Below are 52,790 nucleotides of genomic sequence, written 5' to 3' on the forward strand. Positions count from 1 at the left end.
CCGCCCCTGATACCTGCAAGAAACCGAGGAACACCGGCATGACCGCCTTCCGGCATGACTTCCACCCGACCTCGCTGCGCGAATACGACATCCGCGGCGTCATCGGAAAAACCTTGTCGGGCGCGGATGCCTTCGCCATCGGCCGCTGCTTCGGCAGCATCGTGGCGCGGGAGGGCGGCAAGAAGGTGGTGGTCGGCTACGACGGCCGCCTGTCCTCGCCCGAGCTGGAAACCCAGCTTGTCGCCGGCCTCGTCGCCTGCGGGCTGGAAGTGGCGCGCATCGGCTGCGGCCCGACGCCGATGCTCTACTTCGCTTCCTACGAGCTGAAGGCCGATGGCGCCGTGATGGTGACCGGCAGCCACAATCCGCCGGACTACAACGGCTTCAAGATGATGCTGGGCAAGAAGCCCTTCTTCGGCCAGCAGATCCTGCAGATCGGCCAGATGGCGGCCTCGGGCGACGTCGTGGCGGAGGCTTCCGGCTCCTCCACCGAGGTCGATGTCTCGGATGCCTATATCGCGCGGGTGCTGAAGGACTATGACGGCGGCGACCGCGCGCTGACCGTGGTCTGGGACCCCGGCAATGGCTCGGGCGCCGAGATCACCAAGCGGCTGGTGGCCAAGCTGCCGGGCAAGCACACCGTCATCAATGGCGAGATCGACGGCCGCTTCCCCAACCACCATCCCGACCCGACCGTGCTGAAGAACCTCGAGCAGATCATCGCCGAGGTGAAGAAGCAGGGCGCCGATCTCGGCATCGCCTTCGACGGTGACGCCGACCGCATCGGCGCCGTGGATGGCGAGGGCAACATGCTCTTCGGCGACCAGTTGCTGGTGGTGCTGGCGCGCGACGTGCTGAAGAACCATCCGGGCGGCACCATCATCGCCGATGTGAAGGCCTCCCAGGTGCTCTTCGACGAAGTGGCCAAGGCGGGCGGCAATCCGCTGATGTGGAAGACCGGCCACAGCCTGATCAAGGCCAAGATGGCCGAGACGCAGTCGCCGCTGGCGGGCGAGATGTCGGGCCATATCTTCTTCAACGACAAGTGGTACGGCTTCGACGACGCGCCCTATTCCGCCATCCGCCTGCTGGGCATCGTGGCGCGGGCCAGCGAGAGCCTGGCGCAGATGCGCGACGCGCTGCCCAAGGTGATCAACACGCCGGAACTGCGCTTCAACTGCCCCGATGAGCGCAAGTTCGGCGTGATCGAGGAAGTGAAGGCCCGCCTCGCCGCCTCCGGCGCCAAGGTGCAGGACGTGGATGGCGTGCGCGTGCTGACTGAGGATGGCTGGTGGCTGCTGCGCGCCTCCAACACCCAGGCGGTGCTGGTGGCGCGTGCCGAGGCCAAGAGCGAGGAAGGGCTGGAGCGCCTGAAGAAGCTGCTGGCCGAGCAGGTCGAGGCTTCCGGCCTGCAGGCCCCCGACTTCTCGGGCGAGAACGCCGGGCACTGAGCCCGGCAGCGGCGCCCCGCTTCACCAGCGGGGCGCCGGCCGCTCGCGGCTTTTAGGCCGCGAAAGCCTTGGGGTAGCCGAAGAGCCCCACGGCGCCGCCGGTATGGATGAAGACCACGTTCTCATCCTTCTTGAACTGGCCCTTGCCGATCAGGTCGATCAGCCCGGCCATCCCCTTCCCCGAATAGACGGGGTCGAGCAGGATGCCTTCCTTTTCCGCCAGCAGCTTCACCGCCTCGACCATGCCTTCGGTCGGGATGCCGTAGCCCTGGCCGACATAGTCGGTATTGGCCACCACATGCTCGGCCTTCACGATGCCGGGCAGGCCCAGGTGCTCGGCCACGCGCTCGGCCAGCGCCAGCACATTGGCTTCCTGCTTCGCCTTGGGCGCGCGCACGCCGATGCCGAGCACGGGGATATTGGCATTCAGCGCCACCAGCCCGGTCACCAGCCCCGCCTGGGTGCCGGCGCTGCCCGTGGCATGCACCACATGGTCGATCCGCAGGCCCATCTCGGCCGCCTGCGCCACCAGTTCCAGTGCCGCGTTCACATAGCCCAGCGCGCCCACGGGGTTGGAGCCGCCGCCGGGGATGACATAGGGCTTGCGGCCCTTGCCGCGCAGTTCCCCGGCCAGCACTTCCATCTCGGCCTGCATGTCGGCACCGCCGGGGCGGTGGGAGATCTCGGCGCCATGGAGCTGGTCCAGCAGCACATTGCCGGACTGGGTATAGGCCTCGTCCGTGAAGCCCGTGCGGTCTTCCAGCAGGATATGGCAGGCGAGGCCAAGCTTGGCCGCCGCCGCCGCCGTCTGCCGCGCGTGGTTGGACTGGGTGGCGCCCTGGGTGATGACGGTGTCGGCGCCCTGGGCCAGGGCATCGGCCATCAGGAATTCCAGCTTGCGGGTCTTGTTGCCGCCGGTGGAAAGCCCGGTGCAGTCGTCGCGCTTGATCCAGAGCTTGGGGCCGCCGAGATGGCGGGAGAGGTTCTCCATCGGCTCCAGCGGCGTGGGCATATGGCCGAGGCGGATGCGGGGGAAACGGGCGAGATTCATGCGTTCTTTGGCCTTGCCGTGGACGTGGGCCGCAAGGCTAACCGCTGGCCCCCGCCGCGCCAACCTGGGGCCGGGCGCGTGCTACTGCGGATGCACCGGCGGCACGCGCTGCCAGCCCCTCGGCATCTTCACCTTCTCCCGCATGAAGGTGAAGATGCCGGAGAGAATGATGATGGCGGCGCCCAGCGCCATCACCGGGTCCAGATGATCGCCGAAGATCAGCCAGCCCAGGATGATGGCCCAGATCATCTGGCTGTATTGCGCCGGCGCCACCAGGCTGGCGGGAATGCGAGCGGAGGCCAGCATCACCAGGATATTCCCCGCCGCCATCAGCAGCCCGTAGCCCAGCAGCCAGACCCATTGCATTGGCGTGGGCCAGGTAAACTCCGGCAGCATCAGCAGCCCCGCCCCCACCACCGGCCCGATCAGCCCGGCGCCGTAGAGCGACATGCGCGTCTCGCTCTTGCCGAAGGCGCGCATGGTGACGACGGTGATGGCGCCCGAAAGCCCGCCCACCACCGCGCCCAGGTGGCCGATGTTCAATTCGCGAAAGCCCGGCCGCAGCACAACAAGAACCCCAACGAAGCCCATCAGCACCGCGCCCCAGCGCCGCCAGCCCACCGGCTCCCGCAGAAAGAGCACGGAGAGGATGGTCACGAAGGTCGGCATCAGGAAGAGCAGGCAGAAGGCCTCGGCCATGGAGAGATGCGTGAAGGCGGTGACGCTGCCGACGCTGCCGGTCAGCGCCGTGCCCGCGCGCAGGAACCACATGCCGCGCCGCCGCGCTCGGAAGACATCGCTGAATCGCTCGCCCGGGCGGCGCACCAGCGGCAGCGCCAGCACGCCGGAGAGCGCGCCGAAGAACACAGCCTCATAGGCGCTGAGCGTGCCGTGCAGCAGCTTCACCGAGGCGTCGCTGACCGCATAGGCGGAATAAGCCAGGAAGGCCAGCAGGATGCCCTGCGGCATGGATCGGTCCATCGGGTGGGGAAAGCCTGGTGGGAGATGAAGGCGGCGAGGCCGCGCGCTGGCCCGGATTTCCCCGGAAACCGCCGGGGCCGCCAGTCTCCGAATCATGACATTTCGCCAGCGGCGGGGGAGACTGCACGCCCTGTCACCGCAATGGCACGCGGCACCCTGGCCTCACGGCCACGTTACCGCTAGCCTGCGCTGGAATCGCTGGAGCCGCCCTGATGCCCCAACGCCCACCCGCTGAACCCGGCATGCCCGAGGATGAGGTCGATACCCCCGCCTTGATCCTCGACCTCGATGCCTTCGAGGCCAACCTGGACGCCATGGCCGCCTTTCTGGCGCCCACGGGGGCGAAGCTGCGGGCCCATGCCAAGACGCATAAGTCGCCGGTGATCGCGCTGCAGCAGATGCGGCGCGGCGCGGTCGGCCAATGCGTGCAGAAGGTGACGGAGGCCGAGGCCCTGGCCTGGGGCGGCGTGCCGGACATCCTAGTCAGCAACGAGGTCGTCTCGCCCCGCAAGCTGGCGCGGCTGCTGGCGCTCTCCGGCATCAGCCGCGTTGCGCTCTGCGCCGATTCCGAGGCGGGCGTGGCGCTGGCGGAACAGGCGGCGGCGGCGGCGGGCCAGCGGCTGCGGCTGCTGGTGGAGATCGATGTCGGCGCCGGCCGCTGCGGCGTGCCGCCGGGGCCGGAGGCCGTGGCCCTGGCGCAGCGCATCGCCGCCAGCCCGCACCTGATCTTCGGCGGCTTGCAGGCCTATCACGGCAGCGCCCAGCACCAGCGCACGCCGGAACAGCGCGCCGCCACCATCGCCGGCGCGGTGGAACATACCCGCCGCACGGTGGAGCAGCTGCGCCAGCAGGGCCTGTCCTGCGAGATCGTCGGCGGCGCCGGCACCGGCACCTTCCCGCATGAGGCGACCAGCGGCGTCTTCACCGAGATCCAGGCCGGCTCCTATGCCTTCATGGATGCCGATTACGCCGCCAACCAGGATGCGCCGCCCTTCCGGCACGCGCTCTTCGTGCTGACGCAGGTGATGAGCACGCCGCGCGACGGGCTGGTGGTGGTGGATGCCGGCCACAAGGCGGCGCCGACCGATTCCGGCTTCCCCAAGGTCTGGCAGCGGCCGGGGCTGCGCTATGCCGGCGCCTCGGACGAGCACGGCAATATTCTGGTGGAAGGCGGCACGGCCCCGAAGCTGGGGGAGACGCTGCGGCTGGTGCCCGGCCATTGCGACCCCACGGTGGACCGCTTCGACTGGTATGTCGGCACCCGCAAGGGCCGGGTGGAATGCCTCTGGCCGGTGGCCGCGCGCGGGGGCATGCAGTGAGGGGCCAGAAGCATCGACATTTCGCGGCCTTCGTCAAGCAACATAATGGAGTTCCCCGTGTTCTTTCCTCATATCCTTGAATGCGAGGCCGAAGCGCCCGCCCCACCGGGAGACCGCAGCATGTTCATTACGCCCTTTACCCGTCTGACGAAGCTCGACCTTTCCGATGCCTCCCGCCTCGGGACCAAGGAAGCCGAGCGGCAGGCCGCGCTGCTGCGGGTTCCTGGCCAGGCCGAGCAGGGCGGGCCACGCCATGATGACCTGCTCTCCCGCCCCTATCAGCCGGCCAAGCCGCTGGTCTGCAACGACGCCGACTGAGTACCTCTCCCTCGCCTGGAATGCCGCGGGCAAGATGGCCGGCGCGGCATCCTGAACAGGCCAGCCGCCGGGCCGGCGGCATTCCGCCTGGTTGGCCGGGCAGTCGCGGGGCACCATTGATGGCCTCCTGCCCCCGCCTTTCCTGAAGGGCCGACACGCCCTCCCTGCGGGTGCCAGTCAGGAAATTCGCGCCCTCCCCTTGTCAGCCATGCCGTGGCGGTTGGGCCGATGGGCCTTACCCCCGCCCCTGCGCGCGATCCGCCCTTGACCCCGGGCCCCGGGCGGCGCATCGCCTTCTGTCGCTTCTCCGCTTCCTGAAAGGCCCGAAACCCAATCCATGCTGGCTTTGCGCGTCATCCCCTGCCTGGACGTGAAGGACGGCCGCGTCGTGAAAGGGGTGAACTTCGTCGCCCTCCGCGATGCCGGCGACCCGGTGGAACAGGCCCGCGCCTATGACCGGGAAGGCGCCGACGAGATCACCTTCCTCGATATCGGCGCCACGCATGAGAACCGCGACACGATGTATGACGTGATCGCCCGCACCGCCGCAGAGGTCTTCATCCCCCTCACGGTCGGCGGCGGCGTCCGCAGCGTCGAGGATGTGCGCAAGCTGCTGCTGGCAGGCGCCGACAAGGCCAGCATCAATTCCGCCGCCGTGACCGACCCGGATCTGGTGCGCCGCGCGGCCGAGGCCTTCGGCAGCCAAGCCATCACGGTGGCCATCGACGCCCGGCAGGTCTCCCCCGGCAAGTGGGAGGTCTTCACCCATGGTGGCCGCAAGGGCACCGGCATCGATGTGCTGGAATGGGCCAGGCAGGTCGCCAGCCTGGGCGCGGGGGAGCTGCTGGTGACCTCGATGGACCGGGACGGCACCAAGGCCGGCTTCGACCTCGACCTGCTGCGCGCCATCCGCGCCGCGGTGCGGCTGCCGCTGGTGGCCTCGGGCGGGGTGGGGAATGTGGAGCATTTCATCGAGGGCGCACGCGCCGGGGCCACGGGCTTGCTGGCCGCGAGTGTCTTCCATTACGGGGAAATGCGCATCGCCGATGCCAAGGCGGCGCTGGCCGCCGCCGGCCTGCCGGTGCGCCCCCTGACCGATCGCAGGAAAGTCGCCTGATCAATGGCCAAGGACGTGAAGAAAAAGACGGCTGCCAAGCCCGTCGCCAAGAAGCCGGCAAAGAAGCTGGCCATCAAGAAGAAGGCCGCGCTGCCCCTGCCCGCCACGCTGCAGCCGCCCGCGGCCGCACCCGCCGCCAAGCCGCGCAAGTCGGTGAAGCAGGCCGAGGCGCGCCACCTGGCGCCGCTGGAGGTGCCGGCCACCGGCGATGTGGACGTGCTGCGCCGGCTGTGGGACACCATTGAGGGCCGCCGCGTCTCGGGCGACACCACCATCTCCCACTCGGCGCGCCTGCTGGCGCGCGGCACCGCCAAGGTGGCGCAGAAGCTGGGTGAGGAAGCGGTGGAATGCGTGATCGAGGCAACGCTGGGCAACCGCTCCGCCACGGTGCTGGAAAGCGCCGACCTGATCTATCACCTGCTGGTGGTCTGGGTGGATGCCGGCATCCGGCCGGAGGAAGTCTGGGCCGAGCTGGTGCGGCGGGAGGGCATTTCCGGCATCGCCGAGAAGGCGTCCCGCCCCAAGGGCATCGTCCGCGCCGCCCAGACAACCAAAATCCCCTGAGCAGAGGATCGCCAGCCATGCCAGTCTCCGGCCGCCCCCCTTACGACGACGGCAATATCTTCGCCCGCATCCTGCGCGGCGAGATCCCAGCGCGGAAGGTGCATGAGGATGACCATGCCCTGGCCTTCCACGATATCGCGCCGCAGGCGCCGGTGCATGTGCTGGTGATCCCGAAGGGCCCCTATGTCTCGGCGGCCGATTTCCTGACCAAGGCGGATGCCGAGACCGTGGCCGGCTTCTGGCGCGCGGTGGCCGAGGTGGCACGCAAGCTGGGGCTGGAAGATGCCGGCTACCGCCTGCTGACCAACATGGGCCATGACGCCGGGCAGGAAGTGCCGCATTTCCACGTGCATGTCTTTGGCGGCGGCCCGTTGGGGCCAATGCTGGCACAGCGGGCTTGAACCATTGGGTTACCGGCTCCATCCATTAAGACATGGATGCTGATTCCGCCGTTGCCGAAGCTCGCGCCGCCCTGACCGCCGCCGGGCAGATGCCGGATGCGGAGCTGGACCTTGCCGGCGTCGCACTGCAATTTGCCCGCATCGATGCGCCGGAGGCCGACTGGCGGGCCGCCGCCGCGCATCTCTCCGACCTCGCCCGCCAGGCCGTGGCCGCCGCCACGGCCGACCGCATCGCCGATGCCGGCGATTCCATCCGCCGGGCCGAGGTGCTGGCCAGCGTGCTGGCCCGCTTCGGCTACGAGGGCGACGACACCACCTATGACGACCCCGCCAATGCCAACCTGATCCGCGTCACGCAGCGGCGGCGCGGCCTGCCGGTGGCGCTGGGGCTGCTCTGGCTACATGTGGCGGAAGCCGCCGGCTGGAGCGCCTATGGCCTCGACTTCCCCGGCCATTTCCTGCTGGGGCTGGAAGGCCGGCGCGGCGCCACGGTGGTGGACCCCTTCCATGGCGGCCTGGTGATGGAAGCCCCGGCCCTGCGCCTGCTGCTGAAGCGCATGGAAGGCGAGCAGGCGGAGCTGCGCCCGGGCCTGCTCTCGGCCGTGGGCAAGCGCTCGGTGCTGCTGCGGCTGCAGAACAACATCAAGCTGCGCCGGCTGCGGGACGGCTCGCTGGACGGCGCCCTGGCCTGCACCGAGGACATGCTGCGCCTGGCACCTGAGGAAGCCGCCCTGTGGCGGGAAGCGGCGGTGATGAACCAGCGGCTGGACCGCATCGGACAGGCGCTGACCTGCCTGGAACGCTTCCTCTCCCTGGTGCCGGATGGCGAGGCCGCCGCCCGCGCCCGCGCCATGGCGGCGGAACTGCGGCAGCGGCTGAACTGAGCTGATCCGCCGCCCCTGAAGGGCTTCCAGATAGGCGGCGGTGAAGCCCTGTGTTCTGCTGGCGGGCTCCCGGCCCCGCTCACAGGTCCAGGGCCGCGCCAAGGACCCGGCGCTTAGTTGATCTCCTCATTGGGCGAGACACCCCAGATCTCGCTCCGCCGCAGCCAGCCGCCCTGGTCGCCGATCCGCACCTCGCACCAGGTGCTGTCGGCCGGGCAGCGGCGGATGCGGCCAACCACGCCGGGCATCAGATGCGCCACGATGTTGCTCTCGGCGGAGGCGCTGCTGCGCAATTCCCGCTGCTGCTGCCCGACCACCACCATGGTGCGGCGGCCGGCCAGGGTGGACTGGTGCACCCAGCCCTCGGTGCCCTCCATGTCGCGGATGCGGCGCCACTGGTTGTATTCGCGCAGCACCTCCACCGGCAGGTCGCGGCGCTGGTAGGTCCATTCGATCGGGAAGCGCGTGTCGGGTCCGATGCGCAGGTTCACCTCATCCGAACGCAGCGCCACGAAGCGCGGCACCGGCAGGCCGGTGACGCTGCCGACATTGGGCGTGGCATCCGGCGGCGGCTCGGCCGGCGGCGGCGGCGCGGCAGGGGCGGCCGTGGCAGCGGCGCCGGCGGCCGCACCGGCGGCGGCACCCGCCGCGGCGCCGGCCCTGGCGCGGCCGGCAGGGGCCGGGCGCCCGGTCTGCTGCGGCGCACGGATCACCGGGGGCTGGGCCGGCGCGCGGGGCGCCGGGGCCTGGGCGGCAGGCTTGGCAGGGGCCGGGCGCGTTGCCGGGCGCTGCTCCGTGCGGCGCTCCGGCGTCCGTTCCGGCGCACGTTCCTGCGCGGCGGGGCGGGGCTGCTGGTTCTGCAGCCGGGGCGGCAGGGTCAGCACCTGGCCGGCCGGGGGCGGCGTGGGCTCCACCCGGGGCGGCGGCGTCGGCGCCACCGGGCGGGGCGGCGCCAGCGTGCCCTGGGACGTGCCCAGCGAGGATTGCCCCCAGGCCGGCAGAACAGGCAGCAGGAGCGAAGACAACAACAGGGAGGGGATCAGACGAAGCCGGGCCATGGGCGGGATCACGCGCAAAATGCAGCGCTCCGGTCAAGGGCTGGCGGGCATTGCCGCGCATCATCGGTGCAAGGTTGCCGCATCTTTATAGCGCCAGCATCTGGCCCGGCCCCACCTCGGCCAGAAAGGTGACGATGCCGGCCACCTCCACTCCTTCGGCCAGTTCGGCGGGGGCGATGGCCTCGGCGCGCAACCCGGCCTCGCAGGCGATGCGGCGGATGCCCAGCTCGGCCGCCGCTTCCCACAAGGTGGCGATGCCGGCGACGCCGCGCGATTCCAGCAGCGCCTCCCGCGCATCGGCCAGCAGCGGCGCCTGCCGCAGCAGCAGCCGGCAGCCGCCATTGGTGGCGAACAGCACCACCGGCCGCCCCACCGCCGCCGCCCCGGTGGCGACCACCAGCGCGTAATGCGCCGCCTCATGCCCGCCGGAGCGCAGCAGCACGCCTAGAGGGAGCATGAGGGAGCCAGGGCCGCGCCTTCGTGGGCGGAAAGGTCATGGATGGAAGCCGCGTCGCCGCAGAGCGGGCAGGCGGGGTCGCGTTTCAGGCGGATGGTGCTGAAGCGGGTGTCCAGCGCGTCCCAGAGCAGCAGCCGGCCGGCCATGCTCTCGCCGATGCCCATGATCTCCTTCAGCACCTCGGTGGCCTGCAGGGTGCCCATCACGCCGGTCACGGCACCCAGCACGCCGGCTTCCGAGCAACTGGGCACCAGCCCAGGCGGCGGCGGCGCCGGGTGCAGGCAGCGGTGGCAGGGAAAGGCATGGCCCAGATGCGACTTGAAGACCGAGAGCTGCCCCTCGAAGCGCAGCACCGAGGCCGTGACCAGGGTGCGGCCCAGCAGGTGGCAGGCATCGCCCACCAGGAAGCGGGTATCGAAATTGTCGGTGCCGTCGCAGACCAGGTCGTAGCGCGGGATCAGCGCCTCGGCGGCCCCGGCATCCAGGCGCCGGGCATGGGTCTCCACCCGCACCTCGGGGTTCAGCCGCGCCAGGGTCTCGGCCAGGCTTTCCGCCTTGTTGCGGCCGATGCGCGGCGTATCATGCGCCACCTGCCGCTGCAGGTTGGACAGTTCCAGCCGATCGTCATCCACCAGCCCCAGCGTGCCCACGCCCGCCGCCGCGAGGTAGAGCGCCAGCGGCGAGCCCAGCCCGCCGGCGCCGACGATCAGCACCCGCGCCGCGCGCAGCTTCGCCTGGCCCACCGCGCCCACTTCCTGCAGCAGGATGTGGCGGGAATAGCGGTGCAGCTCGGCCTCGGTGAAATCCAGGTTCATGGAAGGGATATGGGGGAGCGCGGGCCGCCGGCGCAACCAGTCCCGCGCCCGCCCGTGCCCGCCCGCACACGAAGCGTTGCGCGGGCCCGCCACCGGAATCTTTTGCATTCCACGTATCGCATTCTGTTTGCTGACATCACCATCTGTTGGGAGAGATGCGATGCCCCCAGGATTCCTGCGGCGACGTTCCCTTCTGGCCGCCGCGGGGCTGGCGGCACTCCCCACCCCCTCCCGTGCCGAGGAGCCGGTCGACACGCTGCTGGTGCTGGCGGTCGATATCTCCCGCTCCGTCGACGAGGACGAGGCCAAGCTGCAGCGGGAAGGCTATCGCAACGGCGTCTCGGACCCGCGGGTGGTGGAGGCCATGCTGGGCGGCACGCTGGGCAGCATCGGGCTGGCCTATGTCGAATGGGCGGGGGCGGAGTACCAGCGGCTGGTGCTGCCCTGGCGCCGCATCGCCAGCGCGCGGGACGCCCAGGCCTGGGCGGAGGCGCTGGCGGAGGCGCCGCGCCAGTCGCTCTCATGGACCTCGATCTCCGGCGCGCTGGAATTCTCCGCCCAGGTGCTGGCGCAGGCGCCTTTCGAGGGCACGCGGCGGGTGGTGGATGTTTCCGGCGACGGCGTCAACAATTCCGGCCCGCCGCCCGAGCCGGTGCGGGACCGGCTGGTGGCCGATGGCATCGTCATCAACGGCCTGCCCATCGTGAACGACCGCCCCACCTATGGCCGCGGCCCCCAATTGCCGCTGGACCAGTATTACCGGGATTCCGTGATCGGCGGCACCGGCGCCTTCCTGGTGGTGGCGGAGGACTTCAACAGCTTCGGCCTGGCGGTGCGCCGCAAGCTGATTCGCGAGATCGCGGCCCTGCCCGGCGATGCCATCGAGCGCACCGGCTGACGGGAGAGGGGCGCGGCCCCTGCTCCACCTTCAGAACTTTACTCTGGCGGCCTCACTCTGGCCGCCTCGCCTCAGCGCTCGATGTCGTCGATCGAGAAGCCGAAGGAGCCCAGCCCTTCGGCCAGCAGGTCGGCCGCCAGCTCCATCTGGATCAGGTAGTCGGCGGTGCTGCCACCGGCCGCCCGTTCCTTGGCCATGCTCACCGCTTCCTCCCACTGGTCGGGCTCGTAGTCGCCGCGCCCTACCCAGGCCAGCGCCACCAGCGCCGCCTGCTCGTCCTCGTTCAACTCCTCGATGAAGGTGCTGAGCGTGCTTTCGTCGAATTCCTCCTCGCCTTCGATGTCATCGATCTCGGCGGCCTCGTCCTGCTCGCTTTCCGTCTCCTGCAGCGTGCGGAGATGGTCGACGACCGTGGCCACCGTCTCGATGCTGATGCCGAGGTCGAAGTCGTCGTCGTCACCCGTGTCGCTCATGCGGCTGCTCCTCTGGCCTGTGTCTGTGGCATGGCACAGCCCCCCCAACTCGGCAGAAGCGCATCGGCTGCATGGTGCCGGTAAAGATCACATAGAGTCAGCGTTCTACCGCACTGCACACGTAACGAATTGGCAGCGCTTAAGCCTTCTCACGTCAACGATATCAGTGCTCTCGCAACGTCTCTTGAGAAGAGATGTTGAAAAGACATGCACACGTCATCCTCCCCCAAGGTGACTGCTGCGGTTCTGGCCACGGTTCTGGCCATGGCACTGCAAACCGTCCCTTCCCCCGCCTCCACCGCCCTCCAGGCCCGGCCTGACGCGGCTTCCGCAACCCCTGGCTACATCCTGGCCGGCGCCACCGACATCAGCACCCGCCTCGCCCCCGAGACGCCGGGCTGCCCCGAGATGGGTGTCTCCGGCCGCCTGCCCGGCCACCAGCGGGTGGCGGATCTGGAGCCCCGCGCCGGCGGGCCGAAGCACCAGGCCCGGCCGCGCCTGAACAACCCCCTCAGCGCGCCGCAGACGCTGCGCCCGGCGATGCACATGTGCGTCGTGGACCAGTTCAGCCCCAACGACCTCGGCGGCGCCCGCAAGACCGTCTACCGGCTCTGAGCCGCGTTTCCCGGACGGAGTCTCCCCCGCCCGCCCGGGCCCCGGAAGGCCATAAACCAGCGAGTCGGGGCTGATCTGCGCGCCATGCCGGGGTGATCATGTCGTTAATGCTCGCTTTTTCACCTCTGAGCCCTTATTTGTGCGCCACACAACAAGCCGCCCGGCCGCTCCTGCCCCACCCGGCCACCCTCTCTGGTGGCCAGGGTGCCGGGCCGTATGCGCAGGCGGCGCAGCCTCGGGACTGCCCGCCTAATGGAATTGCGCAACGTCGCTATCATTGCCCACGTCGACCATGGCAAGACGACGCTCGTCGATAATCTGCTGAAGCAGGCTGGCGCCTTCCGCGCCAACCAGGCCGTGGCGGAACGTGCCATGGACCGTAACGACCTGGAGCGTGAGCGCGGCATCACCATCCTCGCCAAGTCCACCGCGGTGGAATGGAAGGGTGTGAAGATCAACATCGTCGACACTCCGGGCCACGCCGATTTCGGCGGCGAGGTGGAGCGCATCCTGTCGATGGTCGATGGCGCCATCGTGCTCTGCGATGCCGCCGAGGGCCCGCTGCCGCAGACCAAGTTCGTGCTGACCAAGGCGCTGGCCCGTGGCCTGAAGCCGATCGTCGTCATCAACAAGGTCGACCGCCAGGACGCCCGCGCCGATGAAGTGCTGAACGAGGTCTTCGACCTCTTCGCCGCCCTCGGCGCCTCGGACGAGCAGCTCGACTTCCACACCATGTTCGCTTCCGGCCGCCAGGGCTGGGCCGACCTGACGATGGACGGTCCCCGCAAGGACCTGTCGCCGATGTTCGACCTGATCCTCAGCCATGTGCCGGCGCCGACCGTCAACCATGACGCGCCCTTCGCGATGAACGCGACGATCCTGGAGGCCGACCCGTTCCTGGGCCGCATCCTGACCGGCCGCATCGAGCAGGGCGTGGCCAAGACCAACATGCCGGTGCGCGTGCTGCGCCAGGACGGCACGGTGGTCGAGACCGGCCGCCTGACCAAGCTGATGACCTTCTCGGGCCTGGACCGCGTGCCGGTCGATGAGGTGCAGGCGGGCGACATCTGCGCCATCGCCGGCCTCTCGGACGCCACCATCCCCGACACCATCGCCTCCCCCGAGGTGACGGAGCCGCTGCACGCGATCCCCATCGATCCGCCGACGCTGTCCATGACCTTCCGCATCAACGACGGCCCGCTGGGCGGCCGCGAGGGCAAGAAGGTCACGTCGCGCCAGATCCGCGACCGGCTGTTCAAGGAAATCGAGGGCAACGTCGCCATCAAGGTGAAGGTGTCCGAGGAAGTGGACGCCTTCGAGGTGGCCGGCCGCGGCGAGCTTCAGCTGGGCGTGCTGATCGAGCAGATGCGTCGCGAGGGCTTCGAGCTGACCATCGGCCGCCCCCGCGTGCTGACGCAGATCAACCCGGAGACGGGCGAGAAGGAAGAGCCCTTCGAGGAAGCCGTCATCGACGTCGATGAGGAATACTCGGGCGTCGTCGTCGAGAAGATGTCGCTTCGCAAGGGCATGATGCAGGACATGCGCCCCTCCGGCGGCGGCAAGGTGCGCCTGACCTTCCACATCCCGTCGCGCGGGCTGATCGGCTACCACGGCGAGTTCATGACGGACACGCGCGGCACCGGCATGATGAACCGCCTGTTCCTGGGCTATCAGCCCTGGGCCGGGCCGATCGAGGGCCGCATCAAGGGCAGCCTGATCTCCAACTCCGATGGCGAGGCGGTGCAGTACGCGCTCTTCTCGCTGCAGGAGCGTGGCACGCTGTTCGTGGACCCTGGCGCCAAGGTCTATACCGGCCTGATCCTGGGTGAGCATTCGCGCGAGAACGACCTCGACGTGAATCCCATCAAGGAAAAGAAGCTGACCAACGTCCGCGCCGCCGGCAAGGACGAGGCCCTGCTGCTGACGCCACCTCGCCGGATGAGCCTGGAGCAGGCCATCGCCTATATCGAGGACGATGAGCTGGTGGAGGTGACGCCGACCGCCATCCGTCTGCGCAAGCGCTACCTCGACCCCAACGAGCGCAAGAAGCACGCGCGTCGCTCCGAGAGCGAGGCGGCGTAAGAACGAAGGGCGGCCCGGGACACCGGGCCGCCTTTTTTCATGCCCACTGCCGGCAGGCGTGGCGGCAACCGCCGCGGATACGCCGCATTGTGCTGGAGCCACCCAGCACAAAGGCGCCGGTCATGCTCATCAGGATCGCGGCAGGTCTTCTTCTGCTCACAGGCTGCAGCCTGCCCCTGGAAGGCGGCGGCGCCGGGCGCCCGCGGCCCGAGATCGGTGTCGATGCGCGGGGCCCGGAAACCCGGGCCGAACCCTTCAGCGGCCGGACGCTGCAACCGGGCGACGCCACCGCCCCCGGCGGCACCGGCGGGCTCAGCGACAGCGGCATCCCGGGCGAGAGCGGCAGCGGCTTCCCCGGTACGGGCCGCTGAGCGGCGGGCGCTCAGCCCTCCCGCCCTTCCTCCATCACGGCCCGCATCGCGGCGATCTGCGCCGCGCTCAGGCTGCGGATGCGCAGCGCCAGCCGGTTCGCCATCTCGGTGGCCTCCGGCGAAAGCCCGGCGGTATCCAGCACCACCCTGGGATGGGAGATGCGGGCCAGCCGCGTCATCTCGTCGTCCCAAAGGCCGAAATACTCGTTCACCTGCTGGATCAGCCCGGCGGAAGGCAGCCCACGCCGCCCGTGTTCCAGCGCCGAGAGATAGGCGGCCGAGACCTGCAGCGACGCCGCGAGGCCGGAGAGGGTCACCCCCCGCTCCTCCCGCAGCGCGCGCAGCCGGGCGCCGAAAGGGGTCACGGCAGGCGGCGGCGGCGCAGCAGCAGATGCACCGCGCCCTGGTTGGCGGCATGGGGATAGGCGGCGCCCAGCACCATCTGGCGCAGGTCCGGCGCATTCAGCCAATGCGGGAATTCCCGGCGCAGCACGCCGCCTTCCGGCATTGGCCCCTTGCCGGTCACCACCGCCACGCAGCGCAGGCCATCGGCCTGGGCGGCGTGCAGGAAAGCGCGAACGGCATGGTAGGCGTCCTGCGCCCGGCGGCCGTGCAGATCCAGCGTGCGCTCCGGCCGGGTGCGGCCCCGGTGCAGGTCCCGCCAGCGGGAGCGGTCCAGCCCGGCGGGCGGCTGCCCCACCTGCACCGGCGGGTTGCGCTTCGGCAGCGCGTGCCCGGCGGGCCTGGCGGCGGGCGGCGGTGGTGCGGCGGCGGGGGAGGGTTGCGGCGCGGCGGCGGGCGGCGGGGCAGGCAGCGGCGGCAGGGCATGGCCCGGCAGGGGCCGCACGGCGGCGGCAAAGGCGCGCCACAGGGCGCGTTCCTCTTCAGTCAGTGTGCGAGCGCGGCGGGCCATGATGCTTCCGCTCTTACAGGCTGCGGGCGGTGCGATAAACGGCTCTCAGCCCGGCACGTCCTCCGCCATCGCATGGCCGGCGCGATGCCGCCGCAGCATCCAGAGCCCCAGCAGGGCGGAAACCACGAAGAGCACCACGGCCAGCGCGATCTGCCAGTTGCGCGCCACCGCCACGCCGCTGCCGGCCAGCGCGAAAATCACCGTCTGCGGCAGGTAGCCCACCGCCGAGCCGGCCAGGAAGGCCAGGGCCGGGATGCCGGACAAACCCGCCAGCAGGTTCAGCGCCAGGTTGTTGCCCACCGGCAGCAGCCGCAGCGCCAGGGTGGTGTTGAAGGGGCTGGCGGCCAGCACGTCCCGCAGCGCCCGCAGGCGGCGGCCGAATCGCCCGTCCAGCCGGCGCTGCGCCCAGCCGCGCCCCACGGCAGCGGCCCAGAAAAAGGCGGCGGCGCAGCCCAGCAACTGCGCCACCATGCCCAGCATGCCGCCGATCCAGGCCCCGAAGGCATAGCCACCCAGGAAGGCCACCGCCTGGCGCGGCACGCCCACGGCGCAGGCCAGGGCGCCGAGCAGCAGGAAGGCGGCTTCGCCCCACAGGTCCTGCTGCAGGCCGAAGCGCTGCACCCAGGCCTCGGGGCGGCCATCGCCCAGCTCCCGCAGCAGCCAGCCACCCAGGCCGAGGCCGGCGGCCAGCAGCGCCAGCTTGGCGATGGAGCGCAGGCGCGGCGGCAGGGTCTTCACGCCTGGGGGGCGCCAGGGGGCAGCAGTTGCGGGCGCTTCCAGCGGCGCTGCAGCCACATCACGCCCATCAGGTCCGAGATGCCGACCAGCGCGCGGTCCAGCGTGCCGTAGTTGGAGGTGCCGCGCAGCCGGGGCCGGTGGTTCACCGGCCGGCTGACCACCCGGCCGCCGGCGCGCAGCACCAGCGCGGGCAGGTAGCGGTGCATGTGGTCGAAGGGCGGCAGCTCCAGGAACAGCGCGCGGGGAAAGAGCTTCAGCCCGCAGCCGGTATCGGGTGTCGCATCGCCCAGCAGCCGGGCGCGCAGCCGGTTGGCGAAACGGCTGGACAGGCGCTTGATCTGCGTGTCCCGCCGGTTGACGCGCCAGCCCGCTGCCAGCAGCCGGTCGTTCTCCGGCTCGGCCCGCACGAAATCCCAGAGTGCCGGGATATCGGCGGGGTCGTTCTGCCCGTCCCCGTCCAGGGTCGCGATCCAGGCGGCGCGGGCGGCGCGCACGCCGGTGACGATGGCCGCCGACTGCCCGCAGGAAGCCGCGTGCCGCAGCACCCGCAGGGCCGGCGCGCGCCGCGCCGTGCCGGCCAGGGCGGCGGCGGTGCCGTCGGTGGAGCCATCGTCCACGTAGATGATCTCATGCGGCAGCCCGGCCAGGGCGGCGGAAATCTCATCCACCAGCGGGGCGATGTTCTCGGCCTCGTTGCGCACGGGCACCACCACGGCCAGCAGCGGGACAAGGGAGGACTCGGCGGGGCGCGGTGCGTCAGACATGGGGGGAGGCGGCGTAGCAGCCGCAGCGGGGCCGAACAAGCCGCATGCTGTCGGGGCCGGCGGGGGAGGCATGCCGCTGCCGCAGCGCAACACAGCGGCATAAGGCAGCGCGATGTGATATGCCATGCCCCCACCATGCCCTTCGATCCGCCCCCCTCCTCCCCTCCCCTCCCCACGCGCGAGGCCGCCGACCGCCGCGCCATCGCCCGCTGGCTGCTGGCGGTGGCCGGCATGGTCTGGATCATGATCGCGCTGGGCGGCGCCACGCGGCTCACCGGCTCGGGCCTGTCCATCATGGAATGGGCGCCGCTTTCCGGCACGCTGCCGCCGCTGTCGCATGCCGAATGGCAGCGGCTCTACGACCTCTACCGCACCATCCCGCAATACGAGCTGGTCAACCGCGGCTTCGGGCTGGAAGGCTTCCAGCGGATCTTCTGGCTGGAATGGACGCACCGGCTCTGGGGCCGGCTGATCGGGCTGGCCTTCCTGCTGCCGCTGGTCTGGTTCTGGGTCCGTGGCCGGGTCCCGGCGGGGCTGAAGGGGCGGCTGGTGGTGCTGTTCCTGCTCGGCGGTGCCCAGGGCGCGGTGGGCTGGTTCATGGTCGCCTCGGGCTTCGAGGCCGACCGCACCACCGTCTCCCCCTACCGGCTGGTGGTGCATCTGGGGCTGGCGCTGCTGCTCTATGCCATGCTCATCTGGACCGCGATGAGCCTCTCGCACCCCCATCGCGACGCCCCGCCCGCCGCCGCGCCGCTGCGCCGGCTGGCGCATCCCGTGGCCGGGCTGGTGGTGCTGGCCATGCTGGCGGGCGGCTTCGTGGCCGGCCTGCGCGCCGGGCTCGACTACAATACCTTCCCGCTGATGGATGGGCGGCTGGTGCCGGCCGGCTATGCCGCGCTCTCCCCCTTCTGGCAGAATTTCACGGCCAATATCGCGGCGGTGCAGTTCAACCACCGCCTGCTGGCCACCCTGGCCGGCATCGGCGCCGTGGCGCTGGCCGTCTGGGGCGCGCGGGCGCTGCCAGCCGGCCGGGCGCGCACCGCGCTGCTGGCGCTGGGCGGGACGGTGGCGCTGCAATATGCCCTCGGCGTCGCCACCCTGCTGCTGGTGGTGCCGGCTTGGCTGGGCACGCTGCACCAGGCCGTGGCGGTGGGCGTGCTGACGGCGGCGCTCGCCAGCCTGCACGCGCTGCGCCGCCCCCGTCCCTCCGGCCCCTGAACGCCATGGCGCAGTCCCCGGATTCGCTGCCGGTCCCGGAACTGCCAGTGGCGGTGGCCGCCTTGGCGGCGGCGCCCATCAGCGTCGTCGTCTTCGACGCCGAGGACCGGCTGCGTTTCGCCAATGCCGAGATGCTGCGCCAGCTCAACATGCCGGCCGATACGGTGCTGATCGGCCGCACGCAGCGGGAGCTCTCGCGGCTGATCGCCTTCCGCGGCCTGCTCGGCCCCGGCGACCCGGAATTGCTGGCCGAGCAGCTGATGCGGGTGGACCGCAGCCGCCCGCACCGCCGCACCGGGCGCCGCGCCGATGGCCGCTGGTTCGACTTCATCTCGGAACCGCTGCCCGGGGGCGGCTTCGTCTCCTATTCCTTCGAGGTCACCCAGCACCGCCGCGCGGAAGAGGAGGCGCTGGAGCGCAACCGGCAGCTTGAGCTGGCGCTGCGCCACCAGCATACCGGCATCGGCCTCTACAACGCCGCGCACCGGCTGGTGCGCCACAACGATGCCTATGAGCTGGTGCTGGGGCTGGTGCCCGGCACGCTGCAGCCGGGCTCGACCATGACGGAAGTGTACCAGCACATGCTGGCGCGGCATGGCGCGGATTCGCCGATCCTGGCCGCTGTCGAGGAGCGCGAGCGGATCGACCGCAGCCGGCCGCATGACGAGATCCGCCCGCTGCCGGATGGCCGCGCCCTGCGCAACATCAGCCGCCCCCTGCCCGATGGCGGCTTCCTGGAGACGGTGGAGGACGTGACGCCGCTGCGCCGGGCGGAGGACGAGGCGCAGCACCGCGCCGCCACCCTGCGCGGCGTGCTGGCGGCGCTGCCCCATGGCGTCTGCGTCTATGACGCCGACCACCGCCTGACCATGGTGAACGAGGCGTACCAGCGCATCCTGAAGGGCGCCGAGCTGAAGGTGGGCGACCACCTGCTGGACATGTGCCGCGCGCGCGAGGCCGCCGGCGAATACGGCCCCGGCGTCACCGGCGAGGAAGTCTACCGCCGCCAGTTCGAGTATACCGGCACCCCCCGCCAGCGCATCCGCCCCGACGGCACCGTGCTCTCGGTGCGCAACGCGCCGCTGCCGGATGGCGGGCATATCAACGTGGTGGCGGATGTGACCGCGCTGCACCAGGCCGAGGCCCAGGCGCAGCAGCGTGCCGACCTGCTGCGCGCCATGCTGGACAACATGCGCCACGGCGTCTGTCTCTTCGACCGCGACCTGCGCGTGGTGGCGCGCAACGACCTGGCGCTGACCCTCAGCGGGCTGCGGGCGGATGAGATGGTGCCCGGCGCGCATCTCGACACGCTGCGGGAGCTGCAGTTCCAGCGCGGCGAATTCGGCACCGGCCCGGCGGCCGAGGCGGCCTACAGGGCGCGCATCCGGTTGATCGATCCGCGGTCGCGGGAGCGCTATACCCGCACCCGCGCCGACGGCACCGTGATCGAGATCAGTTCCGACCCCACGCCGGATGGCGGCTTTGTCCGCACCTATACCGACATCACCGAGGAGCAGCGCATCCGCGCCGAGATGGAGCAGGCGCGGCGGGTGGCGGAGGAAGCCAATTCCGCCAAGACGCGCTTCCTGGCCACCATGAGCCATGAGCTGCGCACGCCGCTGAACGCCGTGATCGGCTTTTCCGAGGCGCTGCTGACCGACGACCGCCTGCCCGAGGAGGCGCTGGAATTCTCCAGCGCCATCCTGGAGGCCGGGCGGCACCTGCTGTCGCTGATCGACGACATCCTGCAGGTGGCGCAGATCGGCAGCGGCGACCTGCCGGTGCAGACCCGCCCACTCTTCCTGCCCAGCGTGCTGGAAAGCGCCGTGCGGTTGGTGCGTGGCGTGGCGGAGGTGGCGCAGGTTTCCCTGACGATGGAATGCGAGGCCGAGCTGCCACGTTGCATGGCGGAGGAACGGCGGCTGCGGCAGGTGCTGCTCAACCTGCTTTCCAATGCCGTGAAGTTCACGCCTGTGGGCGGCGGCGTGCATGTCACCGCCGAAACCCTGCCCGATGGCTGCCTGGGGGTGACGGTGCGCGACACCGGCATCGGCATCGACCCCGAGCAGCTGCCCCGCGCCTTCGAGCCCTTCGTGCAGTTGGAAACCTCGCATGACCGGCGCTACGGTGGTTCCGGCCTCGGCCTTTACCTGGCGCGCGCCTTTGCCCGCGCCATGGGGGGCGAGCTGACGCTGGACAGCGCGCGCGACCAGGGCACCACCGCCCGGCTGCGCCTGCTGCGCGCCCCCGCCCCCATCTCGCAGGAGCAGACCGCATGAGCGCGCTCGACACCACCGACCGGCTGTTCTTCCGCGAACTGGACCCCGGCGCCGCCACCCGCATCCTGGGCGATGCGCTGCATGGCGCCGATGACGGCGAGCTGTTCCTGGAATACCGCGAAAGCGAGGCCATCAGCCTCGACGACGGCCGCATCCGCAGCGCCAGCTTCGACACCACGCGCGGCTTCGGCCTGCGCGCCGTGGCGGGAGAGGCCGCCGGCTATGCCCATGGCGGCGAGATCTCGGAAGCCGCGCTGAAGCGGGCGGCGGAGACGGTGCGCGCCATCTCCTCCGGTGCCTCCGGCACGCTGGCCGTGGCGCCGCGCGCCACCAATGCGCGGCTCTATGTGCCGGACAACCCGCTGCCGGTCATGGACTTCGCCGCCAAGACGGCGCTGCTGGCCGCCATCGACGCCCATGCCCGCGCCCGCGACCCGCGCGTGACGCAGGTGATGGCCAGCCTGACCGGCGAATGGCAGGCGGTGCAGATCCTGCGCGCCGATGGCACCCGCGTGGCCGACCTGCGCCCGCTGGTGCGGCTGAATGTCGCCGTGGTGGTGGAAAGCGACGGCCGGCGCGAGACCGGCAGCCATGGCCTGGGCGGCCGCTTCGCCTATGACCAGATCACTTCCGAAGCGCAGTGGAAGGACGCGGTGGAAAAGGCGCTGCGCCAGGCGCTGATCAACCTCGACGCCGTGCCCGCGCCCGCCGGCGAGATGGAAGTGGTGCTCGGCCCCGGCTGGCCCGGCATCCTGCTGCACGAAGCCATCGGCCATGGGCTGGAAGGCGACTTCAACCGCAAGAAGACCTCTGCCTTCGCCGGCCTGCTGGGACAGCGCATCGCGGCGCCGGGCGTGACGGTGGTGGATGACGGCACCCTGCCCGACCGCCGCGGCAGCCTGACCGTGGATGACGAGGGCACGCCCAGCGGCCGCACCGTCATGATCGAGGACGGCATCCTGAAGGGCTTCATCCAGGACCGACAGAACGCGCGGCTGATGGGCGTGAACCCCACCGGCAATGGCCGCCGCCAGAGCCATGCCCATGCGCCCATGCCGCGCATGACCAATACCGTGATGCTGGCGGGCCAGCATTCGCCGGAGGAGATCCTTTCCACCGTCAAGCGCGGCATCTATGCCGTGAACTTCGGTGGCGGGCAGGTGGATATCACCTCCGGCAAGTTCGTCTTCTCGGCCTCCGAGGCCTACCTGGTGGAGAACGGCAAGGTCGGCGCCCCGGTGAAGGGCGCGACGCTGATCGGCTCCGGCGCCGATGCGCTGACCAAGGTCTCCATGATCGGCCATGACGTGGCGCTGGACCCCGGCATCGGCACCTGCGGCAAGCAGGGCCAGGGCGTGCCGGTGGGCGTGGGCCAGCCGACATTGAAGCTCAATGGCCTGACGGTCGGCGGCACCGCCGTCTGATGCGCCTGGCGCGGCCGGAGGAAGCCCCTGCCCTGGCCGCGCTGGTGGAGCGTGCCTACGCCCCCTACGTGCCCCTCATCGGCATCCGCCCCTTGCCGATGGAGGACGACTACCCCGCCCGCATCGCCGCCGGGCAGGCCTGGGTGCTGGAGGAGGATGGCGGCATCCTCGGCCTGCTGGTGCTGGAAGAGGCGCCGGACCACCTCTGGCTGGACAACATCGCCGTGGAGCCCACCCGGCACGGCGCCGGCATCGGCCGCCGGCTGATGGATTTCGTCTTCGCCGAGGCCATCCGGCGCGGCAAGCCCGAGGTGCGGCTGATGACCAATGAGAAGATGGCCCGCAACATCGGCATCTATCAGCGCCTCGGCTTCACCGAATACGGGCGGCGGGAGAAGCTGGGGCGCCGCGCGGTGCTGATGCGCCGGCCCATGGGGTGAGGCTCGCCGCGCGGTGACTTGTGCCCCCCCGGATTGCCGATAGCCTGGGCCGGCTGGAAACAGCCAATCCGGAGGAAACGGCGAACATGACGACGCTTTCGCGAAGAACAAGCGCGTACCTTCTGCCTACCCTGCTTCTATGTTCCCTGACACAGCCCACGCGGGCCGAGGTCTCGCGCTTCGAGATCACCGCCCGCCAGGAAGCGGCGCTGGAAGGCCGCAGCTTCGGCGCGCGCGGCACGGCGGAAAAGATCACCGCCCGCGCCACCATCGCGCTCGACCCCGCCGATCCCGCCAATGCGGTGATCGTCGATCTCGACCGCGCGCCGCGCAATGCGCAGGGCAAGGTGGAGGCCACCACCGATGTGGTGATCCTGCGCCCGCAGCACCCCAACGGCACGCTGCTCTTCGAGGTGGTGAACCGTGGCCGCAAGCTGCTGAACAGCTGGGCGCAGGATGGCGACAGCGCCGCCGGCAGCCGGCTGGAACAGGCCGCCGACATGGGCAACGGCTTCCTGCTGGAACAAGGCTATACGCTCGTCTGGGCCGGCTGGCAGGCCGATGCGCCGAATGATGCCCATATGCTGCGCATCGCCGTGCCCAACGTGCCTGGCATCACCGGGCCGTCGCGCGAGGAATGGAGCTTCGGCGACAAGCCCGGCCCCTACCGCGTCACGCTGAGCTACCCGGTGGCCGACCGCAACTCGGCCCGGCTGACCCTGCGCGCCCGCACCGACGAGCCGCGCCGCACGGAAGACGGCCTGGCGCTGCGCTTCATCGATGATTCCACCATCGAGATCACCGCCCCCGCCAATACCAAACCCGACACGATCTTCGAGCTGACCTATACCGCCCGCGACCCGCGCGTGATGGGCATGGGGCTGGCGGCGATCCGCGATGTCTCGGCCTTTCTCCGCCGCGACACCAGCGCGCGGAACCCGCTGGCGGCGGATGGCCGCAGTACGGTGGACCGCGCCATCGGCCTCGGCATTTCGCAATCCGGCCGCGCGCTGCGGGATTTCCTGTATTTCGGCCTCAACCGCGATGAAGCGGGCCGCGTGGTCTTCGAGGGCCTGATGCCGATCATCCCCGGCGCGCGCGGCTCCTTCACCAATGCCCGCTTCGCGCAGCCGGGCCGCAATCCGGGCCCGGAATTCGACCGCCTCTATCCCGTCGGCCAGTTTCCCTTCACCTACGAGGTCACCGAGGATGCGCTGAACGGCCGGCGCGACGGGCTGCTGCTGCGCTGCCGCACCAGCAACACTTGCCCACGCGTCATGCAGATGGATTCGGAATTCGAGTTCTGGGGCTCGCTGGGCAGCCTCAATGTCACCGACACGCGCGGCCAGCATATCGACCTGCCGCCGGAAGTGCGGCTCTACCTGCTGTCCGGCGCGCCGCACGGCAACCCGGCCAATGCGGTGGCCCGCCCCAGCCCGGCCTGCACCATGCCGCTGAACCCGATCAACGGCGGCCCCGCCCTGCGCGCCCTGCTGGTGGCCATGGAACGCTGGGTGCGGGAAGGCGTGGAGCCGCCCGGCAGCCGCTATCCCAGCCGGGCGCAGGGCACGCTGGTCACGGCCGGCCAGGTCTACCCGCCCATCCCGGACCTTCCCTACAACCAGCAGCACGTGCAGGCCTTCTGGGTGCAGCAGCCGGTGGAGGACAGCGACCCGGTGCCGCAGGTGCGTGGCGAATACCCGCTGTTCCTGCCGCGCGCCGGACTGGACGGCAATGCCATCGCCGGCATCCGCCTGCCGATCATCGACGCGCCGCGCGCCACCTATGTCGGCTGGAACGCGCAGACCGGTGCCAGGGGGCCGCAGGAGATCTGCACCCAGTCCGGCGGCGTGGTGCCCTTCGCCGCCACGAAGGCGGAGCGGCAGGCCAAGGGCGACCCGCGCCCGTCGCTGGAGGAACTCTATCTGACGCCCGCCGCATACCATGATGCGGTGCGGGCTTCCGCCGAGCGGCTGGTGGCGGAGCGGCTGCTCCTGCCCGCCGATGCGGAAGCGGCGCTGCAGGCGGCGCGCGAGGGCACGCTGGCCCGCCTCGGCCAGTAAGGCATGACGGGCTGGAGGGACAGGCGCCCTCCGGCCCCCGGCATCACTGCGGGCCGAGCGCCTCGACCAGCGGGCGGAGCTGCTCCAGCTCCGCATCCGTCAGGTCGGAGATCGGCGCGCGCACTGGCCCCGCCCCGCGCCCGACGATGCTGGCGCCGGCCTTGACGATGGAGACCGCATAGCCCGGTTGGCGGTTGCGGATCTTGAGGTAGGGGAAGAAGAAGTCGCGCAGCAGGCGGTCCACCGTGGCGGTGTCGCCGGTGGTGACGGCCTTGTAGAATTCCATCGCCGTGCGCGGGATGAAATTGAACACCGCCGAGGAATAGGTCGGCACGCCCATGGCGAGATAGGCGGCGGCGTAGACCTCCGCCGTCGGCAACCCGCCAAGATAGGTCAGGCGGTCGCCAAGGCCGTTATAGACAGAGACCATCGCCTCGATATCGCCCACGCCGTCCTTGAAGCCGATCAGGTTGGGGCATTCATCGGCCACGGCCTGCAGGGTCGCGGCCGAGACTTTGCAGTTGGCGCGGTTGTAGACGATCACGCCCAGCGACGTGGCCTTGCAGACGGCGGCGATATGCGCGCGCAGCCCGGCCTGGGAGGTTTCGGTCAGGTAGGGCGGCATCAGCAGGATGCCGGCGGCGCCGAGGCGCTCGGCCTCCTTCGCATATTCGATGGCGGTGCGGGTGCCATAGCCGGCGCCCGCCACGATCGGCACCTGCCCGCCGGAGCCGGCGATGGCGGTGCGCACCACATCCGAATATTCCCGCGGCGTCAGCGAGAAGAACTCGCCCGTACCACCCGCCGCGAAGAGCGTGGCGGTGCCATAGGGCGCCAGCCATTCCAGCCGCGCGCGGTAGCCCTTCTCGTCGAAATCGCCGGCGGCATCGAAATCCGTGACGGGAAAGGACAAGAGGCCGGTCGGCAGGGCGGCCTTCAGGTCCTCGGGGCTGAACTGCTGGGTGGACATGCGTGTGCTTTCCTGGCTGACGCTGATTTGTCAGTTGTCATACAAGTTGATCTGGGGCGCCGCAAGCCTTGCCCAACCCTTCCAGCGCCACCCGCAGCCGCTCCCGGCTCAGGGTCAGATGCAGGCGCATGGCAGCCCGCGCGCCCTCGGCATCGGTGCGGCGGATGGCGTCGAGGATATTGCCATGCTCCACCTGCAACAGCCGCAGATAGGCCAGCCGGGCCTCGGCATCGTCCTTGAACAGGTCGATCCTGGCGCGTGGCAGCAGCCCCGCGCCCAGGCTGCCGAGCAGCGAGCCGAAATAGGCATTGCCGGAAAGCCGCGCCACGCACAGGTGGAATTCCCGGTCATGCACCGCCGATTGCGCCGGGTCGTCGATGCTGGCCTCGAAATCCTCTGCGATGCGCGTCAGCGTGGCCAGCCCCGCCTCGTCCCGCCGCTGCGCCGCCAGGGAAGCCGCCTCGGCCTCCAGCGCGATGCGAATCTCCATCAGCGCCAGCATGTCCCCCGCCGCATCGGCTTCCGAAGGATGCAGGCGATAGGCCAGGGTTCCCGGCACCGGCTGCTCCAGCACAAAAGCGCCGCGCCCCTGCTGCGTCGCCAGGCGGCCGGCGGCGCGCAGGCTGGACATCGCCTCCCGCACCACGGTGCGGCTGACGCCGTAGCGGGCCATCAGCTCCCGCTCGGTGGGCAGCCGGTCGCCGGGGCGCAGCTCGCCTTGGGTGATGCGGGCATCGAGGTCGCGCGTCACCTGCTCGGACAGGCTCAGGCGGCGCGGGTCGCGCAGGGGGTGCAGGCTCAGGCCAGTGGGATCGGCGGTCGGTGGCATGAGGCGACACTTGCACAACCGGCAGCACAGGACTATCACCAACAGCAAAATTGGTCTGACAACAGACGACATGACCGGCGGATGAACCGCCGGTGAGGAACGGAAACAGGAGAGAGCCCGGCATGGACAGCCCGCGTGCCGCCATCGCGCCCCTGGGCGCCGCCCCGTGAGATACGAACTCGATTTCTCTGCCCTCGCCGACTACTGGCCGGACTTCCTGCACGGCGCCATCGTCACGCTGCAGCTCACGGCCATCGCCACGGTCCTCGGCATGGCCATCGGTACACTATGTGCCATCGGCAGCCGCTCGAAGCGGCGCTGGCTTTCCCGCGCGGTCGGTATCTATGTCGAGATCGTCCGCAACACGCCTTTCCTGATCCAGATCTTCTTTCTCTATTTCGGCCTCGCCAGCGCGGGCATCCGGCTGCCGGTCTTCACCGCCGCCGTCATCGCCATGGTCTTCAATGTCGCCGCCTATTGCTCGGAAATCATCCGCGCCGGCATGGACACGGTGCATCCCGGGCAGATCGAGGCGGCGCAGTCGCTCGGCATGTCCACGCCCACCATCTACTGGGATGTCATCCTCCGCCCGGCCATCGAGCGCGTCTATCCCGCGCTGACCGGGCAGTTCGTGCTGATGATGCTCTCCTCCTCCGTCGCCTCGCAGATCTCGACGGAGGAGCTGACGGCGGTGGCCAACAACGTCCAGTCCTTCACCTTCCGCTCCTTCGAGACCTTCGTGGCCATCGCGCCGATGTATCTGGCGCTGGCGGGGCTGCTGAAGCTGGGCTTCTGGCTGTTTGGCCTCGTCGCCTTCCCCCGCCGCCGCCGCCTCGGCACCGCGCTCTAGGGGCCGCACAGATGGATATCGTCTTCAACTGGAGCTACTTCGGCTACCTGCTTTACGGCGCCATGTGGACGCTGGTGCTCTCCGCCCTGGCCTTCGTGCTGGGCGGCGCCGCCGGCTTCCTGGTGATGCTGGCGCGCACCGCGCGCTCCCGCCTCATCCGCCAGATCTCGCTGGTCTATGTCGAGGTCATCCAGGGCACGCCGCTGCTGGTGCTGCTGTTCATCGCCTATTTCGGCCTGGGCATCTTCGGCATCGAGGTGCCGCCGCTGGTGGCCGCGGCGCTGTCCCTGATGATCAATGCCAGCGCCTTCCTGGGCGAGATCTGGAAGGGCTGTGTCGAGGCCGTGCCGCGCACGCAGCGAGAGGCCGCCGAATGCCTGGCGCTGACCCGCTGGCAGGCCTTTGTCGATGTGATCCTGCCGCAGGCCGCACGCATCGCCACGCCGCCGACCGTCGGCTTCATGGTGCAGATGCTGAAGAACACCTCCCTCGCCTCCGTGGTCGGCTTCGTGGAACTGACGCGGGCGGCGCAGGTGATCAACAACTCCACCATCCAGCCCTTCCTGGTCTTCGGCATCGCCGGCGCCATGTACTTCATCCTCTGCTACCCGCTGACGGCGTGGAGCCGCTCGTTGGAAAGGACGCTCAATGTCGGCCGCCGCTAACGACACCTTCCCCCGCCCCGCCGCCACCGCGCCCGCCGTCAGCCTGCGCGAGGTGCGCAAGAGCTACGGCCCGCTGGAAGTGCTGAAGGGCGTTTCCTTCGACGTGGCGCCGGGCGAGGTGGTGGCGGTGATCGGCGCCAGCGGTTCCGGAAAATCCACTGCGCTGCGCTGCATCAACGGGCTGGAGAGCATCCAGGGCGGCAGCATCGAGGTCTGCGGCCACCATGTCGGCACGCATCTCTCGGAAGCCGGGCTGCGCGCGCTGCGCCAGGATGTCGGCATCGTCTTCCAGAGCTACAATCTCTTCCCGCACCTGACCGTCGAGCAGAATGTCACGCTCGCCCCGCGCCGCGTGAAGCGCATGGGCAACAGCGCGGCGCGGGAGCTGGCGCGGGACTGCCTCGCCCAGGTGGGGCTGGCCGAGAAGGCCGATGCCTATCCCGAGCAACTCTCCGGCGGCCAGCAGCAGCGCGTCGCCATCGCGCGCTCGCTGGCCATGCAGCCCAAGGTGATGCTGTTCGACGAGGTGACCTCCGCGCTCGACCCGCATCTGACCGGCGAGGTGCTGCGCGTGATGGAGAAGCTGGCGCGCGACGGCATGACCATGATCACCGTGACGCATGAAATGGGCTTCGCGCGGCGCGTGGCCAACCGCACCATCTTCATGCGCAACGGACTGGTCTGGGAAGTGGGCGGCGCCGAGATGTTCGCCCAGCCGCGCACGCCGGAGCTGCGGGACTTCCTGGGCCACGAGCTTTAGCCCGGTTCAAGAAACACAAGAGGGAAACAACAGGAATGACCATCACGCTCAACCGCCGCACGTTGCTCGCCGGCGCTGCCGGGTTCGGTGCCGCCGGGCTGGTCGCGCTGCCGGCGCAGGCCGACAGCCTCGACGACATCAAGAAGAACAAGAAGGTCCGCATCGCCGTCGCGATGGGCATTCCGCTCTTCGCCTATATGGATGCCGGCCTCAACCCGACCGGCTCGGATGTCGAGACGGCGCGGCTGATCGCCAAGGCGCTCGGTGCCGAGCTGGAGCTGGTGCAGATCACCAATGCCGCCCGCGTGCCCACGGTGCAGACGCGCAAGGCCGATATCCTGATCGGCAGCCTCGCCATCACGCCGGAGCGCAAGCGGGCCATCGACTTCACCATTCCCTATGCCACGCTCGACATCATCGTCGCCGGCGTGCCCAGCTTGGCGGTGAAGGAATACAAGGACCTGATCGGCAAGCGCATCGGCGTGACGCGCGCCACGGTCAATGACGTGATGGTGACGCAGAATGCCCGCGGCGCCGAGATCGTGCGCTTCGAGGATGACGCGACGCTGATCACCGCCGTGGTGTCGGGCCAGCTCGACCTCGTCTCCACCCAGACCGCCGTGCTGGCCAGCATGAACGAGAAGCGGCCGAACAACCGGCTGGACGTGAAGTTCGTGCAGCAGGAACTCAACCTCGGCATGGCGCTGCCGAAGGGCGAGGAGCCGCTGAAGGCCTGGCTGAACGACTGGATCCGCACCGCCTTCAACAGCGGCGAACTGAACACGATGTTCAAGAAGTTCCACGACCGCGACCTGCCGAAGGACCTCATTAACCGCGAGACCTGAGCGGCGGAGGCGGCCGGGCACATGAAAAGGGCGGGCTCCCATCCGGGGGCCCGCCCTTTGTCATGGCCGGAAGCCGGGTTCAGCCAAAGGCCCAGCTGCGGCCGAAGATCAGCGAGACGATGAACAGCACCAGGAAGATCACGAAGAGGATCTTGGCGATGCCGCTGGCGGCGGAAGCGATGCCGGTGAAGCCGAGCACGCCGGCGACCAAGGCGATGACCAGGAAAATCAGCGTCCAGTAGAGCATGGCTGGAAATCCTCGAAGGGCGGGGTTGAGGTGGGTCGTCTTCTCAGGCGCGGCCGCCGCAGCGGATGGAAGGGCGCAGCGCATCGAGCGCCACCCCATGACGTCGCTGGATTCGTCCCAGGAGGCGGTCGCGCCGCCCCCTGCGGATGATGGCCTCATCGGCCAGAAGACAGCCCCAGCCTTCCCTCATCATGCCGGTGAACTGTTTCCAGTTTCCGGCCATGCGGTCCCGGGTCATCCGTCCTCTCCTCACGCCTCATCCATCCGGCGGCGCCGGTGGCTGCGATGGGTGAGGAACGTGACGGATGACACCCTGGTTTCAGCTTGGTGCCGTTACTCGATCGGGACGGTGGAAGACACCGCCTGATAGGTCGCGATCGCCAGCGCCAGCGGCTCGAAGGGCTTGGAGATCACGAAGGCGGGTTCCACCTGCTCCGCCGTCAGCAGCCGTTCCGGATAGGCGGTGACAAAGATCACCGGCACCTTCAGCTGCTCCTGGATGCGGCCCACGGCGGTGATGCCGTCGCCGCCCGCGCCCAGGTTCACGTCGGCCAGGATCAGCCCCGGCCGCTTGCTGGCCGCCAGGCGCACCGCCTGCGCCTCGGTGGCGGCCACGCCGACCACGCGGTGGCCACAGGATTCCACCAGCTGCCGCACGTCCATGGCGATGATCGGCTCATCCTCGATCACCAGCACGTCGGTGGCGGCGGCGGAGCGCAGCGCGGCGCGAGCTTCCTCCAGCTCCGTCTCGGCGACATCGGTGGGAATGCCGATGACCTGCCCGGCCTCGCTGACAGAAAGCTCCTCCAGCGCCGTCAGCAGCAGCAGCTGCCGGTGGCGCGCGCCCAGCACGGCGCCGGCTGGCGGCGCCGCCGGCGGCGGGGCGATGCGGGTGACGCCGGCATAAAGCGCCAGCCGCGCGGAAAGGCCTTCGGGAAGGCCATTGCGCAGCGCCTGCCCCACCAGCGCGTCGCCGGCCGCCTGGCTGCCGGTCAGCGCGCGGGCATAGCGGCGGGCGGCTGGCAGGCTGCGCAGCAGATCGGCCTGGGTTACGGCATTCATATGGTGGCCCTCGTATCAGTGCTTTGTTTCGGCATGCTCTTGGGTCGCGGGGCGGTGGTCGCTAAGAGAGTGCGCAGATCATGACCCATCCGCCAGAGTCTGTCCGTACTTCCCTGCCCGCCCTGCTGCCGGACCTGCGTGCCTTCGCCCGCTTCCTGGCGCGTGACGCCGCCCTGGCCGACGACCTGGTGCAGGAAGCGGTGCTGCGCGCCCTTCGGGCAGAAATGCAGTGGATTCCTGGAACCAGCCTGCGGGCTTGGGTGTTTCATATCCTGAGGAACGTGTTCCTGGAGCAGATTCGCCGCCGCGGCACCGAGCGCCGCGCGCTGGAGCGGATGCCCGATCCGGGAGAAAGCGGTGTGCCGCAGGAGGACCACGGGGAACTGGAGGACCTCGGCCGTGCCTTGCAGGCCCTGCCACTGCCGCAGCGGGAGGCGCTGATCCTGGTGGGGGCGCATGGCCTGTCGCACGAGGAAGCGGCCGTCATCTGCGCCGTGCCGGTGGGCACGGTGAAAGCCAGGGTGTCGCGGGCCCGTGCGGCGCTGGCACGCAACTTTCCGCATCGCGCCATATAGGCGCGGCGCATTGCCGGAGCTTGGCCGGGTTCGGAGGGCGAGGTGGAGAAAGCGCATGGATCCACGTCGCCAATGGCCGGGTCCGGGGCATGGTTACATGCTTTGCTCGCATATCTGCCATGCGTTCGCATGAAGGATTCCACGCAACCGTCTTAACCGCTGGGTCATTGGTCGAGCATGCAAGGCCATGACAAGGACATCCATTCCGTGAGCAAGTCCGAGACCGCAGAAGCCGTCCTGAACGTGGCGGAAGGCCCCAGCTTCCACGAACAGCTTGTTGCCCTGCTGCCGCGGCTGCGGGTGCAGGCGGTGTCGATGACCCGCAACCGCGCCGACGCCGACGATCTGGTGCAGGCGGCGGTCAGCAACGCCCTGGCCGCCCAGGCCAGCTTCACGCCCGGCACCAACTTCGGCGCCTGGATGTTCCGCATCCTGCGCAACCGCTTCCTGTCCGACATCCGTCGCAAGCGTGACACCTGCGACATGGACAACGCGCCGGCCGAGGCGCTGGCGCGCCCCGCCGCGCAGGAAGACAGCCTGGCCCTGCGCGAGCTGCGCATGCGCCTGGCCGACCTGCCGGAAGACCACCGCACTGCCCTGATGCTCGTGACCGTGCAGGGCATGTCCTATGAGGAAGCGGCCGAGGTGATGGGCTGCGCGGTCGGCACGGCCAAGTGCCGCGTCTTCCGCGCCCGCCGTCAGCTGGAAGCCTGGCTGGTTGGCGAGGAGCCGAAGGCGAAGCGCGGAACGGCTCAGGCCCAGGCTGGCGAGACCACCCGCCGTGGTGCTACAAGCCGCAAAACGATCTCAAAGGCCAGCGGGCAGGCACTGCACCTGGGAAGCTGATGGACGAACAGGCGGACAAGCGCGTGTTGGCGGAGGAGGGCGAAGAGCCCTCCGACCGTCCGAAGGAGGGGCGCGCCCGGAAGGGCACCCCTGATGCCGCCTTCGATCTGTGGCTGCAACGCGGCCTGCATGCCATGTATGATGACATCGCCCGCGAACCCATTCCCGAAGAGCTGCTCCGGTTGATTGAGCAGGACCGGACGAAGTGAACCCACCGGCGGCGCCACCGTCCCGGTGGGCGCCGTGGCGGTTACTCCAGAGTGTTCGCGGACGCATGCTGCTGCTGCTGATGGTGGCAAGCGTCCCCGTCATCGGCATTGCCGGCGCCAACGCCATCCTGGGCTATGAGGCCGAGCTGGCCATTGGCCGGCGCAACGCCGCCATGCTGCGGGAAATCGCGGCCGAGCGCCACGGCGCCACCCTGGCCGCCATGCAGGACATGTTGCAGGGCATCGCCCGCACCCCTGCCCTTTCCACCGACATCGACGGAAACTGCGGCCTCCGCCTCGGCAATCTGCTGGATATCCAGCGGGAACGTTATTCCAATATCTGGGTGATGGACGGCGAGGGCCGCATCCTCTGCAGCGCGCTGCCGCATGTGCAGGCCGGCGCCGATTATTCGGCCTCCTCCATCTTCCCCCTGGCCCAGGCCGAGGCCGAGCGCATGGCCGCCGGGGTGGCCGGGGCCGGCTTCGCGCTAAACCGCTTCACCAACGGGCGCGTGACCAACCGCCCCCTGCTGGTCGGGCTGGTGCCGGTGGTGGCGGATGGCAAGCTGGCGCGCATCGTCGCCGCCGGGCTGCTGATGGATGTGTTCATCCGCAGCGAGAACCGCAGCCGCCTGAACGCCACTCAGCGTGTCTGGCTGGTGGACCGCGAGAACACCCCCCTGCCCCTGACCCCCGCCCGCGCCGGCGAATTGCCCGACGAGGCGACGCTGGAGGCGCTGACGGCCCATCCCGACGGCGCCGCCATCGAGACCCAGGCCCGCAACGGCCAGGAATTCGCCTATGCCGCCACAGCGCTGGATACCGATGTGCGGTTGGTGGTGGGCCTGCCCACCGGCGGGCTGCGCCGCACCGCCAATGAATTGCTGCTGCGCCGGGTGGCCGAGCTGGCGGCCTTTCTGCTGGCCTGCCTGGTCGTCATCGTGGTGGGCGCCGATATCGCCATTGCCCGGCCGCTGCGCGTGCTGGCCGGGCGGGTGCGGGAATGGCGCCCCGGCGCCCCCTTCGGCGGCAAGCCACTGCGTGGGGAGCCGGAGGAGGTCAGCCGGCTGGAACAGGCCTTCACCGATGCCGCCGTCGCCATCGCGGCGCGGGAGGAGGAGCTGCGCTCCGCCCTGCGCCAGCGCGACCTGCTGATGGCCGAGATCCATCACCGGGTGAAGAACAACCTGCAGATCGTGGCCTCGCTGCTGAACCTGCAGGCCAACCGGCTGCGCGACCCGGCCGCCAAGGCCGAATTCGGCACGGCGCGCGACCGTGTCCAGGCGCTCGCCACGCTGCACCGCCACCTCTACACCAACCGCACCTTCGAGGCGATCGAGCTGCGCCCCTTCCTCCAGGAGCTCTGCCAGCAGCTCTTCTCCGCGCTGGGTGAGAAGCCGGGCAAGCGCATCAACCTGGTGGTGGAGGCCGGGCAGCTGGAGATCGTGACCGACCAGGCCGTCTCCCTGGCACTGCTGGTGACGGAGGCGGTGACCAACAGCATCAAGCACGCCTTCCCCGACGGCAGCACCGGCACCATCACCATCTCCGTGCATACCGAGGCGACGGAGGAGGGCGAGGACGTGCTGCTCTCCATCCGCGACGACGGCCAGGGCATGGACGAGGAGGAGGATGGCGGCGGCGGCATCGGCATGACGCTGATCCAGGGCTTCGCCCAGCATCTGGGCGGCGAGATCGAGCGCCACCACGGCCCGGACGGCGGCACCGAGCTGAACCTGCGCTTCCCCCTGCGGCGGCGGGAAGGCGAGATCACCGGCCGCGCCATGAAGGTGGATGGCCACGATTAAGAGGGCGGGCCTAAAGTACCGCTCACGCTTGCCGCAACCCGGATCTCCAGCGCGGCGTTGAAGCGGCGTACGGGATAAGGAATTCCGCCATGCGCAAGCTGTCCCTCCAGGTGCTGTCCGCCCTGGTGCTGCTGGTGCCGCTCGCCGCCTGCGAGGAAGGCCCGGCGGAGCGTGCCGGCCGCAGCATCGACAATGCCGGCAGCGCCATCCGCGACACGGTGGACCCCCCGCGTGGCCCCGTCGAACGCCTGGGCCGCGACATCGACCGCGCGACCCGCTGAACCGCACCCAACCTTTCAAGGAGCACCCGACATGGCTTCGTCCGACATCAACCTCGAACCCGTCGAGGAAAAGATCGCCGACCTCCGCCGCAAGGTGGAAGCACTGATGGAGGAGCGCGTCACCCCCGCCGTGACGCGCGCCGCCGGCCGCGCCCAGGACTTCGCGGACCGTGCCCAGGGCATGGCCAAGGATTTCGGTGGCCAGGTTTCCGGCACCGCCCGCAAGGAGGCCGATACCGTCGCCTCCCTGGTCAAGGAACGGCCCTTCACCTCCATCGCCCTGGCCGCCGGCCTGGGCTACGTCCTCGCCCGCCTGCTGGGACGCTGACGCGATGCGGTCGCTCCGCCTTCTGAACGTCGCCTGGGAGGCGGAGCGCACCCGGCTTGGCCTGCGGGTGCAGCGGGAAGTCCGCCGCGTCATCCTGCTGCTCGCGGCCGCGGTGATGATCGGCGCTGCCTTCGCCATGCTGCACCTGATCGCCTGGATCGCGCTGGGCGACACACTCTCCCCGCTCTGGCGCGCCGTGGTCATCTTCGCCGCCGACCTCGTGCTGGCGCTGATCCTGGGCCTGATCGCCATGCGCAACCCGGCAAGCCCGGCCGAGCTGGAAGCCGCCTCCATCCGCCGCACCGCGCTGCATGAGGCGCGCAGCGGCATCGGCGTCTCGCTGCTGCCGCTGGCCTTCACCTTCCTGCGCAACCGCCGTGCGAAGCGGCGCGAGCGCTTCTAGCGCCCGCCCTCGCCAGCCCGGCGCGCCCCACCCTATATCCGGCGCATGCCCGAGCTTCCCGAAGTCGAGACCGTGATGCGCGGCCTGGCCGCCGTGCTGGAAGGCCAGACCATCCTGCGCGCCGAGACCCGGCGCGAGGGCATGCGCTGGCCCTTCCCCGCCGGACTGGCCCAGACCCTTTCCGGCGCCCGCGTCACCGGCTTCCGCCGGCGCGGCAAATACATGCTGATGCGCCTTTCCAACGCCCAGTCGGTGCTGATCCACCTCGGCATGTCCGGCCGCATGGTGGCCCGCCCGCGCGGCGCCAATGCCCCGCCGCCCGCGCATGAGCACCTGGTGCTGGAAACCGCTGAAGGCACCCATGTCGGCTTCGTGGACCCGCGCCGCTTCGGCAGCGTGGATCTGGTGCCCACCGCCGCCGAGGACAGCCACCGCCTGCTGGCCGGCATGGGGCCGGAACCGCTGGAGGACGACTTCACCCCCGCCATCCTCGCCGCCGCCCTGGCCGGCAAGCAGACGCCCATCAAGGCCGCGCTGCTGGACCAGTCCGTGGTGGCGGGCCTCGGCAATATCTATGTGGCCGAAGCGCTGTTCCGCGCCGGCATCTCTCCCCGCCGCCTTGCCGGCACGGTGCCGGGCGCCAGGGCGGAACGGCTGGTGCCGGCCATCAAGGACGTGCTGCGGGACGCCATCGAGGCCGGCGGCTCCTCGCTGCGCGACTATGTGCAGGCGGATGGGGAGCTGGGGCACTTCCAGGACCGCTTCCGCGTCTATGACCGCGAGGGCGAACCCTGCCCCCTCTGCCCGGGCAAGCCGGGCTGCCAGGGGGTCTCCCGCATCGTGCAGGCCGGGCGCAGCACCTTCTTCTGCGCGCGGACGCAGCGATAGGCCGAGGCCAGGGGGCGCCGCCCCCTGGACCCCCGCCGGGGTGGAAAGTCCACCCCGGGCCCCGCTGCGGGTTTTTCCTGACCGGCGCCCTCGGATATTTTTCAGAAAGGCCACAGGGGCTGAGGCCGCGGTCGCCGAGGGTCCGCGCCCCTCGGCGGAACCACCATGCCACCCGAAACAGATGGCGGGGCCCGGGGTGACCCTGTCACCCCGGCGGGGGTGGTCCGGAGGGGGCGGCGCCCCCTCTGGCCGCGGCCGCGTCCCCGGTGCAATCTGCGCCACCCGGAAAGCAAGGAAGCAGAGCGCATGGCCGAATACGAGATGATCCTGACCGAGGTGCAGGGCGCCGCCGGGGTGATCCGCCTCAACCGCCCCCAGGCCATGAACGCGCTTTGCGACCAGTTGATGGACGAGCTGGGCCAGGCCCTGCACGCCTTCGATGCCGACCCCGCCATCGCCGCCATTGTGCTGACCGGCAATGATAAGGCCTTCGCCGCCGGGGCCGATATCCGCGAGATGCAGCCACGCTCCTGGCCCGGCACCTACCTGAACGACTTCATCGCGCCCTGGGAGGCGGTGCTGGGCGTCCGCAAGCCCGTCATCGCCGCCGTGGCCGGCTTCGCCCTGGGCGGCGGCTGCGAGGTCGCGATGATGTGCGACATCCTGCTGGCGGCGGATAACGCCAGGTTCGGCCAGCCCGAGATCAAGCTGGGCATCGTCCCCGGCGCCGGCGGCAGCCAGCGGCTGACGCGTGCCATCGGCAAGTCCAAGGCCATGGAGATGGTGCTGACCGGCCGCATGATGGATGCCGCCGAGGCCGAGCGCACCGGGCTGGTGGCCCGCGTGGTGCCCCTGGCGGAGCTGCTGCCGGAGGCCGTGGCCCTGGCACAGAAGATCGGCGAGCTTTCCCCCCCCGCCGTCGCCATGGCCAAGGAAGCGGTGAATGCCGCCTTCGAGCTGCCGCTGCGCGAGGGGCTGCGGCTGGAGCGCCGCCTCTTCCTCTCCCTCTTCGGCACCGAGGACCAGAAGGAGGGGATGGCCGCCTTCAACGAGAAGCGCAAACCCAGCTTCCGGCGGGGGTGAGCCATGCGCGGAGGCCTGAAAGGTGACTTCGCATTGACTCTTATCCCCAGGCGCGGGTAGAAGCGGCGCCTTCCCGTGGCGGGCTGACCGGCCCGCGCGCTCTCGACAAACAGACGACTGGTACGAACACACGCCATGGCGAACACCGCTTCCGCGCGCAAGCGCATCCGGCAGAATGCCACCCGCAACGAGCGCAACCGCGCCCGTCGGTCTCGCGTCTCCACCTTCCTGGTGAAGGTTGAGAAGGCGATCTCCGGTGGCGACAAGGCCGCCGCGCAGGCCGCCTTCAAGGACGTGCAGCCCGAGATGCAGCGCGCCGCCACCAAGGGCGTGATGCATTCCAACACCATCGCCCGCAAGCTTTCGCGCCTGTCCGCGCGCATCAAGGCCCTGGGTTCGGCCCAGGCCTGATGCTGGCCGGCCAACCCTGAACGGGACTTTCCCGCAGGGTTGACCGCCAGGGCTCCTGTTCACGCCATATTCCCGTTGCGCCGGATGGCCTGCGGGAATAGCCTTCAAGAACAGGCGCCCTTTCAGACACAGATTTCCGTTTAACTCGTTGTATTGGCCGTTCCTCCGGCCGGGTTTCTTTTGCCCGACCGCGAATCACGGATAGCGGAACCGTGTCTTGTTCTAAGGGACTGCTGTGTCTTGTTCGGGAAAATGCCGCGTCCGCCCCTGTTCGGTGCCCTGTTAAGGGCCAAATCAGCAGAGGCTCCGGCACTTCCCGTCAGGACCGCGCCGGGCTGGTTTTGGGTGATGAGGATGGCAGGTGCTTCGCATGGAGAATGAGCTCGACATGCCGTCTCAGCCCCCGCAGGAGATGATGGCCCGCGACAGCGAAGGCCAGGACCCTGTGGCGGAGGCCTGGGCCCGGATTCGCGGCCGCCTGCGGGAGGACGTGGGCGAGGTCGAGTACCGCTCCTGGCTGCGGCAGATGACCCTCTCGGCCATCGAGGGCGAGGAAGTCGTCATTCTGCTGCCCACGCGCTTCCTGCGGGACTGGGTTCGCACCCATTACAGCGACCGCCTGCGCGTGCTGTGGCAGGCCGAGCATCCCGGCGTGCGCCGCATCGACATCCGCGTGGCCACCGAGGCCCGTCCGGCCGAGCCGCGTGGCGAGGAGCCCGCGCAGCCCCGCGCCGGCGGCCTGGCCGAGTCGCTCTCTCCCCGCCAGCCCGAGCCTGTCCGCCCGGAACCCGCCCGCGCCGCCGAGCCGCGTGCCGCCGAGCGCCCGACCAACGACTGGTCGGCCAAGCTGGACCCGCGCTTCACCTTCGACAGCTTCGTCGTCGGCAAGCCGAATGAATTCGCCCATGCCTGCGCCCGCCGCGTGGCCGAGAAGCCGGCGAGTCCGGGCTTCAACCCGCTGTTCCTGTATGGCGGCGTCGGCCTGGGCAAGACGCACCTGATGCATGCCGTCGCCTGGGCCATCCAGAATGGCGAGGGCGGTGTCGAGCGCCACGTGACCTACATGTCGGCCGAGACCTTCATGTACCGGTTCATCAACGCGCTGCGGAACCAGTCCACCATGCAGTTCAAGGAATCGCTGCGTTCCGTCGATGTGCTGATGATCGACGACCTGCAGTTCCTGATCGGCAAGGACAATACGCAGGAAGAATTCTTCCACACCTTCAATGCGCTGGTGGATGCCGGCAAACAGATCGTGGTGTCCGCCGACAAGTCGCCTTCCGACCTGTCCGGGCTGGAGGACCGCCTGCGCACCCGCCTCGGCTGCGGCATGGTGGCCGATATCCATGCCACCACCTACGAGCTGCGCATCTCCATCCTCCAGGCCAAGGCGCAGACCGCTGAGGTCGAGGTGCCGTCGCGCGTGCTGGAATTCCTGGCGCACAAGATCACCAGCAACGTCCGTGAGCTGGAAGGCGCCCTGAACCGCCTGATCGCCCATGCGAACCTCTTCGGCCGCCCGGTGACGCTGGAGAGCGCCCAGGAGGTCCTGCACGACATCCTGCGCGCCCATGACCGCCGCGTGACGATCGAGGAGATCCAGCGCAAGGTCGCGGAGCACTACAACATCCGCCTGACCGACATGTCCTCCGCCCGCCGCGCCCGCAACGTGGCGCGCCCGCGGCAGGTGGCCATGTACCTGGCCAAGCAGCTCACCTCCCGCTCCCTGCCCGAGATCGGCCGCCGCTTCGGCAACCGCGACCACACCACGGTCATGCATGCTGTCTCCCGCGTCGCCGAGCTGATGCAGGCCGATGTCTCCTTCGCCGAGGATGTCGAGCTGCTGCGGCGTATGCTGGAGACCTGAAGCACTCCGGGGGCTCTGCCCCCGGTCCCCCGCCGGGGTGGAAAGTCCACCCCGGACCCCGCTTCGAGTTCATGTCCCGCCTGACTGATGGCGGGGTCCAGGGCGGCGCCACTGCCCTCTCCGCAGACAGACCACCCTCACCTCTGCTATAGCCAGCCCATTATCCAGCGGCCTCCCCCCGGGCTGCTGGCGGATCAGGACGGATCTTTGCGCCCATGCGCTTCCCGGGGGTTTTCGCTCTTCTCGCCTTGCTGCTGCTCACCGCCTGTGGCGGCGGGCGGGCCGTCACTGGCTCCGGTGCCGGCGGCTTCATGTGGTGCGTGCCCTATGCCCGCGCCGAATCCGGCATCCAGCTTGCGGGCGATGCCTGGGAATGGTGGGACGCCGCCGCCGGCCGCTATGCCCGCGGCGTGGTGCCGCGCCCCGGCAGCATCCTGGTGCTGCGCCGCACCTCCCGGCTGCGGGACGGGCACCTCTCGGTGGTCAGCCGCGTGGTGTCCTCGCGCGAGATCCGGGTGAACCATGCCAACTGGGCCAATGGCGCCGCCAAGGGCCGCATCACGCAGGACCAGCCGGTGGTCGATGTCTCCCCTGGCAATGACTGGTCGCTGGTGCGGGTCTGGTATCCGCCGGTGAACAACCTGGGCGCGAGCAGCTATCCCGCCGCCGGCTTCATCTACCGCCAGCCGCTGATGGCGGCCCGCTAGGGCGGCAAGGCTGCCCCGCCAAGCGCCGTCTGGACGGGGCCGGGCCGCCATGCTCAATCCGTGGCAAGCCCGCACGGAGAAGAAATAACCGTCATGCTGCACCGCCGCTCCCTTCTGGCGCTCGGCGCCGCCGCCGCCCTGCCCGGGGCCGCGCTGGCGCAGGGCTCCAATGCCGCCGGCCATTGGCCCGACCGCCCCCTGCGCATGGTGGTGCCCTTCCCGCCCGGCTCCACGCCGGACATCGTGGCCCGCATCATCGCGCAGCATTACTCGGCGGTGCTGGGCCAGCCCTGCGTGGCGGATAACCGCGTCGGCGCCGGCGGCAACCTCGGCACCGATGCCGTGGCCAAGGCGGCGGATGGCCATACCATCGGCCTGACCATCAACGGCCCGCTGGCCACCGCGCCCGCGCTTTACCCCAGCCTGCCCTACGACCCGCAGAAGGACCTGGCGCCGGTCTCGCTGGTGGCCCGCGCCGGGCAGGTGCTGGTGGTGCATCCCTCCGTGCCGGCGAAGACGCTGGAGGAATTCGTCGCCTATGGCCGCGCCAATCCCACGGCGCTGACCTTCGGCTCCGTCGGCGCCGGCTCCGGCGGCCATCTCGCCATGGAGGACCTGAAGGCGCGCGGCGGCTTCCAGGCGGAGCACGTGCCCTACCGGGGCTTCCCGCAGGCGGTGCTGGACCTGGTGGCGGGGCGCATCAGCGCCGTGTTCCTGACCATCGCTGGCATCCTGCCGCAGATCCGCGAGGGTCAGGTGCACCCGCTGGTGGTGACCACCGAGGCCCGCCTGCCGCAGATCCCGGAGGTGCCGACCCTGGCCGAGGCCGGTTTCCCCGGCGCCGCATCCTATGCCTGGAACGCGCTGGTCGCCCCGGCCAGCATGCCCGGGGACCGCATCGCCCTGCTGGCGCGCGAGGCCAAGGTGGCGCTGACGGCGCCACAGGGCCAGAAGGCGCTGCAGACCGCCGGCTTCGAGGTGGTGGGCAGCAGCCCCGCCGAATGCGCCGCCTTTATCCAGGCGGAAACCGCGCGTTGGGGCGCGCTGATCAAGCAGCTCGGCATCACGGCGGAATAAGCCGCCGCCCAGCGGCCTGTAAAAACGAGTCGGCCACCGGTTGTTTCCGGGGCCGATTCGGGCCATCTGCCCTTTGCACGGGGGGCGCCGGGACAGTAGTGTGGTCCTCGTAGCACGAATGCGCGCACGCGATGCGGGGGCAGGAATCCCCTCAAACGCAGCGCCCAACTGGATCGAGGCTTGGCATGGGTTCCTTCAGCATCTGGCACTGGATGGTCGTGCTGCTCGTGGTGCTGCTGCTCTTCGGCGGCGGTAGCAAGATCAGCGGCCTGATGGGCGACTTCGCGAAGGGCATCAAGTCCTTCAAGAAGAACATGAACGAGAACGAAGACGCGTCGATGGCCGCCGAGGCCACTCCGCCGACGACACCGGCCGGCAACCTGCAGGGTCCGACCACGGTGCAGCCGACGCAGGCTGCCCCGCAGCAGAGCACCAACCGCCCGGCCGCCTGAAGCCCGCGCGGGGCACCCGCCCCGCGCCCGCGGGGGGCCTTCGGCCCCCTCGCCCGGCTCTCTCCCCTGGCCATGGGGGCGGCGTGCTGCTACGCCGCCGCCGGCGAGGCGCCCGTGTAACGGCGCGCCCGCCGCCTATGGAACGGGAGGCCCAAGCCCTTGCAGAATACCCCAGAGGCAATCCCGGCCCCGGTGGCCGAGGCCATCATCGCGGCCGGTGCCCGGCTGGACCAGCGCAACTGGGTGCCCGCCACCGCCGGCAATCTCTCCATCCGCCTGCCCGATAGCCGCGTCGCCATCACCCGCTCCGGCTTCCACAAGGCGCGGCTGGTGCCGGACTCGCTGATGGTGGTGGATCTGGATGGCCGCCCGGAACAGCCTGGCCTGCGCCCTTCCGCCGAGACCCTGCTGCATTGCGGCGCCTATCGCCGCTTCCCCGAGGCGGGCGCGGTGCTGCATGGGCATTCCATCGCCAATACCGTGCTCTCCCGCCTCGCCGGCGACAGCATCACCCTCGAAGGCTACGAGCTGCTGAAGGCCTTCCCCGGCCTCCCCACGCACGAGGCCAGCGTCACCCTGCCGGTCTTCGACAACGACCAGGACATCGCCCGCCTGCAAGGCGTGGTGGAGGCCCGCTGGAGCCGCATGGCGGCGGATGAAGATGTCATCCCGCCCGGCTATTTGCTGCGGGGCCACGGGGTCTATGTATGGGGTCCGGACATGGACACCGCGCTGGCCCGCATGGAGGCGCTGGAATTCATGCTCGATTGCCATCTGCACGAACACCCCCGCACCTGAGGAGGACGGCATGAGCCTTCTGACCATCCGCGACGCCGCCACCGGCGCCGAACTGCTGCGCAGCAGCGACGCGGCCGAGATCGCCGCCGCGCTCGCCCCCATCAACGTGCGCTTCGAGCGCTGGCCGGTGGCCGACCTGCCCGAGGGCGCGGATGCCGAGACGGTGCTGGCCGCCTACCGGCCGCAGCTCGATGCCTTCATGGGCGATACCGGCGCCGGCACGGCGGACGTGATCAAGCTGGATTCCAGCCACCCGCAGAAGGATGCCATGCGCCAGAAGTTCCTGGACGAGCATACCCACACGGAAGACGAGGTCCGCTTCTTCCACGAGGGCAGCGGCAACTTCATCATGCATGTGGACGGCAAGGTCTATGACGCCCACTGCACCCAGGGCGACCTGATCTCCGTGCCGGCCAACACCCAGCACTGGTTCGATGCCGGCACCGAGCCGCGCGTCACGGCGCTGCGCATCTTCACCGACACCACGGGCTGGACGCCGCATTACACCGGCACCGACATCTCCACCCGCTTCCCGGCGGTGGTGGACTGATGGCGCCGGTCAGCGCCGTCCTGACCGATATCGAGGGCACCACCAGCAGCATCGCCTTCGTGAAGGAGACGCTCTTCCCCTTCGCGCGGGAGGCGCTGGAGGGCTTCCTGGCCGACCATGGCCAGGAGCCCGAGGTGGCCGCCTGCCTCGCGGAGGCCCGCCGCCTGGCGGAGCCGGGTGAGGATGGGGTGTCCGCCCTGCGCCGCTGGATGGCCGAGGATGCCAAGGTCACGCCGCTGAAGACCCTGCAGGGCCTGATCTGGCGCCAGGGCTATCTGGACGGGCGGATCGAGGGGCATCTCTGGCCGGATGTGGCGCCCTGCCTGCGGGCCTGGGCCCGCGCCGGCATCGGGCTGCATGTCTATTCCTCGGGCTCCGTCGCGGCGCAGAAGCTGATCTTCGGCCATTCGGCGGCCGGCGACCTCGCCAGCCTCTTCACCGGCTTCTTCGACACCACCACCGGCGGCAAGCGGGAGGCGGCCAGCTATGCCGCCATCGCGCGCGGCCTGCACCTGCCGCCGGAATCCATCCTCTTCCTGTCCGATGTGGCGGAAGAGCTGGACGCCGCCGCCACGGCCGGCTTCCAGACCTGCCAGCTGGTGCGGGAGGCCGATGGCACCCTGCCCAGCGGCCGGCACCGGCAGGCGGCGGATTTCCCCGGCGTGGCCCGCCAGTTCGGCCTGCCGCTGCCCCGCGCCACCGCGGCGTGACACGGCCTGCGGCGTGGCGGTATGAACACCGCCGCCCGCAACCCGCGCCGGGAGAGCCCGCCATCGCATGATGACCACCTATACCGTGGCCGGTGGCCGCCTGAGCCTCGATGACGGCGGCCAGCCCGCCGCCACGCTGCGCGCCGCTGTCTGGATCGACCTGCTGAACCCCTCGCGGGACGAGGTGCAGGCCATCGAGCAGGCGCTCTCCCTGGAGCTGCCGACCCGTGAGGAGATGCAGGAGATCGAAAGCTCCTCCCGCCTCTACCGGGAAGGCGAGGCGCTGTTCCTCACCGCCCCCTTCCTCTACGGCGCCGACCAGGGCGAATACGGCTCCACCCCCATCACCTTCGTGCTGGCCGGGCAGACGCTGCTGACGGTGCGCTATGCCACGCCCAAGGCCTTCAGCGCCTTCGCCAACCGGGCGCAGCGCAGCCCGGGCCTGCTGACCTCCTCCGACGCCGTGATGCTGCACCTGTTCGAGCAGGTGGTGGACCGCCTGGCCGATATCCTGGAGCGCCTGGGGGCCGACATGGACCGCGCCAGCCAGTCCGCCTTCCGCACCGCCAAGGGCACCACCAAAAAGAAGGCGAACGCCCGCGACGCCGACCTGAAGGACGTGCTGATCCTGCTGGGTGAGGTGGGCGAGGTCACCTCCCGCGCGCGGGAGACGCTGCTGGGCCTGACGCGCATCCTCACCTTCGTGAATGCCGAGAAGGCCACGGCGGTGCGCAAGGAGAACAAGCCTATCATCAAGGTGCTGGAACGCGATGTCCGCTCCCTGGTGGAACACGCCTCCTTTCTCTCCAACAAGGCGAATTTCCTGCTGGATGCCGTGCTCGGCATCATCAACATCGACCAGAACGGCATCATCAAGACCTTCACCGTTGCCAGCGTGGCGCTGATGCCGCCCACCCTGGTCGCCAGCATCTACGGCATGAACTTCGCGCATATGCCAGAGCTTGGCTGGCGCTTCGGCTATCCCATGGCGCTGCTGGTGATGATCTGCAGCGCGGTGCTGCCGATCCTGTACTTCAAGCGCAAGGGCTGGCTCTGACGCTTTTCACTCGCGAAACTGCGCGTTGTTATTCATTTTGCATTCGTCATAAGCTTCGCTGACTCGCTGTTCGGCCTGAACTGAGGCGGGATGACGAGACCACAACCTGGTTGCGGAGGCTCGTCATGCGACACCTCGCGTCCTCAAGCCCAGCGAATCAGCATCATGCATTATGACATGCAGCGGCGGCTGATCGCGGAATTCCTTGGCACATTCTGGCTGGTTTTCGGCGGCTGCGGCAGCGCCGTCCTCTCGGCCGCCTTTCCCGAACTCGGCATCGGCTTCGTCGGCGTGGCCTTCGCCTTTGGGCTGACGGTGCTCTCCATGGCCTATGCGATGGGCCATATCTCCGGCGGGCATTTCAACCCGGCCGTCACGATTGGCCTCTGGTCGGCGGGGCGCTGTGCCAACAAGCATGTGGTGCCCTACATCGTTGTGCAGGTGGTGGGCGCCATCTGCGGCGCGGCAGTGCTCTGGTTCATCGCGTCCGGCAAGCCGGACTGGGTGCCGGCCGGCTTCGCCTCCAACGGCTATGGCGCGCTCAGCCCCGGCCGCTACTCGATGGGCGCGGCCTTCGCGGCGGAACTGCTGCTGACCTTCTTCTTCCTGCTCATCATCATCGGTGCCACCTCCAAGGGTGCTGCCTCGGGCTTCGCCGGCATCCCGATCGGCCTGGCCCTGACGCTGATCCACCTGATCTCGATCCCGGTCACCAACACTTCGGTCAACCCGGCCCGCAGCACGGCGCCAGCACTCTTCGCGGGCGGCGAATATGTCGGCCAGCTCTGGCTTTTCTGGCTCGCGCCCATCCTCGGCGCGATCCTGGCGGGCGCGTTGACGCGCATCCTCTACGAGCCCGCGGACATGGTGAATACCGCGGTGGTCGATGAGCGTCGCGGCCGCGCCCCCTTGCCCGGGGAATAGTACCGCGAGGGGGCGGGGCCAGCAAAAGGCCCCGCCCCCGCTTCAGTTCCGCCACTTGTCATATCCGCCTGGTTGACAGCGGCGCGGCGCGGGTCCTGCCTTGCCGCCATGCCGCGCTTCCCCCTCGAGACCCTGATCGACCCCGTGGCGCCGCCCGGCCAGCCCGCCAGCCGGGTGCTGGGCGTGCCGGTGCCGGACCAGCCGCCGCCGGCCAATCTCGCCGGCTTCTACTGGTATTTCATCCGCCAGGCCCGGCTGCTCTTCGCGCTGCTGTTTCTCGCCGGCCTGTCGGTGGCGCTGCTGGACGCGGCCATCCCGGTCTTCATTGGCCGCGTCGTGGGCCTGCTGAGCGAACATGCCCCGGGCCGCCTCTTCACCGAGGCCTGGGCGCCGCTCCTCGGCATGGGTTTCGTGCTGCTGGTCTGCCGGCCGCTGGCCATCCTGGCGCAGAACATGGTCAGCCAGCAGGCCATCAATGCCACCGTCACCAGCCTGATCCGCTGGCAGAGCCACTGGCACGTGGTGCGCCAGGGCTGGGCCTTCTTCCAGGAGGATTTCGCCGGGCGCATCGCCAACCGCGTGATGCAGGCCGGGCCCTCGCTGCGGGAAAGCGTGGTGCAGTCCGTCACCGCCGTCTGGTACATCCTGGTCTATGGCTCGGGCGCGGTCATCTACCTCGCCAGCGCCGATGCCTGGCTGGCGGCGCCGATCCTCTGCTGGTTCCTGGCCTATGCCACGCTGCTGCGCTTCATCATCCCGCGCCTGCGCGCCCGCGCCAAGGCCGCCAGCGAGGCGCGCAGCCTGCTCACCGGCCGCATCGTGGACAGCTACACCAATATTCTCACCCTCAAGCTTTTCGCCCGCGCGGATCAGGAGGATGCCTTCGTGCGCGAGGGCATGCTGGGCCTGACGGCCGCCTTCCAGCGGCAGATGCGCATGATCACGCTGAACGGCCTGCTGCTCTCCTCGCTCAATGCCATCATGCTCACCGGCATGGCCGCGCTGTCCCTGACGCTGTGGAACCGTGGCGAGATCCCGCTCGCCACCGTCGCCGCCGCGCTGCCGATGGCCTGGCAGATCGCCAATATCTCCGGCTGGGTGGCCTTCAACGTCGCTTCCATCTTCGAGAATATCGGCGTGGTGCAGGAAGCCATCGGCAGCATCGCCGTGCCGCCCACCGCGCCGGACCGCCCCGGCGCCACGCCGCTGCGCGTCACGCGCGGGGAGATCGTCTTCGAGAAGGTCCGCTTCGGCTATGGGCGGGAGCGCGGCGTGCTGGATGGGTTCGATCTGCGCATCGCGCCGGGCGAACGTGTTGGCCTGGTCGGCCATTCCGGCGCGGGCAAGACCACGGCGGTCAACCTGCTGTTGCGTTTCTTTGAGCCAGAAGAAGGCAGAATCCTGATCGATGGGCAGGATATCGCCACCGTGACGCAGGAAAGCCTGCGCGCCGCCATCGGCATGGTGACGCAGGACACCGCGCTGCTGCACCGTTCCATCCGCGATAACATCCGCTACGGCCGCCAGGAAGCCACGGCCGAGGAGATCGCCGCCGCCGCGCGCGACGCGGAGGCCGATGCCTTCATCCAGGACCTGTCCGACTGGCGCGGCCGCACCGGCTACGACGCGCATGTGGGCGAGCGCGGCGTGAAGCTGTCCGGTGGCCAGCGCCAGCGCGTCGCCATCGCGCGTGTGCTGCTGAAGAACGCCCCCATCCTGGTGCTGGACGAAGCCACCAGCGCGCTGGATTCCGAGGTGGAAGCCGCCATCCAGCAATCGCTGGATCGGCTGATGGCGGGCAAGACCGTCATCGCCATCGCGCACCGGCTTTCCACCCTCTCCTCCATGGACCGGCTGGTGGTGCTGGAACACGGGCGGGTGGTGGAACAGGGCACCCATACGCAACTGCTGGAGCGCGATGGTCCATATGCGCGACTGTGGCAGCGGCAATCGGGCGGCTTCATCGGCGCCTGACCTTGACCGGAGGCCCCCGCCCGCCTGAACCTGCGGCGCCGCCCTGCCAGCGGCACCGCAGGAGCCCGCCGCATGACCGTCCACAACCTCGCCGCCACCCCCGATACCGTCCGCTTCGGCGCCTTCGACGCCAGCTTCGCGCCCGTGATGACGGTGCAGTCCGGCGACACCGTGGTGATGCAATGCGTCTCCGGCCCCGCCGAGATCATGCCGCCGCCGGAGAGCGGCATGGTGGTGCCCGAGTGCCTGGCCGCCATCCATGCCGCCGGCGTGCCGCGCCTGGGCCCGCATCTCGTCACCGGCCCGGTGGCGGTGGAAGGCGCCGAGGCCGGCGATGCGCTGGAGATCCAGATCGAGCAGATCGAGCTGGGCGCCGACTGGGGCTACAACCATTTCCGCCCGCTGGTGGGCACGCTGCCGGAAGACTTCCCCTACCGCCGCCTGCTGCACATCCCGGTGGACCGCGAGAAGAACACCTGCCACCTGCCCTTCGGCCCGAATGGCGGGCTGGACCTGCCGCTCTCGCCCTTCTTCGGCGTGATGGGCGTGGCGCCGCCGGTGGAATGGGGTCAGATCTCCACCAAGGAGCCGCGCGCGCATGGCGGCAACCTGGACAACAAGGAACTGGTGGCGGGCTCTACCTTGTGGTTGCCGGTGCATGCGCCGGGCGGCCTGTTCTCCGCCGGTGATGGCCATGGCGTGCAGGGTGATGGCGAGGTCTGCGTCACGGCGCTGGAGATGTGCCTGACCGGCCATTTCCGTTTCACGCTGCACAAGGGCGGCGGCGCGCGACAGCCGCTGCTGCGCTTTCCGCGTGCCGAAACGCCGACCCATTACATTTCCATGGGCATCCACGAAGATCTTGATCTTGCGATGAAGCAGGCGCTGCGCGAGATGATCGCCTTCATTGTGGCGCGTGCGAATATCTCGGCGGCGGATGCCTACCAGTTCTGCTCGCTGGCCGTGGATTTCCGAGTGACACAAACGGTGAATGGCGAGAAGGGCGTGCACGGCATGCTGCGCAAGGGGCTGCTCTTCTGATTTTCGATGCCGCGATTCGGGATGCCCTCCCGATTTCGTGGTACCGCGCAAGGGGTTTTCCACAGATTTCGGGGGCGATGTGAATAACCCCATCTTGTGCGCAACCCCCGTGCGCAACTACCGTATCTGGTAGCAGGGACGCAGGAGACGGCGCCTATGGATTGGACACCGGAGGCCATCGAGGCCCTGCGGGGCTATTGGGCGGAAGGCCATTCGACGGCGGAAATCGGCCGTCGCATGGGAATCTCCAAGAATGCTGTGGTGGGCAAGGCACATCGCCTGAACCTGCCGCCGCGACCCAGCCCGATCCGCCGCGAGACCACGGGCGCGCAGCCCGAAGCGCCACGCCCCGCGCCTGTTGCCGCCCCCGTGGCGGCGACCGCCGCGACAACCATTCCCGCATCGCAGCCGGCGCAGCCCGCCGTGGCAACGGCCACTGCGCCTGCCGCCGCCGCGCGCCCCGCGCCCGCCCCGGCGCCGCGCCCTGCCGCCGCCGCGCCGGTGGCGCCGCCGGCGCGCAAGCCGATGCCCGTGTCCAATGCCGTGGTGCGGCCCTTCCCGCGCAGCAGCGCCCGCACCTGCTGCTGGCCGATTGGCGAGCCCGGCACACCGGATTTCCGTTTCTGCACGGGCGACGCAATCACCGGCAAGCCCTACTGCCCCGAGCATGCCGCGGTGGCCTATGTGAAGGTGCGTGACCGCCGCGAGGACGCCGCCTGAAGCCTGCGGGCTTCGTCATGACAGGGTGAGGCAGGCGCCTCACCCGACCGGCGTTTCGCGGATGCCGATCAGCCGCCGCCGGACCCTGGCCGAGAGCCAGTCGATCACTCCCACCGTCACCACCATCATCAGGATGATGAAGGCCACTTCGTCCCAGTGGCGCACCTTGATGCGTTCGGCGATCTGCAACCCGATGCCGCCCGCGCCCACCACGCCCAGGATGGCGGCGGAGCGTGTGTTGCTCTCGAAGAAATACAAAGCCTGCGCCAGCATCACCGGCAGCACCTGCGGCAGCACGCCGAAGCGGATGGCCTGCAAGCGGCTGCCGCCGGCGGCGACGATACCCTCGCTCTGCCGCTTCTCGGCATTCTCGATGGCCTCGGCATAGAGTTTGGCCAGCACGGCGGTATCGCTGGTGAAGATGGCCAGCACGCCGGCCAGCGGCCCCAGCCCCACCGCGCGCACATAGGCCAGCGCCCAGATCAACTGGTCCACGCCCCGCACGCCATCGAACAGCCGCCGCACCGAGAAGCGCAGCAGCGTGACGGTGACGATGTTGCGCGCCCCCAGGAAGCCCAGCGGCACCGCCACCAGTGCCGCCATCACCGTGCCCAGGAAGGCCATGGCGACACTCTCCGCCATGCCCTTCATGATGTCCCACCACAATTCGCCAGGGCTGGGCGGGATCATCAGCCGGACGATGGTGGCCAGGCCCGAGAGCCCGTTCCAGAGCCGGCGCGGCGTGATGTCGAACCACCACAGCAGCGTGCCCAGCCAGAGGATGAAGGCGGCGCCCAGCAGCCAGCGCAGCAGCCACGTGCCGCCCGTGGGCCCGAAGGCGCGCGGCAGCTTCGCCTGCCATTGCGCGATCTCCTCGGCGGTCATGCCGGCGGGGCGCATCAATGCCCCTCCGCCGCGCCGATGACGCGGTGGCGCAGCTTCTCGGAGACGTAGTCGATGGCGAAGACGGTCAGGATGATCAGCACCACGATGGCGCTGATTTCCTCGTAGTAGTTGGAAGCGATCACCAGGTTCAGCTCCTGCCCGATGCCGCCGGCGCCGACAAAGCCGATGACGCTGGCACCACGCACATTGATTTCGAAACGCAGCAGCCCGTAGCTGATGAGATTGGGCGCGACCTGCGGCAGGATGGCGTAGCGGCAGGCCTGCGCCCAATTGGCGCCGGAGGCACGCAGCCCTTCCCAGGGGCGCAGGTCAGCATTCTCCACCACCTCGGAGAACAGCTTTCCCAAGGCCCCTGCGGTATGCAGGAAGATCGCCAGGATACCCGCCAGCGGCCCGACGCCGAAGGCCCAGACGAAGATCAGCGCATAAACGATCTCCGGCACCGTGCGCATCGCCTCCAGCCCACGCCGCATCAGCACATTGATGGTGCGCGTGGGGGCGATGTTGCGCGCGGCGGGAAAGGCCAGCAGCAGCGCCACCGCCGCGCCGGCCAGGGTGGCCAGTGCCGCCATTTGCGAAGTCTGCAGCAGCAGCCAGGCCCAATCGTCCAGCCGGTAGAACCAGAAGGCGATGCTGCCCTCGGTATCTGCACCGGAGAACAGCGCATCCCAGCGCAGCGAAGGCAGCAACTTGTAAAAATACTCGCCCACACGTGGCAGGCCCGCCGCCAAGGAGGACGGGTAGAATTCGCTGATCCAGCCCGCCGCCCAGAGGCAGAGGGCGAGGATGGCCAGCCCCGTCAGCGTGGCCCGCCGCCGTTGCCGGCGCTGGGCCTGGAAGGCGGCCTCGCCCCGCGCCAGCAGGGCGGGCTCAATGGTCGTCGCGCTCATGGGGCTGGGCTCATGCGGTTTAGTCCCGGCGGCGCCGTGCCGCCGCCTCCTCGCGTCGCATTTCGATGAAGATCTCGTAGTCCTCGTGCCGGCCCTCGCGGTAGCCGGTGCCGGGGCCACGGGTGATCTGCCGGTAGATATCCGGATGCGCCTTGGGCAGCGCCAGGAAGAACAGCTTCAGGTCTTCCTTGGCTTCCGCCGGCAGGTCGGCGCGCACGGTGATGGGGCCGGTGGCGATGGGCTCGGAGGTCCAGATGACGCGGATGTCGCTCATCTTCAGCATCCCCTTCTCCACCATCGCGCGCAGGTTGCCGCGGGTGAAGCCGGTGCTCTCGTCGCCAAGGCCGGAGGCCCAGGTGCAGGCGGCGTCGTATTGCTTCTGCAGCACCGCCACCACGCCCTGCTCATGCCCTCCCGCGAAGCCGGTGCGGGAGAAATAGCTGTTCACGTCGATCCCCTGCCGCCGCAGCGCCGTGCGCGGCACCAGGTAGCCGGAGGAGGAATTGGGGTCCGCCCAGGCAAGCGAACGCCCCTTCATGCCGGCGAGGTCCGCGATGCCGCTATCGGCCCGCGCCACCATCACGGCGCGGTAGTAGATGGAACCGTCCTCTTCCTCCGGCACCACCAGCGGCTCGACGCCGCCCTTGGTTTCCATCCAGGCGGCGGCATAGGCGGTGGAGCCGAGCGAGGCGATCTCCACCTGCTTGGCATCGAAGGCCTGGATGGCGCCGGCATAGTCGCTGGCCGGCAGCGTGCGGACGGGGATGCCGAAGGTATCCTGCATCAAGGCGCGGTAGCCCTCGAAGCGCGCCAGGCGGTCGGCCTCGTTCTCGCCGCCCATCAGGGCGATGTTCAGGTGCCGCACCTGCTCCGCCCAGGCGCGGCGGCCGGGCTTCGGGAAGACCACATCGGCATCGCCGCTGCGGCGCAGGCGCGGCGTGGCGCCCTGGGCATGGCCAAGGGCCGGCAGCAGCGTGGCGCTGGCAGCGATGGAGAGGATCTGGCGGCGGTTCACGGGCATCGGAAGCGGTCTTTCGGGGCGGCGCTGGAAGCGGGGCGGGAAGACTAGGCCCCACCGCCGCCCCAGGGCCAGGGCAGCCATGCGAACGGCTGCCATGGCCGCTATGCCACCAGCGTCACGAACGGCGCCGCCGCTCGGCCGCTTCCTCGCGACGCAGCTGCACGATGGGGTCGAACATCTCGTGCGTCACCTCGGCATAGCCCTTCCCGCCGCCCTTCTCGATCTGCTCGTAGATCGCGGGGTGGGCGGTCGGCAGCGCCAGGTGGAACTGCTTGAAATCGGCCTTGAAGGCGGCCGGCAGGTCGGAGCGCACCACCAGCGGGCCATTGGGGATGGGGCGGG

62 protein-coding genes (2 of these 62 running past the window's edge) are annotated in these 52,790 nt (G+C 69.8%); 43 read left to right on the forward strand and 19 right to left on the reverse strand.

The features are described 5' to 3' along the window. Together EBE87_RS04550 and pgmG are read left to right on the forward strand one after the other, a co-directional pair. Positions 1-10: the 3' end of a UDP-glucose dehydrogenase family protein gene (locus tag EBE87_RS04550; protein ID WP_120640089.1), read on the forward strand. Its footprint begins 1,295 nt before the window's first position; the window shows 10 of its 1,305 coding nt (coding positions 1,296-1,305); its start codon lies beyond the left edge, outside the window; the stop codon is at positions 8-10. A 28-nt stretch (positions 11-38) separates the two neighbouring features. Continuing rightward, positions 39-1,451, forward strand: a complete 1,413-nt coding sequence (pgmG, locus tag EBE87_RS04555) for a phosphoglucomutase/phosphomannomutase PgmG (RefSeq protein ID WP_120640088.1) — start codon at positions 39-41, stop codon at positions 1,449-1,451. A 52-nt stretch (positions 1,452-1,503) separates the two neighbouring features. On the opposite strand, the gene cuyA is transcribed toward pgmG, so the two are convergent. Further along, positions 1,504-2,502: a D-cysteate sulfo-lyase gene (gene cuyA, locus EBE87_RS04560; RefSeq protein ID WP_120640087.1), complete on the reverse strand. Its 999-nt coding sequence runs from the start codon at positions 2,500-2,502 to the stop codon at positions 1,504-1,506. 81 nt (positions 2,503-2,583) lie between these two features. Further along, complete coding sequence (locus EBE87_RS04565) at positions 2,584-3,471, reverse strand: DMT family transporter (protein ID WP_233553370.1); 888 nt, start codon at positions 3,469-3,471, stop codon at positions 2,584-2,586. A gap of 224 nt (positions 3,472-3,695) precedes the next feature. Between EBE87_RS04565 and EBE87_RS04570 the strand changes: the two genes are divergently transcribed. The 6 genes from EBE87_RS04570 to EBE87_RS04595 all read left to right on the forward strand — a co-directional run bounded on the left by EBE87_RS04570 (position 3,696) and on the right by EBE87_RS04595 (position 8,086). After that, positions 3,696-4,802 carry a DSD1 family PLP-dependent enzyme gene (locus tag EBE87_RS04570; protein WP_120640085.1) on the forward strand — a complete coding sequence of 369 codons (1,107 nt, stop codon included), beginning with the start codon at positions 3,696-3,698 and terminating at the stop codon, positions 4,800-4,802. Between the two features lie 120 nt (positions 4,803-4,922). Then, complete coding sequence (locus tag EBE87_RS04575; protein ID WP_147426160.1) at positions 4,923-5,120, forward strand: hypothetical protein; 198 nt, start codon at positions 4,923-4,925, stop codon at positions 5,118-5,120. A 337-nt stretch (positions 5,121-5,457) separates the two neighbouring features. Continuing rightward, entirely contained in the window at positions 5,458-6,237 is a 780-nt protein-coding gene (gene hisF, locus EBE87_RS04580) for an imidazole glycerol phosphate synthase subunit HisF (RefSeq protein WP_120640083.1), read from the forward strand. Positions 6,238-6,240: 3 nt separating this feature from the next. Beyond that, positions 6,241-6,801 (forward strand): phosphoribosyl-ATP diphosphatase, encoded by a 561-nt coding sequence (locus EBE87_RS04585; RefSeq protein ID WP_120640082.1) that lies wholly within the window; start codon positions 6,241-6,243, stop codon positions 6,799-6,801. Between the two features lie 17 nt (positions 6,802-6,818). Then, positions 6,819-7,202, forward strand: a complete 384-nt coding sequence (locus tag EBE87_RS04590; RefSeq protein WP_120640081.1) for a histidine triad nucleotide-binding protein — start codon at positions 6,819-6,821, stop codon at positions 7,200-7,202. Between the two features lie 32 nt (positions 7,203-7,234). Beyond that, entirely contained in the window at positions 7,235-8,086 is an 852-nt protein-coding gene (locus EBE87_RS04595) for a SirB1 family protein (RefSeq protein ID WP_120640080.1), read from the forward strand. A 113-nt stretch (positions 8,087-8,199) separates the two neighbouring features. On the opposite strand, the gene EBE87_RS04600 is transcribed toward EBE87_RS04595, so the two are convergent. From EBE87_RS04600 to EBE87_RS04610, 3 genes are all read right to left on the reverse strand, one after another. After that, entirely contained in the window at positions 8,200-9,144 is a 945-nt protein-coding gene (locus EBE87_RS04600; RefSeq protein WP_122139922.1) for an SH3 domain-containing protein, read from the reverse strand. An 85-nt stretch (positions 9,145-9,229) separates the two neighbouring features. Further along, positions 9,230-9,601 carry a DsrE family protein gene (locus EBE87_RS04605; protein WP_120640782.1) on the reverse strand — a complete coding sequence of 124 codons (372 nt, stop codon included), beginning with the start codon at positions 9,599-9,601 and terminating at the stop codon, positions 9,230-9,232. Then, positions 9,589-10,416: a HesA/MoeB/ThiF family protein gene (locus tag EBE87_RS04610; RefSeq protein ID WP_120640783.1), complete on the reverse strand. Its 828-nt coding sequence runs from the start codon at positions 10,414-10,416 to the stop codon at positions 9,589-9,591. Before EBE87_RS04610 ends, EBE87_RS04605 begins: the two co-directional genes overlap by 13 nt. A 160-nt stretch (positions 10,417-10,576) precedes the next feature. Between EBE87_RS04610 and EBE87_RS04615 the strand changes: the two genes are divergently transcribed. Continuing rightward, entirely contained in the window at positions 10,577-11,314 is a 738-nt protein-coding gene (locus EBE87_RS04615; protein ID WP_120640784.1) for a DUF1194 domain-containing protein, read from the forward strand. Positions 11,315-11,385: 71 nt separating this feature from the next. Here EBE87_RS04615 and EBE87_RS04620 read toward each other — a convergent pair whose 3' ends face one another. Beyond that, entirely contained in the window at positions 11,386-11,787 is a 402-nt protein-coding gene (locus EBE87_RS04620) for a DUF3775 domain-containing protein (protein WP_120640785.1), read from the reverse strand. 264 nt (positions 11,788-12,051) lie between these two features. Between EBE87_RS04620 and EBE87_RS04625 the strand changes: the two genes are divergently transcribed. The 3 genes from EBE87_RS04625 (at position 12,052) to EBE87_RS04635 (ending at position 14,855) form a co-directional block, all read left to right on the forward strand. Further along, positions 12,052-12,402: a hypothetical protein gene (locus EBE87_RS04625; protein WP_147465021.1), complete on the forward strand. Its 351-nt coding sequence runs from the start codon at positions 12,052-12,054 to the stop codon at positions 12,400-12,402. A gap of 252 nt (positions 12,403-12,654) precedes the next feature. Beyond that, complete coding sequence (gene typA, locus EBE87_RS04630) at positions 12,655-14,484, forward strand: translational GTPase TypA (RefSeq protein ID WP_120640787.1); 1,830 nt, start codon at positions 12,655-12,657, stop codon at positions 14,482-14,484. 122 nt (positions 14,485-14,606) lie between these two features. Continuing rightward, a complete protein-coding gene (locus tag EBE87_RS04635) occupies positions 14,607-14,855 on the forward strand; it encodes a hypothetical protein (RefSeq protein WP_120640788.1) in 249 nt (82 codons plus the stop codon). 11 nt (positions 14,856-14,866) lie between these two features. Here the strand turns inward: EBE87_RS04635 and EBE87_RS04640 are convergent, their stop codons facing one another. Genes EBE87_RS04640 through EBE87_RS04655 form a run of 4 tightly spaced genes read right to left on the reverse strand, consistent with a single transcriptional unit; the run spans position 14,867 to position 17,270 of the window. Continuing rightward, positions 14,867-15,220 (reverse strand): helix-turn-helix domain-containing protein, encoded by a 354-nt coding sequence (locus tag EBE87_RS04640; protein WP_120640789.1) that lies wholly within the window; start codon positions 15,218-15,220, stop codon positions 14,867-14,869. Further along, complete coding sequence (locus tag EBE87_RS04645; protein WP_122139902.1) at positions 15,217-15,768, reverse strand: Smr/MutS family protein; 552 nt, start codon at positions 15,766-15,768, stop codon at positions 15,217-15,219. Before EBE87_RS04645 ends, EBE87_RS04640 begins: the two co-directional genes overlap by 4 nt. 45 nt (positions 15,769-15,813) lie before the next feature. Next, entirely contained in the window at positions 15,814-16,506 is a 693-nt protein-coding gene (locus EBE87_RS04650) for a TVP38/TMEM64 family protein (protein ID WP_120641266.1), read from the reverse strand. Continuing rightward, positions 16,503-17,270 carry a glycosyltransferase family 2 protein gene (locus EBE87_RS04655; RefSeq protein ID WP_122139903.1) on the reverse strand — a complete coding sequence of 256 codons (768 nt, stop codon included), beginning with the start codon at positions 17,268-17,270 and terminating at the stop codon, positions 16,503-16,505. The genes EBE87_RS04650 and EBE87_RS04655 overlap by 4 nt, the downstream gene beginning before the upstream one ends. A gap of 135 nt (positions 17,271-17,405) precedes the next feature. On the opposite strand from EBE87_RS04655, the gene EBE87_RS04660 reads away from it, so the two are divergent. The 5 genes from EBE87_RS04660 to EBE87_RS04680 all read left to right on the forward strand — a co-directional run bounded on the left by EBE87_RS04660 (position 17,406) and on the right by EBE87_RS04680 (position 24,694). Further along, entirely contained in the window at positions 17,406-18,488 is a 1,083-nt protein-coding gene (locus EBE87_RS04660) for a COX15/CtaA family protein (protein WP_122139904.1), read from the forward strand. A gap of 5 nt (positions 18,489-18,493) precedes the next feature. Next, positions 18,494-20,767 carry a sensor histidine kinase gene (locus EBE87_RS04665; RefSeq protein ID WP_120638191.1) on the forward strand — a complete coding sequence of 758 codons (2,274 nt, stop codon included), beginning with the start codon at positions 18,494-18,496 and terminating at the stop codon, positions 20,765-20,767. Then, positions 20,764-22,191, forward strand: a complete 1,428-nt coding sequence (tldD, locus tag EBE87_RS04670; protein ID WP_120638190.1) for a metalloprotease TldD — start codon at positions 20,764-20,766, stop codon at positions 22,189-22,191. The genes EBE87_RS04665 and tldD overlap by 4 nt, the downstream gene beginning before the upstream one ends. Further along, positions 22,191-22,631: a GNAT family N-acetyltransferase gene (locus tag EBE87_RS04675; protein WP_120638189.1), complete on the forward strand. Its 441-nt coding sequence runs from the start codon at positions 22,191-22,193 to the stop codon at positions 22,629-22,631. Before tldD ends, EBE87_RS04675 begins: the two co-directional genes overlap by 1 nt. Before the next feature lie 86 nt (positions 22,632-22,717). Further along, positions 22,718-24,694 (forward strand): alpha/beta hydrolase domain-containing protein, encoded by a 1,977-nt coding sequence (locus EBE87_RS04680; RefSeq protein WP_199707331.1) that lies wholly within the window; start codon positions 22,718-22,720, stop codon positions 24,692-24,694. Between the two features lie 43 nt (positions 24,695-24,737). Here EBE87_RS04680 and kdgD read toward each other — a convergent pair whose 3' ends face one another. Beyond that, positions 24,738-25,664 carry a 5-dehydro-4-deoxyglucarate dehydratase gene (gene kdgD, locus EBE87_RS04685; protein WP_120638188.1) on the reverse strand — a complete coding sequence of 309 codons (927 nt, stop codon included), beginning with the start codon at positions 25,662-25,664 and terminating at the stop codon, positions 24,738-24,740. Positions 25,665-25,701: 37 nt separating this feature from the next. Continuing rightward, the gene (locus EBE87_RS04690; protein ID WP_120638187.1) at positions 25,702-26,493 is read right to left on the reverse strand and encodes a FadR/GntR family transcriptional regulator; all 792 of its coding nucleotides are present in this window, start codon (positions 26,491-26,493) and stop codon (positions 25,702-25,704) included. 166 nt (positions 26,494-26,659) lie between these two features. Here EBE87_RS04690 and EBE87_RS04695 point away from each other — a divergent pair, with 166 nt between their 5' ends. From EBE87_RS04695 to EBE87_RS04710, 4 genes are read left to right on the forward strand one after another with little or no spacing between them, the layout of a single operon-like run. Continuing rightward, positions 26,660-27,343: an amino acid ABC transporter permease gene (locus tag EBE87_RS04695; protein ID WP_120638186.1), complete on the forward strand. Its 684-nt coding sequence runs from the start codon at positions 26,660-26,662 to the stop codon at positions 27,341-27,343. 11 nt (positions 27,344-27,354) lie between these two features. Beyond that, complete coding sequence (locus tag EBE87_RS04700) at positions 27,355-28,008, forward strand: amino acid ABC transporter permease (protein WP_120638185.1); 654 nt, start codon at positions 27,355-27,357, stop codon at positions 28,006-28,008. Beyond that, positions 27,992-28,768, forward strand: a complete 777-nt coding sequence (locus tag EBE87_RS04705; RefSeq protein ID WP_120638184.1) for an amino acid ABC transporter ATP-binding protein — start codon at positions 27,992-27,994, stop codon at positions 28,766-28,768. Before EBE87_RS04700 ends, EBE87_RS04705 begins: the two co-directional genes overlap by 17 nt. A gap of 35 nt (positions 28,769-28,803) precedes the next feature. Next, entirely contained in the window at positions 28,804-29,613 is an 810-nt protein-coding gene (locus EBE87_RS04710) for a transporter substrate-binding domain-containing protein (protein WP_120638183.1), read from the forward strand. A gap of 79 nt (positions 29,614-29,692) precedes the next feature. Here the strand turns inward: EBE87_RS04710 and EBE87_RS04715 are convergent, their stop codons facing one another. The 3 genes from EBE87_RS04715 to EBE87_RS04725 all read right to left on the reverse strand — a co-directional run bounded on the left by EBE87_RS04715 (position 29,693) and on the right by EBE87_RS04725 (position 30,922). Beyond that, the gene (locus EBE87_RS04715) at positions 29,693-29,860 is read right to left on the reverse strand and encodes a DUF1328 domain-containing protein (RefSeq protein ID WP_120638182.1); all 168 of its coding nucleotides are present in this window, start codon (positions 29,858-29,860) and stop codon (positions 29,693-29,695) included. A gap of 43 nt (positions 29,861-29,903) precedes the next feature. After that, positions 29,904-30,098 (reverse strand): CsbD family protein, encoded by a 195-nt coding sequence (locus EBE87_RS04720; protein WP_120638181.1) that lies wholly within the window; start codon positions 30,096-30,098, stop codon positions 29,904-29,906. Positions 30,099-30,193: 95 nt separating this feature from the next. Then, entirely contained in the window at positions 30,194-30,922 is a 729-nt protein-coding gene (locus EBE87_RS04725) for a PhyR family response regulator anti-anti-sigma factor (RefSeq protein WP_120638180.1), read from the reverse strand. A gap of 80 nt (positions 30,923-31,002) precedes the next feature. On the opposite strand from EBE87_RS04725, the gene EBE87_RS04730 reads away from it, so the two are divergent. From EBE87_RS04730 to EBE87_RS04835, 22 genes are all read left to right on the forward strand, one after another. Further along, the gene (locus EBE87_RS04730) at positions 31,003-31,497 is read left to right on the forward strand and encodes a sigma-70 family RNA polymerase sigma factor (RefSeq protein ID WP_199707329.1); all 495 of its coding nucleotides are present in this window, start codon (positions 31,003-31,005) and stop codon (positions 31,495-31,497) included. Between the two features lie 315 nt (positions 31,498-31,812). Continuing rightward, positions 31,813-32,343 carry a sigma-70 family RNA polymerase sigma factor gene (locus tag EBE87_RS04735; protein WP_233553183.1) on the forward strand — a complete coding sequence of 177 codons (531 nt, stop codon included), beginning with the start codon at positions 31,813-31,815 and terminating at the stop codon, positions 32,341-32,343. After that, positions 32,343-32,552, forward strand: a complete 210-nt coding sequence (locus EBE87_RS04740; RefSeq protein WP_120638178.1) for a NepR family anti-sigma factor — start codon at positions 32,343-32,345, stop codon at positions 32,550-32,552. Before EBE87_RS04735 ends, EBE87_RS04740 begins: the two co-directional genes overlap by 1 nt. A 65-nt stretch (positions 32,553-32,617) precedes the next feature. Further along, positions 32,618-34,360: a sensor histidine kinase gene (locus EBE87_RS04745; protein ID WP_120638177.1), complete on the forward strand. Its 1,743-nt coding sequence runs from the start codon at positions 32,618-32,620 to the stop codon at positions 34,358-34,360. 89 nt (positions 34,361-34,449) lie between these two features. Next, positions 34,450-34,641, forward strand: coding sequence for a hypothetical protein (locus EBE87_RS04750; protein ID WP_120638176.1), 192 nt, complete (start codon positions 34,450-34,452; stop codon positions 34,639-34,641). 31 nt (positions 34,642-34,672) lie between these two features. Continuing rightward, positions 34,673-34,969, forward strand: coding sequence for a hypothetical protein (locus EBE87_RS04755; RefSeq protein ID WP_120638175.1), 297 nt, complete (start codon positions 34,673-34,675; stop codon positions 34,967-34,969). Between the two features lie 4 nt (positions 34,970-34,973). Then, positions 34,974-35,372, forward strand: a complete 399-nt coding sequence (locus tag EBE87_RS04760) for a hypothetical protein (RefSeq protein WP_120638174.1) — start codon at positions 34,974-34,976, stop codon at positions 35,370-35,372. Positions 35,373-35,417: 45 nt separating this feature from the next. Then, a complete protein-coding gene (mutM, locus tag EBE87_RS04765; protein WP_120638173.1) occupies positions 35,418-36,260 on the forward strand; it encodes a bifunctional DNA-formamidopyrimidine glycosylase/DNA-(apurinic or apyrimidinic site) lyase in 843 nt (280 codons plus the stop codon). Positions 36,261-36,566: 306 nt separating this feature from the next. Continuing rightward, a complete protein-coding gene (locus EBE87_RS04770) occupies positions 36,567-37,343 on the forward strand; it encodes an enoyl-CoA hydratase (RefSeq protein WP_120638172.1) in 777 nt (258 codons plus the stop codon). 135 nt (positions 37,344-37,478) lie between these two features. Continuing rightward, on the forward strand, positions 37,479-37,754 hold the full coding sequence (gene rpsT, locus EBE87_RS04775; protein ID WP_120638171.1) for a 30S ribosomal protein S20: 276 nt from the start codon (positions 37,479-37,481) through the stop codon (positions 37,752-37,754). Positions 37,755-38,142: 388 nt separating this feature from the next. Next, positions 38,143-39,621 (forward strand): chromosomal replication initiator protein DnaA, encoded by a 1,479-nt coding sequence (gene dnaA / locus EBE87_RS04780; RefSeq protein WP_408887696.1) that lies wholly within the window; start codon positions 38,143-38,145, stop codon positions 39,619-39,621. A 215-nt stretch (positions 39,622-39,836) separates the two neighbouring features. Beyond that, entirely contained in the window at positions 39,837-40,328 is a 492-nt protein-coding gene (locus EBE87_RS04785) for a CHAP domain-containing protein (protein ID WP_120638169.1), read from the forward strand. Between the two features lie 93 nt (positions 40,329-40,421). Continuing rightward, on the forward strand, positions 40,422-41,405 hold the full coding sequence (locus tag EBE87_RS04790) for a Bug family tripartite tricarboxylate transporter substrate binding protein (protein WP_120638168.1): 984 nt from the start codon (positions 40,422-40,424) through the stop codon (positions 41,403-41,405). A 185-nt stretch (positions 41,406-41,590) separates the two neighbouring features. After that, positions 41,591-41,857: a twin-arginine translocase TatA/TatE family subunit gene (locus EBE87_RS04795; protein ID WP_120638167.1), complete on the forward strand. Its 267-nt coding sequence runs from the start codon at positions 41,591-41,593 to the stop codon at positions 41,855-41,857. Between the two features lie 159 nt (positions 41,858-42,016). Next, a complete protein-coding gene (locus tag EBE87_RS04800; protein ID WP_120638166.1) occupies positions 42,017-42,655 on the forward strand; it encodes a methylthioribulose 1-phosphate dehydratase in 639 nt (212 codons plus the stop codon). A gap of 10 nt (positions 42,656-42,665) precedes the next feature. Then, entirely contained in the window at positions 42,666-43,205 is a 540-nt protein-coding gene (locus tag EBE87_RS04805) for a 1,2-dihydroxy-3-keto-5-methylthiopentene dioxygenase (RefSeq protein WP_120638165.1), read from the forward strand. After that, on the forward strand, positions 43,205-43,915 hold the full coding sequence (gene mtnC / locus EBE87_RS04810) for an acireductone synthase (protein ID WP_120638164.1): 711 nt from the start codon (positions 43,205-43,207) through the stop codon (positions 43,913-43,915). The genes EBE87_RS04805 and mtnC overlap by 1 nt, the downstream gene beginning before the upstream one ends. 67 nt (positions 43,916-43,982) lie before the next feature. After that, positions 43,983-44,972, forward strand: a complete 990-nt coding sequence (gene corA / locus EBE87_RS04815; RefSeq protein ID WP_120638163.1) for a magnesium/cobalt transporter CorA — start codon at positions 43,983-43,985, stop codon at positions 44,970-44,972. 165 nt (positions 44,973-45,137) lie between these two features. Continuing rightward, positions 45,138-45,896, forward strand: coding sequence for an aquaporin Z (gene aqpZ / locus EBE87_RS04820; protein ID WP_120638162.1), 759 nt, complete (start codon positions 45,138-45,140; stop codon positions 45,894-45,896). A 108-nt stretch (positions 45,897-46,004) separates the two neighbouring features. Beyond that, positions 46,005-47,870, forward strand: a complete 1,866-nt coding sequence (locus EBE87_RS04825; protein ID WP_120638161.1) for an ABC transporter ATP-binding protein — start codon at positions 46,005-46,007, stop codon at positions 47,868-47,870. Between the two features lie 72 nt (positions 47,871-47,942). After that, a complete protein-coding gene (locus EBE87_RS04830) occupies positions 47,943-48,911 on the forward strand; it encodes an acetamidase/formamidase family protein (RefSeq protein ID WP_120638160.1) in 969 nt (322 codons plus the stop codon). Positions 48,912-49,067: 156 nt separating this feature from the next. After that, a complete protein-coding gene (locus EBE87_RS04835; RefSeq protein WP_122139905.1) occupies positions 49,068-49,631 on the forward strand; it encodes a GcrA family cell cycle regulator in 564 nt (187 codons plus the stop codon). Between the two features lie 39 nt (positions 49,632-49,670). Here the strand turns inward: EBE87_RS04835 and phnE (EBE87_RS04840) are convergent, their stop codons facing one another. From phnE (EBE87_RS04840) to phnD (EBE87_RS04855), 4 genes are all read right to left on the reverse strand, one after another. Next, positions 49,671-50,531 (reverse strand): phosphonate ABC transporter, permease protein PhnE, encoded by an 861-nt coding sequence (gene phnE, locus EBE87_RS04840; protein WP_199707499.1) that lies wholly within the window; start codon positions 50,529-50,531, stop codon positions 49,671-49,673. Continuing rightward, positions 50,531-51,427: a phosphonate ABC transporter, permease protein PhnE gene (phnE, locus tag EBE87_RS04845; protein WP_120639055.1), complete on the reverse strand. Its 897-nt coding sequence runs from the start codon at positions 51,425-51,427 to the stop codon at positions 50,531-50,533. The genes phnE (EBE87_RS04840) and phnE (EBE87_RS04845) overlap by 1 nt, the downstream gene beginning before the upstream one ends. 19 nt (positions 51,428-51,446) lie before the next feature. Next, entirely contained in the window at positions 51,447-52,448 is a 1,002-nt protein-coding gene (gene phnD / locus EBE87_RS04850; protein WP_120639054.1) for a phosphate/phosphite/phosphonate ABC transporter substrate-binding protein, read from the reverse strand. 115 nt (positions 52,449-52,563) lie between these two features. Further along, a protein-coding gene (gene phnD / locus EBE87_RS04855) for a phosphate/phosphite/phosphonate ABC transporter substrate-binding protein (RefSeq protein ID WP_120639053.1) crosses the window boundary here: on the reverse strand, positions 52,564-52,790 show its 3' end. The gene runs 745 nt beyond the window's last position; 227 of the gene's 972 nt are visible here — the last part of the coding sequence; its start codon lies beyond the right edge, outside the window — the gene reads right to left on this strand; its stop codon occupies positions 52,564-52,566.

The sequence above is a fragment of the Teichococcus wenyumeiae genome, from assembly GCF_003696345.1.
Lineage (GTDB): Bacteria > Pseudomonadota > Alphaproteobacteria > Acetobacterales > Acetobacteraceae > Pseudoroseomonas > Pseudoroseomonas wenyumeiae.

Coding starts and splice junctions, on each gene's coding strand:
- EBE87_RS04720 (WP_120638181.1), bottom strand. CDS start 30,098: ATGACCCGGGACCGCATGGCCGGAAACTGGAAACAGTTCACCGGCATG.
- phnE (WP_120639055.1), bottom strand. CDS start 51,427: ATGAGCGCGACGACCATTGAGCCCGCCCTGCTGGCGCGGGGCGAGGCC.
- EBE87_RS04825 (WP_120638161.1), top strand. CDS start 46,005: ATGCCGCGCTTCCCCCTCGAGACCCTGATCGACCCCGTGGCGCCGCCC.
- tldD (WP_120638190.1), top strand. CDS start 20,764: ATGAGCGCGCTCGACACCACCGACCGGCTGTTCTTCCGCGAACTGGAC.
- EBE87_RS04750 (WP_120638176.1), top strand. CDS start 34,450: ATGCGCAAGCTGTCCCTCCAGGTGCTGTCCGCCCTGGTGCTGCTGGTG.
- EBE87_RS04565 (WP_233553370.1), bottom strand. CDS start 3,471: ATGCCGCAGGGCATCCTGCTGGCCTTCCTGGCTTATTCCGCCTATGCG.
- EBE87_RS04790 (WP_120638168.1), top strand. CDS start 40,422: ATGCTGCACCGCCGCTCCCTTCTGGCGCTCGGCGCCGCCGCCGCCCTG.
- EBE87_RS04830 (WP_120638160.1), top strand. CDS start 47,943: ATGACCGTCCACAACCTCGCCGCCACCCCCGATACCGTCCGCTTCGGC.
- EBE87_RS04570 (WP_120640085.1), top strand. CDS start 3,696: ATGCCCCAACGCCCACCCGCTGAACCCGGCATGCCCGAGGATGAGGTC.
- EBE87_RS04625 (WP_147465021.1), top strand. CDS start 12,052: ATGGCACTGCAAACCGTCCCTTCCCCCGCCTCCACCGCCCTCCAGGCC.
- EBE87_RS04740 (WP_120638178.1), top strand. CDS start 32,343: ATGGACGAACAGGCGGACAAGCGCGTGTTGGCGGAGGAGGGCGAAGAG.
- EBE87_RS04680 (WP_199707331.1), top strand. CDS start 22,718: ATGACGACGCTTTCGCGAAGAACAAGCGCGTACCTTCTGCCTACCCTG.
- aqpZ (WP_120638162.1), top strand. CDS start 45,138: ATGCATTATGACATGCAGCGGCGGCTGATCGCGGAATTCCTTGGCACA.
- EBE87_RS04575 (WP_147426160.1), top strand. CDS start 4,923: ATGTTCATTACGCCCTTTACCCGTCTGACGAAGCTCGACCTTTCCGAT.
- EBE87_RS04600 (WP_122139922.1), bottom strand. CDS start 9,144: ATGGCCCGGCTTCGTCTGATCCCCTCCCTGTTGTTGTCTTCGCTCCTG.
- EBE87_RS04725 (WP_120638180.1), bottom strand. CDS start 30,922: ATGAATGCCGTAACCCAGGCCGATCTGCTGCGCAGCCTGCCAGCCGCC.
- pgmG (WP_120640088.1), top strand. CDS start 39: ATGACCGCCTTCCGGCATGACTTCCACCCGACCTCGCTGCGCGAATAC.
- corA (WP_120638163.1), top strand. CDS start 43,983: ATGATGACCACCTATACCGTGGCCGGTGGCCGCCTGAGCCTCGATGAC.
- EBE87_RS04585 (WP_120640082.1), top strand. CDS start 6,241: ATGGCCAAGGACGTGAAGAAAAAGACGGCTGCCAAGCCCGTCGCCAAG.
- EBE87_RS04805 (WP_120638165.1), top strand. CDS start 42,666: ATGAGCCTTCTGACCATCCGCGACGCCGCCACCGGCGCCGAACTGCTG.
- EBE87_RS04745 (WP_120638177.1), top strand. CDS start 32,618: ATGCTGCTGCTGCTGATGGTGGCAAGCGTCCCCGTCATCGGCATTGCC.
- EBE87_RS04735 (WP_233553183.1), top strand. CDS start 31,813: ATGACCCGCAACCGCGCCGACGCCGACGATCTGGTGCAGGCGGCGGTC.
- EBE87_RS04595 (WP_120640080.1), top strand. CDS start 7,235: ATGGATGCTGATTCCGCCGTTGCCGAAGCTCGCGCCGCCCTGACCGCC.
- hisF (WP_120640083.1), top strand. CDS start 5,458: ATGCTGGCTTTGCGCGTCATCCCCTGCCTGGACGTGAAGGACGGCCGC.
- EBE87_RS04635 (WP_120640788.1), top strand. CDS start 14,607: ATGCTCATCAGGATCGCGGCAGGTCTTCTTCTGCTCACAGGCTGCAGC.
- EBE87_RS04605 (WP_120640782.1), bottom strand. CDS start 9,601: ATGCTCCCTCTAGGCGTGCTGCTGCGCTCCGGCGGGCATGAGGCGGCG.
- EBE87_RS04655 (WP_122139903.1), bottom strand. CDS start 17,270: ATGTCTGACGCACCGCGCCCCGCCGAGTCCTCCCTTGTCCCGCTGCTG.
- mutM (WP_120638173.1), top strand. CDS start 35,418: ATGCCCGAGCTTCCCGAAGTCGAGACCGTGATGCGCGGCCTGGCCGCC.
- EBE87_RS04660 (WP_122139904.1), top strand. CDS start 17,406: ATGCCCTTCGATCCGCCCCCCTCCTCCCCTCCCCTCCCCACGCGCGAG.
- rpsT (WP_120638171.1), top strand. CDS start 37,479: ATGGCGAACACCGCTTCCGCGCGCAAGCGCATCCGGCAGAATGCCACC.
- EBE87_RS04645 (WP_122139902.1), bottom strand. CDS start 15,768: ATGGCCCGCCGCGCTCGCACACTGACTGAAGAGGAACGCGCCCTGTGG.
- typA (WP_120640787.1), top strand. CDS start 12,655: ATGGAATTGCGCAACGTCGCTATCATTGCCCACGTCGACCATGGCAAG.
- EBE87_RS04730 (WP_199707329.1), top strand. CDS start 31,003: ATGACCCATCCGCCAGAGTCTGTCCGTACTTCCCTGCCCGCCCTGCTG.
- EBE87_RS04795 (WP_120638167.1), top strand. CDS start 41,591: ATGGGTTCCTTCAGCATCTGGCACTGGATGGTCGTGCTGCTCGTGGTG.
- EBE87_RS04755 (WP_120638175.1), top strand. CDS start 34,673: ATGGCTTCGTCCGACATCAACCTCGAACCCGTCGAGGAAAAGATCGCC.
- EBE87_RS04835 (WP_122139905.1), top strand. CDS start 49,068: ATGGATTGGACACCGGAGGCCATCGAGGCCCTGCGGGGCTATTGGGCG.
- EBE87_RS04610 (WP_120640783.1), bottom strand. CDS start 10,416: ATGAACCTGGATTTCACCGAGGCCGAGCTGCACCGCTATTCCCGCCAC.
- EBE87_RS04760 (WP_120638174.1), top strand. CDS start 34,974: ATGCGGTCGCTCCGCCTTCTGAACGTCGCCTGGGAGGCGGAGCGCACC.
- EBE87_RS04590 (WP_120640081.1), top strand. CDS start 6,819: ATGCCAGTCTCCGGCCGCCCCCCTTACGACGACGGCAATATCTTCGCC.
- EBE87_RS04785 (WP_120638169.1), top strand. CDS start 39,837: ATGCGCTTCCCGGGGGTTTTCGCTCTTCTCGCCTTGCTGCTGCTCACC.
- EBE87_RS04705 (WP_120638184.1), top strand. CDS start 27,992: ATGTCGGCCGCCGCTAACGACACCTTCCCCCGCCCCGCCGCCACCGCG.
- EBE87_RS04700 (WP_120638185.1), top strand. CDS start 27,355: ATGGATATCGTCTTCAACTGGAGCTACTTCGGCTACCTGCTTTACGGC.
- EBE87_RS04690 (WP_120638187.1), bottom strand. CDS start 26,493: ATGCCACCGACCGCCGATCCCACTGGCCTGAGCCTGCACCCCCTGCGC.
- EBE87_RS04715 (WP_120638182.1), bottom strand. CDS start 29,860: ATGCTCTACTGGACGCTGATTTTCCTGGTCATCGCCTTGGTCGCCGGC.
- EBE87_RS04665 (WP_120638191.1), top strand. CDS start 18,494: ATGGCGCAGTCCCCGGATTCGCTGCCGGTCCCGGAACTGCCAGTGGCG.
- EBE87_RS04770 (WP_120638172.1), top strand. CDS start 36,567: ATGGCCGAATACGAGATGATCCTGACCGAGGTGCAGGGCGCCGCCGGG.
- dnaA (WP_408887696.1), top strand. CDS start 38,143: ATGCCGTCTCAGCCCCCGCAGGAGATGATGGCCCGCGACAGCGAAGGC.
- EBE87_RS04620 (WP_120640785.1), bottom strand. CDS start 11,787: ATGAGCGACACGGGTGACGACGACGACTTCGACCTCGGCATCAGCATC.
- mtnC (WP_120638164.1), top strand. CDS start 43,205: ATGGCGCCGGTCAGCGCCGTCCTGACCGATATCGAGGGCACCACCAGC.
- cuyA (WP_120640087.1), bottom strand. CDS start 2,502: ATGAATCTCGCCCGTTTCCCCCGCATCCGCCTCGGCCATATGCCCACG.
- EBE87_RS04710 (WP_120638183.1), top strand. CDS start 28,804: ATGACCATCACGCTCAACCGCCGCACGTTGCTCGCCGGCGCTGCCGGG.
- EBE87_RS04675 (WP_120638189.1), top strand. CDS start 22,191: ATGCGCCTGGCGCGGCCGGAGGAAGCCCCTGCCCTGGCCGCGCTGGTG.
- kdgD (WP_120638188.1), bottom strand. CDS start 25,664: ATGTCCACCCAGCAGTTCAGCCCCGAGGACCTGAAGGCCGCCCTGCCG.
- EBE87_RS04615 (WP_120640784.1), top strand. CDS start 10,577: ATGCCCCCAGGATTCCTGCGGCGACGTTCCCTTCTGGCCGCCGCGGGG.
- phnE (WP_199707499.1), bottom strand. CDS start 50,531: ATGCGCCCCGCCGGCATGACCGCCGAGGAGATCGCGCAATGGCAGGCG.
- phnD (WP_120639054.1), bottom strand. CDS start 52,448: ATGCCCGTGAACCGCCGCCAGATCCTCTCCATCGCTGCCAGCGCCACG.